The following is a 47,287-nucleotide window of genomic DNA, read 5'->3' on the forward strand; positions in this document are numbered from 1 at the left end:
ACGGAAAGGTAGGATAGAGGATCATGTTGCTTCGGATCATTGTCCGGTATATGTTGATGTATATTATGAAAAATAAAATGAAACGATGATCTGTTCCGTCACTTCGTAAAGTACTTTGTTATATTGTTCCGTTTCTTTTGTGGGTTAAAAACGTCTGTAACAGAGTTAAGTGCTGCCACCATCTTTTAGGCTTCAATTTTTATTGTGGTTTTACAGGAATGGTGGCAGTTTTTTGGGGTAGATACTCTTCTTTCCTTCTTCATTTACCCTTGAAACTTCCTGTTATCTTCCTTCACCTTGCATCTCCATTCTTTCCTGTGAAAGGAGAAGAATCTACAGCTGAAACAGAAATGAGGGGAGATTTTCTTGCTATTAATAAGTTGATAACTAGTGTGTTTTAACTGAGATGACAGAATGAAAGGAGAAGAGTGAACACCTGCATAGTGAGGGGGTAGTGTGATGAACCGGTTTGGTTAGTTTGTCGGACATGATAGGCTTGTCCGCCAGACCAGCCGGGCTGGTTCATGAAACATGCTGACCTTTTTGAAAAAGGTGCTGGCGTTTACCAAAAACATAAGGACATTTAAAAAAAAGGACCGGTTCTTTTCTAGTAAATGAAAAGAGTAACATATCCGGTAACATTAGTAATATGTGGTCTGTCATGTTACATACGTATAAGTTTATACATATGTATAGTGTATCAAGTTCCACTGCAACTTGCACTGAGATGCACTGTGTCCTGTACCAAGATTCGTCATAACTTGTGCCAAGTTCCGTTATCGTATTCCGCCCCTTTTGACAAACACTTCTTTATGTTGTATATTTGTAGCTCATCAGGCTTTTAAAAAACGTACCTTATGAATCTATTCGCCATTTTCAGAATTGTTTTTTCCGGAAGTAAATTTCTGTCAATCTCTATCTTTTCCGACTTTTGGTAATGGATAGGCTCTGCGTATACAGGGAATGTATAACAGAAGTCCTTTCCTGAAAGTTCGTAAAAAAGAGAACTTTATTCGTTAAATTATGCGGAAAGTTTACAATAAAGAGATTCCTTGGTTTAGGAGTATCTCCCGCACGATTGCCATTAAATAAAAGACCTTTTGTTTTGCTGTTATTGAAAGCAAAGTGGATATGGACTATAATCTCTATTCCGTTTCCGGTCCAAAAGCAATGTGCGCAAGGTGGGGGATAAGATATGAGGTTACACTGTCATCGGTGTGTATAGATCGGATGAATGGAGATAAAAAGCAAGACTTATTCTAAAAATAAATCAATATGAAAAAACTGTTATTGTTATCTTTGTTTTTGTGTTCGTTGGAAATTGCACAGGCGCAACCGGGTATTTCAACTGCGATACCTTCTGAGAAACCTTCAAAATACCAGAAAGATCAGATCAAGCGCAAGTATGGTATGTTCATTCATTTTGGTATCAATACGTTCCATGATGTGGAATGGTCGGACGGGTCTTTCCCGGTGGAAACTTATGCCCCTACGGAGATTGACGCCCGTCAATGGGTGAAGACAGCGAAAGATGCCGGTATGAAGTATATCATTCTGGTGGCAAAACATCATGAGGGCTTTTGTCTTTGGGACAGTAAGTATACTGATTATGACGTGGCGAGTTCGGGAAATAAAACGAATGTGATTGAAGCCGTAGCTAGGGAATGTAAGAAACAGGGCATGAAGCTGGGACTGTATTACTCGTTGTGGGACAGGAAAGTCAATGCGGATGTTGACAATGTGGAGTCGGACAGGGAGTACAATACATACATGTTGAAGCAGTTGGACGAGCTGATGGACATCACGGAAAAATATACTAAAATAGTGGAGTTCTGGTTTGATGGAAGTTGGGTGAAACCCGGTTATCGCTGGCCGGTAGAAGGTATATACAGAACCATCAAAAGCCGTGAGCCGCAATGCCAGATCGGAATTAACTGGACGATAGGCGAGGATGCGGATCCCCATAATCCGAATGCGCCGGAGAAATCATATAAAATTATTCCGGAAGAACAGAAGGAAGGTGATCCTATCCGTTATTTTCCCAGTGACTTCCGCTTGGGCGATCCGCTTCTGCCTGCTAATCCGGATCCCAAAGTGTTTACTCACAACGGAAAACGGTATTATATGCCTTTTGAATCAACCGTATGTTTAAGCAAGCGTTGGTTCTATCATACTACTGATAAAGAATATAAGTCAATAGATGAATTGGTCAAGCTGTACCAACGGGCAACGGCTCAGGACAATATCTTGATTTTAAACCTTCCGCCGAACCGGGAAGGAAAGATGCGTCAGAAAGATGTGGATCTGTTGATTGAGCTTCGGAAACATATACGGAAATTATAAAATCAAAAAGAATTTATGAAAAGAACGAATTGGTTGCTGGTGGCGTTCTTATTGATCAATGCAATAGGCTGCTATGCTGACGGAAATGGTGTTTTGTATGTGTCGCCGAAAGGAGATGACCGGAATGCCGGCACTTTGTCCCACCCTCTGAAGACCATCGGGGCGGCCCTTGGAAAGATGAAAGAGATAACTGCCGGTCAGCAAGTGGAGGTGATGCTTCGTGGGGGAACTTATGAGATAGACGCCACATTGGAGGTGAACCGTGACCATGTCTTCATTCACCCTTATCAAGATGAAACTGTAACTATCTCGGGAGGAAAGTCTGTTACAAGGAATAGTCTGAAACCGGTAAAGGAGCAAGCGGTATTAGACCGGTTGCAACCGCAAGTCAGAAGTCTGATAAGAGAAATCGACTTCAAGAAAAACCGGATGGAGTTGGTGGGGCTGCACGCTACAGGTTTTGGACGGCCCAGTCAGGTGGCATGGACAGAAGTATTTGTGGATGGTCAGCCTCTGCGAATTGCCCGTTGGCCGAATGACTCTACGGTTATGATTGGAAAAATACAGGAATCGGGGGTGGCTAAGGAAGGAAAAGAAGCTCCTTTCCCTGTATTCGGATATCAGGAAGAGCGCCCTTCGGGTTGGAAATCGGTAGAGAATATGTGGATAAGCGGATACTTTGCGCACGGTTATGCCGATGACATGATTTGTGTGGAAAGTATCGACACGATACATAAAATGATTCATACGAGGCAGCATACGGTATATGGATTTATGACAGGTGCGCCTTGGCGTCAATGGTTTGCCTTGAACCTGCTGGAGGAACTGGATGTGCCGGGCGAATATGTGATTGATGCCGGGAGAGGGAAGATGTATGTATATCCGCCTGCCGGAAAGATGGAAAATTGGAGTGTTTCCTTATTGGAAAGTCCGTTGATGGCGATTGAGCATTGTAAGGATGTGAAGGTGCAAGGCATCACTTTTGAGTATGGCAGGCATATCGGTGTCTATATGGAGAATACTCATCGTGCTTTGATTAAGAATTGCATTATACGCAATATGGGTGGAGTGGGCGTATCCATCGGAAAGGGAACGTTGAAGGCTGGCAACCAGAGAGGACACGAATCGGGAGGTAGCCCTGCTTCGCGTGTTGTGGGCGATTTGATGGGAACAGTTTATCAGAACATCCTGTTCAATCGGGAAGGAGGAACGGAAAACGGAGTCGTGGATTGCTATATTTATAATGTGGGTGCCGGAGGTATCAGTTTGGGAGGAGGAGACAGAGCCTCATTGACTCCTGCCGGAAATTATGTGGAGAATTGCCGGATACATGATTATAACCGGATTGAGAAATCCTATCGTCCCGGAATATGGATGGATGGTGTGGGCAACCGTATCTCTAAATGTGATATCTATAATGCACCCAGTATGGCGATCCTGTTTCATGGAAATAACCATGTGATAGAACTGTGTGACATAACGAACGTGTGTTCTGAAGTCGATGATCAGGGAGCTGTTTATTATGGTCGTGATCCTTCGGAACAGGGAAATGTTATCCGCTATTGTTATTTTCATGAGTTGAGTCCGCGTCATCGTGTAACGGCTACTTATCATGATGACGGAGCTTGTGGAGCAGAAGTTTATGGTAATATTTATTACAAAGCAGGGTCTTTGCCGGTACTTATCGGTGGAGGGCATAATAATCATTACCGGCATAATATATTTATAGATTCTCCTGTTGCCATTCATATAGATGCGCGTATGCAGGGCTGGGGCAAATTCATGATAGAGAAAGGTGCGATAATTGATCAGCGTTTGCAAACAGTCAATTATAAAAATCCTCCTTACAGTACGGTCTATCCTTTGCTCGCTGAATATTGGGACAATGACACCTCTTATCCGAAAGGCAATGTGATAGAAGGAAATTTATTCTATAAGATTGGAAATGTAGTACGCGGACGTACCGAGTGGTTGGAATTGTATAACAATTGGGCTACCGGTTTGGATCCGGGGTTTGTGGATGCTGCTGATCCGTTGAAGGGATTTAAGGACGATGCGCTCATTTATCAGCGGATCAATGGATTCCCCCAGCTTCCATTTGAGAAGATCGGATGCGATTTATCCAAATGAAAGAGTGTGATGATAAGCTTTCAAACTTTATAAAAAAATATTTTATTTCTTTAGGAACATTCCTTTCCCGATTGCCATATAAGTAGAGAGGACCTTTGTTTGGCGACAAAGGATCAACTTATTTTTAAACTTTAAGTCATTACCATTAATGGAACATCAAAACAAATTGATTTATGGCGGAATATTGGCGATATCCGCTCTGACCGGCTGTACGGAGCCGGTAACAGAAAAACCTTTGAATATTGTCTATATTATGACGGACGATCATACGGCTCAGATGATGAGTTGCTATGACAAACGTTATATGGATACGCCCAACTTGGATCGGATTGCTAACGACGGGGTACGTTTTACAAACAGTTTTGTCGCAAACTCTCTGAGTGGCCCTAGCCGTGCTTGTATGCTTACGGGTAAACATAGTTGTGAGAATAAATTTTATGATAATTCTACCTGTGTATTTGATTCATCACAGCAAACCTTTCCGAAACTATTGCAGAAGGCGGGTTATCAGACTGCATTAATCGGGAAATGGCATTTGGAAAGTTTGCCGACAGGCTTTACTTATTGGGAGATTGTTCCCGGACAGGGTGATTATTATAATCCGGATTTCATCACACAAACCAATGATACCATTCAGAAACATGGGTATATCACTAATCTGATTACCGATGATGCCATAGACTGGATGGAAAATAAGCGCGATAAAGAAAAACCATTCTGTCTGCTTATTCATCATAAGGCTATTCATCGTAATTGGATGGCGGATACCTGTAACCTGGCTTTATATGAAGATAAAGAATTTGCTTTACCCGATAATTTCTTTGACGATTATAACGGACGTGAAGCTGCCGCAGCTCAGGAGATGAGTATTGTGAAAGATATGGATATGATATATGATCTGAAGATGCTCCGTCCTGACAAGGAATCCCGTTTGAAATCATTGTATGAAAGCTTTATCGGACGTATGGACGAAGGACAGCGTGCAGCATGGGATGCATTTTACGGTCCTGTGATTGATGATTTTTATCAGAAGAATCCGCAAGGAAAGGAGTTGGCAAACTGGAAATTCCAACGTTATATGCGCGACTATATGAAAACTGTCAAATCCTTGGATGATAATGTAGGGCGTGTGCTCGATTATCTGAAAGAAAACGGGTTACTGGATAATACATTAGTCGTCTATACATCCGACCAAGGATTTTATATGGGAGAGCACGGATGGTTTGACAAACGCTTTATGTACGAAGAATCTATGCGTACCCCACTCATCATGCGTTTGCCGAAAGGATTTGACAGGAAAGGTGATATCACTGAAATGGTACAGAATATAGACTATGCACCTACTTTCCTGGAACTGGCCGGTGTAAAAGTACCCGAAGATATTCAAGGCGAGTCTTTGTTGCCTTTATTGAAAGGGAAGAAGCCTGCGGACTGGCGTAAATCATTATATTATCATTTTTATGAATACCCCGCCGAACACATGGTGAAGTGTCATTATGGAGTACGTACAGACCGTTATAAATTGATTCACTTCTACAATGACATTGATGCATGGGAACTTTATGACTTGGAAAAAGACCCTGCCGAGATGCATAATGTAATCAATGATCCTACTTATAGTGAAGTATTGGCTGATATGCAGGCGGAACTGAAGAAGTTGCAAATCCAATATAACGATACGGATTTTGTAAAATGATAGTTGTGAATGGAACTTTATTTCTTATTAATTGGCTAGTAATGAAAAAGTATAACTATATAGGATGGTGTATGGCCGGTAGCCTTGGTTTGTCCGCTATGCCTGGGCAGGCTGCACAACCGGAAAAGAAACAACCGCATATCATTTTAATAATGACTGACCAACAGCGTTGGGATGCATTGGGGTGTGCGGGAAATGAAGCTGTGATTTCTCCAAATGTGGATCGCTTGGCAGCCGATGGGCATTTATTTTGCAATGCCTATACGGCTGCTCCAAGCAGTACTCCGGCACGTGCGGGTATGCTGACAGGTATGTCTCCTTGGCATCATGGCTTGTTAGGATATGGACAAGTGGCGGATCATTATCCCTATGAAATGCCACAGATGTTGAAAGACTTGGGTTATCACACATTGGGAATAGGAAAGATGCATTGGCATCCGCAGAATGTGTTGCATGGATTCGAAGCGACTATTCTGGATGAAAGCGGACGTGTGGAGTCTCCTTATTTTATGAGTGATTATCGTAAATGGTTCAATACGCAGGCTTTCGGTCTGGATCCCGACAGTACGGGGGTGGAGTGGAACGCCCACGAAGCGAAAGCGTATGCTTTGCCCGAACGGTTGCATCCTACCGTATGGACAGGAGACAGGGCGGTGGAGGCGATAAAAGGTTATTCTTCTGAACAGCCTTTGTTCTTGAAAGTATCTTTTGCCCGTCCACATAGCCCGTATGATCCCCCCCGGCGAATAGTGGATATGTATGAAGGCAGAGAAATACCTGCTCCCGTGGTAGGTGACTGGTGTAAAGACCTTGCAATAGATGCCCATCCCGAAAAGAATCCCGAAGCGGCTATAGGGAACTATGGAGTGGAATATGCCCGGAATTCCCGTAAGTATTATTATGCTTCGGTGACTTTCATTGATGAGCAGGTAGGGCGTATTGTGGATGAACTGAAAAAGAAAGGAATGTATGACAATGCGCTGATATGTTTTGTGGCCGATCATGGCGATATGTTGGGAGATCATCATTTGTGGCGTAAAACGTATGCTTATGAAGGATCGGCAGCTATTCCTTTTATTATAAAGCTGCCCGAAAGTATGAAGAGTAGCCTGGAACCTGGTGAAAAAATAGAAGCTCCGGTGGAGTTACGCGACTTGCTTCCTACTTTCCTGGCATTGAACGGCTGCCGGATTCCGAAAGAAATGGACGGTTTGTCTTTACTTCCTTTATTGGAAAAAGGGAAAGCTCCCTGGCGTGAATATATTGATATAGAACATTCCACTGCTTATTGGGCGGATAATTATTGGTGTGCTTTGACGGATGGGAAAATAAAGTATATCTGGTTTTTCCGTACTGGTGAGGAACAATTGTTCGATTTGTCAAAAGACCTATACGAATTGCATGATTTGTCAAAAGTCAAGGCTTCCGGAAAAACATTGGAAAAGATGCGGAAAGCGATGGCAGGACATTTGCAGGAAAGAGGGGAGGAATGGGTGAAAGACGGCAAACTGGTCATCCGCAATAAAAATCTTTTATATAGTCCGAATTATCCAACAAATAAAAAATAAACCATGAAGAAATTAATTCTAACCTTTTCATTTTTAGTGTTGTTGTTAGGCACTCTGCAGGCATCGGTATCCATTATTCCGATGCCGCAGAAGTGCATCGAAAAAAGAGGCAACTTTACGGTAAATGACAAAACTGTAATTACTTTGTCTGTAGATAACGAGGAGATGCGCAATGCCATATCTTTTTGGAATGATTTGTTTGATACAGCTGCCGGGTTCTCATTGGAGGTCTCTTCTATTCCCCGTTCTTCCAATGTGATCCGTTGCCGACTTAACACATCTCTGCCCAATGAGGAATCCTACAAGCTGACAGTCTCTCAATCTTCTATCCATATAGACGCCAGGACTCCTAAAGGCATCTTCTATGCTTTTCAGACATTGCGTCAATTATTGCCTTCTGCCATTGAAAGCGACAAGTTGGTGACGGAAAAAGTAAAATGGAATATCCCTTGTGTAGTGATAGAAGATTCGCCTGCATTTTCTTATCGCGGAGTGATGCTTGATGTTTCCCGTCATTTCATTCCGAAGGAGGATGTAAAGCGTCATATTGACTTGCTTGCTTTTCATAAGTTGAACATCCTTCATTGGCATTTGACTGATGACCAGGGATGGCGTATCGAAATCAAGAAATATCCCAAACTGACTACCGTCGGAGGTTACCGTAAAAAAACGATTGTGGGATATATGTGGGATAATCCTACAGAGTGGTACACTAAGCGTTATGGCGGATTTTATACACAGGAAGATATCAAAGAAGTGGTGGCATACGCCAAGAAGCGTTTTGTGGAAATTATTCCTGAAATAGAAATGCCAGGACATAGCGTGGCGGCACTGACAGCATATCCTGAATATTCCTGTACCGGAGGGCCTTTTGAGGTGGAAGGCCGTTGGGGTGTTTTCAATGATATTTATTGTACCAAAGAGTCTACTTTCACTTTTATGCAGGATATTCTGGATGAGGTGGTGAAGCTTTTCCCCTCCAGCTATATTCATTTGGGCGGGGATGAGGCTCCTCGTATCCGTTGGAAAAATTGTGTACACTGTCAGGAACGGATGAAGCAGGAACATTTGACAAAAGAGGCTGAATTGCAGACTTATTTCATCAATCGGATTGAGAACTATCTGAATACCAGAGGAAAGAAAATTATCGGTTGGGATGAGATCTTGGAGGGAGGTATTCCGCAACGTGCTACCGTGATGTCATGGAGAGGTGAAAAGGGAGGAATCCATGCGGCAAAAGCCGGATATGATGTTATTATGTCTCCTAATATTTATATGTATTTTAATTGTTTCCAGTTTAAGGGGAATGGAAGGAAAATTGGGAACCCCAATCGGGTGATTACATTGGAAAAAGTTTATAATTATCATCCGGTTCCCGAAGCGCTGACTGCAGATGAGGCCAAACATATAAAAGGAGTACAGGCTAATTTATGGACGGAGTATATGTCTGCGCTTGATGAGATGGAGTATATGCTTTATCCGCGCGTGGCGGCTTTGTCCGAGGTGGCATGGAGCAAAAAGGAACATAAAGATTATGGAAAATTTTGTACTCGTTTGGAGGGCATCCGGCAACATTATGATGTGTTGGGAATAAATTATTGTAAGAAAATCAGTAATGAATGATCTGTTTGTGATGAATATGAGAAGAAAAATGCTATTTGTTTGTTTCGTCTTCCTTGCTTTGTTGCAGGGGTGGGCGCAACACACTTGGCAGACCGGTCCGGTAAATTTAGAACTTATTCAACGGGGCGATTCGGAGTTTCCTTCCGGTTTCTCCGCTTTCTCGTTGAAAAGTCATTTTATTTGGTGTGGTTCGGCTATTCAGGCAGAGGAGGATGGAAAGTATTATTTATTTTATTCCGCTATGGAATCAGGACCGGAGCACCCTAGATTTATAGACGCTTGGTTGCTGGGTTCGATGATTGGAGTAGCTGTATCCGACTCTCCTTATGGGGGATATAAGGATATAGGTATTGTGTATAATAAGGATGGATATCGTCCGGATAACTGTTCATGGGATGCACAGTCGGTTCATAATCCCCATATCAAGAGATATAACGGAAAGTACTATTTGTATTATTGTGCTACGGTAGATCCGGGTGAGAATGCTCATGTAAAGGGACAACTAAGCAGAAGAGACAGACTCCAACAAAATCAAAAGTTGGGGGTGCTGTGTTTTAATTCCATAAAAGAGTTACTGGAAGGTAAATTTTCATGTAATGAGCAACCTTTGCTTGCTCCACGTACACGGGTGAAGCCTGATAATGTACTGGAACCCTCACCTGAAGGTACTGTAACCAAGCCTGATAATCTCATTTTAGTTAATCCGGCAGTGGTATATCATCCTTTGAAAAAGAAATATTATCTTTACTTTAAAGGGAATGTTTATGACCCTACTTGGCGTGGTGTGCATGGAGTAGCCATAGCCGATGCTCCCGAAGGTCCTTTTATTGTGCAGGATGACTATGTATTTGAGTTTGAAACAGGGGATAACCAGAAATTGAATGCGGAAGACCCGTTTGTATGGTATCACCGGAAAGACAATTGTTTCTATGCTGTATTTAAAGATTTTACGGGAGGATTTACAAAAGGTAAGCCGGGATTGGCCATCATGTATTCTGAAGATGGTATACATTGGAAACTTCCCGAACATTCTTTGTTTATGAATAAAGAAATAATTCTGAAGAATGGAGAGCGGATAGAGGTAGATCGTTTGGAACGTCCTCAGTTATTATTGGATGAAAATGATGAACCTATTGTGCTTTATTCGGCTTGTTCCATTACTCCACTGAATATGAAACAGGATGGGAGTTCGTTCAATGTTCAGATTCCAATTTTTAGAAATAAGTAAGAAGGATAATATGGTGTAAAAGCAGTCCGACATATGGATGAATATCTGTGCCGGACTGCTTTTTTATATTGTGGCGGAAGAAATGGAACTTTTGATAAACCTTTCGGACACACGCTTGTTTATGATAAGTTCATGTTTTTGACATGAGTAACATAAATCTATTGCAAAGACTAATGAAAGAAAATAGACCTCCTTTTTTGCCGTTTTCGCAATCTTGCTTTAATTATTTTAAAGTAAGGGGCTTTATTGGATTTTCGGAATTGTGTATCAGAACATTTCATCCTGATTCACAAAGATATATATGTCCCTATTTGCCCGATGCGCATATGTTGGAGTTCCGGCTTCCGGCAGCGACTATAGAGTGTGTTATCAATAAACAAGGTATATGCATTGAGGCTATCATGTTTACCGATTAGTAAGTGTTTAATCTTCCTTTTTCATTTCTTAATAATTAAGCCAAAGCTTGAATGAAGAAAGTTTTTCTTCACTGATGGTGATTTGGGCTTTGTAAGGAGGAAGGACACTGACTACTATCTTGCCATTAAAATAAGGTTCGGCATGGTCTATGGAAGCAATGCTGATAATAATCTGACGGTTGGCGCGAAAGAACTGTTCTGGGTCCAACTGTTCCATTAATTTATTCAGAGACAGGTCGATTATGTGTTCTTGTCCTTTTTGGGTGACGGCAAAAGTTATTTTATTTTCAGAATAGAAATAGGCTATGTCCGTTACTTGAAGAGACCAGAAACGGTCGGCTCCATAAATAAGGAAGCGTGTACGGTAACGTCTTTCTTTATGTTGCAGGGTATCCAGCAATGTATCCAGATATTCTTGGGGGCGGGAGATTCCTTTGTTTTGTAAAGTTTCGTATTTGATGATGGCATCGAGCAGACGTGTTTCGTCGATGGGTTTCAGTATATAATCTATGCTATTTACTGTAAATGCGCGGATGGCATATTGGTCGTAGGCAGTTGTAAAAATAATTATAGAGGAAGGATGCACGGCCGAAAGGAAATCGAATGCGTTTCCATCTGCCAATTGGATATCGAGGAAGATCAGGTCGGGTTGTGGATTATCTTTAAACCAAGCCACAGCTTCGTCCACACTGCCCGGTATAATGGTCAGTGTCCATTGCGGGCGCAGACGGGTAATCATGGAATGTAACAAACGTGCTGCTGGCACTTCATCTTCTATAATGATTGCGTTTAGTTTATTCATATGCTAAAGGTACTTTTACGGTAAACAAATTGTTTGCTTTAGTGACAATGATTCCTTCGCCGAGCAGTAGTTTGCAACGGTTGGAAAGATTATTCAATCCTACTCCCGAAGAGGTGTCATTACTCTTTTTAGGTTGGATAGGGTTACTTACTGTCAGGTAATAATTTTCAATTTCTATATTAATTTGCATAGGCTTGTTTGAGGTGATGGAATTATGCTTGATGACATTTTCTACCAGCAGTTGCAAAGTTAGTGGCGGGAGCATGGCTTCAGGATAGTCTTCGGGAAGATGACATTTGTAACTGATGCAATTTCCTAATCGGACTTCGTGAAGAAAGAGGTAGGATTTCATAAATTCCAATTCTTCGCTTAAAGGTACCAAGACTTTATCTTGACTTTGAAGGACATAGCGGTAAACGCTGGACAGATGCTTAGTGAAGCGGACTGCATTGGCGGGATTGTATTCTATTTCTGCAATCAGCGTGTTAAGACTGTTGAACAGAAAGTGTGGATTGAGTTGGTTTTGCAGGGCGGTGTAACGGGCTGTGTTATTTTCTTTTTGAAGTTCGGCAGCTTCTTGTTGCAGTTTTAATGTGTTCTGAATAGAACGGTTAGATAAAAGTAGTCCTACAATAACTAACTCCACCAACCATACCAGAAAGAGGATGCGCCAGCCGCCATTTGGGAAAATAAATATGTTGTAGGAACCTACCAGAAGTTTTCCGACAATCAATAAACTATAATTCAAAAGAAAGAACAGAAGAGTTACGGCTATATAAATGGTAATAATTTTCCAACGTTTGCGGATATTCAATGCATATTGACTGTTTAGCCAGGAACTGAGCCGCAACGTTGAGTAGCCAAGAATATTGAAGGCTGTGATGAAGAAGATAAAAGCACCTTTGGAAAATAGCATATCTGCCACATGGGGTGACAAATCGGAATAATTGGCTAGAAGAAGATAGGAAAATGCTCCTAGTCCGGAGAATAAAAGGCCATATAATGTAACATTCCATTTCATGTGAACAAAGCTACAATATTTTACAGAATAATCATAGACTGGAGAGGTGTTAAATTAATATTTTCCATTCACTATAGGTACGGATAAATTCCGTTCCTTGGTGAATGGAAGAATATGCTTTTCATGATGGTTGGTTTTATCTAATATTTGTTTAAAGCTTTCAGCAATGCGGAATAGTGTCCTTGTGCAGAAACTTTGGCTTGTACATAGTTGGTTTGTGAAATCTGCCGATAGTTTTGTGCCTCTATCATTTCCACTATTGATACTTTCCCCTCTGTATATCTTTCCAATGCCATTTGTTCGTTTTTGCGGGCTTTTTCCAATGAGTTTCTAGTTAATTGTACTTGTTCCATTGCTTGAGACAAGGATACACGGGCTGTCTGCACTTCCAGATTTACATGGTCACTTACTTGGTGCAGATTATCAGTCGCGGCACCGATCTGGAAAGAGGCTGCCCGTTTTTCGTTGCGTCGTTTCCCCCATTCAAAAATAGGTACAGATAACTTAGCATAAACGGCATAGTTGGGATCAAGGTCGGATTTAAAGTTATATCCTGGTGAAGAGTAACTTCCTTCTATGCCGACATACAGTTGCGGTTTATATTTTGAGTCAGTCAGTTTCTTTGAGCTTTCGGCTATGCCTATTTGGTCGTATGCTATTTTTAGTTCCGGTCGGTTAGAACCGTCTTGCTTCCATAACTGCTCATTCATTACGATGGAAGGAATGGTATCTTCCACTTCCGTTATTTCATGAAGTGCCGTGCCAATCAGTGAATTAAGTGCCATTCTTCCTGTTTCCAAACTGCTTTTTGCTTGGAGTAATTGGTATTCGGCTTCATTTAGTTTTACTTCTGCCATAAGCAAGTCTTGCGGGTCAACTAGTCCTGCTTCGACTCGCTCACGGATAGTTTTGGTGAGTGAGGCGATAGAGTTTCGATAGTCGGTAGCAACTTGCAGAAGTTCGGCACGGGCTACGGTATTCCAGTATTGCATATCGGTTTGGTAGCACAGGGCGGAACGAAAGTATTCCGCCTGATGTGCTGCCAGACTATGTTGATGTTTTGCCATCCGGATGGTTTCCAGCAGACGCCCGCCTGTATAGACCGGCTGTAATAGGGTAAGTGAGGCACCATATTTCATGTCCTTGCCTTCGAACGTCAGTGGGTTTTGCATACTGGGCAAGTCCAGAGTGAGCTGGATGGGGTTGCCGGTATATTGAAAGTTGGCATCACCCGAAAGTTTGGGACGCAAATCTTTTCGGGCGGCTTTTTCCAGTTCGATACTTGCAGAGATGTGTTTATCCGCCGCCTTCAGGTCGTGGTTGTATTCCACAGCCATCGACCTGTACTTTTCCAATAAATCACTTTGTTGGGAGAAAGTAGCGGACGGAACACTAAAAATAAAGATAAACAGTATATTAATTCTTTTCATAGGATGCATATTTAGAATTACTCTTAATTTTATAAAACATGGCATATAATGCCGGGGTTACGAATAACGTTAGCAATGTGGCAAACGTCAGTCCGAAAATAATAGTGGCTGCCATACCGCCGAATGCTATATCGAACAATAACGGAACCATTCCTAAAATAGTAGTGGTCGCTGCCATAAGTACAGGTCTTGTTCTTGACACTGTAGCTTCTATGATGGCGGTATAAGGTGCGATTCCATTTCGGCGCTGTATATTTATTTCATCCAGTAACACAATCACATTTTTAATAATCATACCTAATAATCCCAGCCATCCGGCGATGGGGAAGAAGCCGAAATCGAATCCGGTGAGCAGCATACCTATGGCAACCCCGATAAGGGAAAGGGGAAGGATACACAGGATAATGACCGGTTGTCTGAAGTTACCGAATAATGCTACAAGAATTACAATGAGCATCAGAAAAGCCAAAGGAAAGAACTTGGCAATGGCCTGCATCGCTTCGCCTTGGTCTTTGTATTGGGCATCCCAGAAGAAGGTATATCCTTCGGGCAATTCTATTTCTTCTATCTCTTTTCGTATTTCTCCGTGTACTTCCGCCATGGTGTGTCCCGGTTTTACTCCACACATGGCTGCCATGGATAACTGACGGTTATAAGTACGTATTTGCGGAAATTCCCAAGTGGTTTCAATTTTTTCCGTTACTTGTGACAGAGGTGCCGAATGCTCCCCGTTCCAAACAGAGAAATCCCCTAAAGATCGCTCGTCTGTAATATGAACCCCTTCCGATTTTAGTAATACAGGTACTTTCTTTTCATTATCCCGATAAATTCCTACAGGAGTTCCATCACTGATAGACTTGACGGATTGCATCATTTGTGCTTTGGTGATACCCAGTGCTCCGGCTTTTACCGGATCGTAAACAGGGCGGATCATTAAACTCATGTTGCCCCATTCGTTGCGGGCGTCCGCTACTTTGGGATTGCGGCGCATGATTTCTATTGCTTTCCCTGCCAGTGAATCTAGTACAGCAGGATCCGGTCCTAGAAAACGGGCTTCGATGACGGCTTCTGTCAAAGGGCTAAGCTCGAATTTGTTCACTTTTATCAGGGGTTCGGGATATTTCTGGCGAATGGAGTCTTGCAGTAGCGCATGTAATTCCTTTGAATCTTTGGAGGTCTTGCATTTTACCAGTATTTGTGCATAATTGGATTGAGGACCGAAAGATACATTGGATAAATAATAGCGGGGTGGCGTGCGACCTATGTAGGTAGAAACCATTTCTGTTTCTTCGTGTCCGCGTATATAGTCTGCCAGACTGCTTGCCATGCGGTCTGTTTCGTTAATGTTTGTTCCTTCGGGCAGCCACATATCTACGGTAAAGTATTGTTTTTCCAGTGCGGGTACGAATACTTTAGGAATAAATTTGAAACTCCAGGCAGAGAGTATCAGCATAATGGCCAGTGAGCCGATGGTGACCGACCGGTGGCGGAGCACCCAATGTAAAGCATTGCGGAAACGGTTGTAATATTTTCCGTCAAACAGTGCCGCTTTCAGTTCCTCGGGACGTGGGCGGCGGACAAATTCCTGTATAAAGAAAGGTGTCTGTGTCAGTGCGAACACCCAGCTGAACATCAGGGATACTCCGATAACCACGACTAATGAGGATAACAGTTCACCTGTGATATGTGGTGAATAATAGATAGGAAGGAAAGTAAGAATAGCGATTACGGTTGCTGCCAACAAGGGCAGGGCGGTAGTCGAGCAAGCCTGCATGATGGCTACACGTTTCCGCATTCCACGCTCCATATTGATTAAAGCGGAGTCTGACACAACAATGGCATTGTCTACCAACATCCCCATGGCGATAATGATGGCGGCCAGTGACATTCGCTGGAGTGCGATGCCGCAAGCCATCATGACAATGAGAGTGGCGAAGATGGAAAAAATCAGTCCGCTACCTATCAGCGTGCCATTCTTGAACCCGATGAAAAATAATAGAATGGCTATAACAGTTAAAACGGAAATGATGAGATTCAAGACAAAGCCTTGATTGGCAACGGCTGATTCATATCCTTGATCGTAGATAGAGGTCAGTTCATATCCTTCAGGCATGGATTGGGATAATTCGTCAATGCGTTTTTTCACAGCTTCTGCCATATCCACTACATTTCCGGTGGGGACGGTGGAGATGGCAATACCTATGGCCGGATTACCGTCAATGCGCATCAGATTGCTGGCAGGTGTCTGATAACTTTCTTCTATTTGTGCAATGTCGGCAAGGCGGAAATGTTCACCGGAGCGTGATACGATAGTCAGGTTTCTTATATCATCTAATGAATAAAAATTTCCAGTGGATTCAATGCGCAGCCGATTTTGTCCGGCATCAATACCTCCGGCATCCACCACTTTGTTTTGTGCTTCGAAAGCGCGGGCTATATCCGAGGTCGTAATTCCGCTTTGTGCCATGACGGATGGGCTGACAGACACGTCAATGGTAGGTGTCTGTATTCCGTAGATTTCTATTTTAGCAACATCTTTTATTTTCAATAGTTCGTTTTTGATAATCTTGGCTTCGTCTTCCAGTTCCCGATAGGTATGGCTCTTTCCAGTCAGTCCATAGAAAACTCCCAATACATCTCCAAAATCATCGTTAACAACAGATGGACCTGCTCCGGCGGGAAGTTTGCTTTGTACATCATTTACTTTACGGCGTAATTTGTCCCAAAGTTGTTGCATTTCGTCTGCCCGGATTTCCTTTTTTACATAAACGGTTATTTTTGAAAGTCCTGTTCGGTTTTCTGTTTTCAGATAATAAAGTTCACCAAGAGATTGGATGGATTCTTCCAGAACATCTGTTACTTGAGATTGTACCTCGGAGGGGGATGCTCCGGGATACGGAGTCAGTACGAGTGCTTGTTTGATGGTAAAGGGGGCGTCTTCCAGTTTTCCCATTTTGATATAGGAGAACAGCCCACCGGCCAATATCAATACCAACAGCAAGATAGTGACTGCTTTCTTCTGTAGAAAATATTTTACGAGTTTCATGATTGTTTATTTCTGTGATATTATTCGTTTTCTACACTTATTTTCATTCCATCCGATAGGAAGCGGAGCCCACTGTTTGCTACAGTTTCATCAGGATACAAGCCTTCGGTGATAGATACATAACCGTTTGGCAATAGATCCCCTTTCTTTACTTTTCTCTTAGTTACTTGTTGGGTTTTGGAATTTACTACCCATAAATAATCTCCTTCTGTAGGGCGATGGCAAAGGGCTGTTTGAGGGATGGCTGCTCCTTGGGAAAGAGTTGAAACGGAATGGGTATTTAGGCTTGCTTTACCAGACATACCTGCCAGTAATTTCCCTTCTTTATTGGGAAGTAGAGCGGTCAGCAGATAAGAGAGGTTATTGCGGGTAGTCCCTTTGGAAATTTCTATTATCTTAGCATTATATACTTTATCGGGTTGGGCGTCAAATCGTACTTGTATTGTATCTAGTGTTTGCGCTGCACGGGCAATGTCTTGAGTGACATAAATCTCCAGTTTAAGTTGGTCTATATCAATAAAAGAAATGATGGGCTGGGTTGCTTTCACGTCTTGAAATTTCTCTATATATACTTCACCCACATAACCATTGAATGGAGCGATAAGGCGTGTGTCTTCCAGTTCATAGGAAGCTGTATTGAAAGTTGTTTTTGCAGTGATATAGTCTGCTTTTGCTTTTTCATAAGTACTTGCAGAAACATTTCCTTTGTCGTATAACTTTTGTATACGTTCGAATTCCGCTTTTGCCTGATGGTAGATTGCTTCGGCACGTTCTTTACGGATGCGGAAATCGCGCGGATCTATTTCGGCTATGATGCTGCCTTGTTGGTATCGGTTACCTGCGTATACATCGAAACGGTCGATGGGACCGCCTACTCGGAAAGATAACTCGGAAGTGCGAAAAGGTCGGGCAATAAAAGAGAATTCTTTGTCACCCTGATGTGAAACTGGAACAGCTTGTGTTGTTTTTACAATAAGGTCTTGTTTTTTATCATTGCCTTCGGCAGCACAGGAAGAAAGTAGTGCGGCAAGGCTTAATAATAGCATGGAATGTACGTTTATCTTCATATTTTGTCTTTTAAGTTTGAGACAAAAATAAAGATTGAAGGGAGAACAGATGGGGAAGAAAATGCTGAAGCCGGAAAAAGAAGACCGGAAAAAGGGAAAATGCATCCTGAATAATTTTATCAATGAAGTAAAAAAAGATTTATTCAGGCAACTTTTTATACAGAATAGCTGTTTTTATCAGTAAGATGATTAACTATAAACTCTAAAGAATAAAGCGTATGTATTTTATTTGGTACATTATTATCGGAATTATTGCTGGTTTTGTTGCCGGTAAGTTGATGAGAGGGGGAGGTTTCGGTCTCTTTATTAATTTATTGGTTGGTATTGTTGGTGGTGTCCTGGGCGGCTGGGTATTCAGTTTGTTTGGTATTGCAGCAACTGGTATTATTGGCAGTCTTGTTACCTCTATTGTGGGAGCTATATTATTGTTGTGGATTGTTTCTTTGCTCAAGAGGTCTGATATTTCTTGAATTATAAGAGTAAAAAAGAACCGTCCTGACGACACGCTTGCCGGGGGCGGTTCCTAACCAAACAAATCAAAAAATATAAGTATATTAACTAATTGCTTCCACCTCCTAAGGCACGGTAAAGCATGATATGCAGTTTACAAGATTCCACATTCAGAGCGATACGTTCCAATTCACAATCCAGGAAACGTTCATCGGCCGACAGTACATCCAGATAGCCTGCGAATCCTACTTTAAACATTTCATTTGCATTATAAATAGATCGATGATGGATACGGCTTTCTTCTTCTTTCAACTTTTTGCGCTGGTGCATTTGCGATGATGCAGTAATGAGGTTTAATACTTCTTCATAGGCTTTTAATACCGTTTCGTGATATCCTAACAAAGCGATGCGTTGCTGGCTTTTCGCATCATTCCATAATGCACGTATAGTATTTTGTTTGAATATAGGTGCTGTGATACCTGCACCGAGATTGTAAACCAGGGATGCAGGAGCAGTAAACCATTTATCCAGATCAAATGCGTTAAAACCTCCGTTTCCTCCAATCACGATGGATGGGAAGAAAGCTTTTCGCGCTGCAGATACGTCGGATTTACTAGCTAATAACTCCAGTTCGGCAGCCTTTATATCCGGGCGATATTGCAAAAGTTGTGACGGGATTCCTGCATCTGTGGGAAACTCATAACTACATGCAGTTTCAAATGACACTCGTTTCACCTTGAAAGGCAGTCGTCCTAATAAGGTGGCGATGGCACGTTCCTTTTCACTTATTTGCTGTTCGTTTGCAAGCAGCATTTCTTCCAATTTAAGGCGTCGTGACCGGAATTGGTCTACAGAAAGTCGGGTTACTTCACCTTCTTTCATCAGTTCATCGGTTAAATTATAAGCATCTCTGGCTGTTAGGATGGCTTCGCGTAGCACATATCGCTGTTTATCCAGTCCTATTAATTCAAAATAGTGTGTACCTACTTCTGATATCAATAAGGTGCGTGCCAGACGCATAGCTTCTACAGACTGCATCCAGCGGGATACGGCCGATCGTTTTTTATCGGTTAGCTTACCCCATATGTCAGCTTCCCATTGAAAATTGAGTCCTAGGTTGAAATTCCGGTAGGGATCTGGAATATGTTTGTCTTTTTCTAAATCGGGAGTGTTGGTGGTGCTGTTACCAACTCCGTCCATAGTGTACTCGCCAAAACGTTGTACTCCACCATCAATGCCTAATGAAAGATCGGGCAGCAGCGCTCCTTTTCCTACTCGAACTTGTGAACGGGCAATGGATATCCGTTCTATAGTTTGAAGGAATGAATGATTGTTATTTAACGCTTCGGCTATATAACTTTGCAATAACGTATCTGGAAAAAATGTTTTCCATGACATGGAAGAGATAGTAGTGCTGTCCGTTTCCCTATCCATATAGAACTCGGGTAACTCTATCTTTTCTGTCGGAGTAAGGGAAGGGGCTTTGCAACTTACCATAATCAGACAGAAAGCTCCTATTATTAAACCTGTTTTGTTTATATTGTTATTTTTCATCTTCTTCATCATAGCTGACTTTATTACGGTTAAGATGTGCAGACCAACTCTCGAAAATAAGGTAAAGTCCAGGTACAAGGAAGATTCCTACGAATGTACCGATAAACATACCTCCGGCGGCAGCTGTTCCGATGGAACGGTTGCCCAAAGCACCGGCTCCGCTTGCCATTACCAACGGGATTAGTCCGCATATAAATGCAAAGGATGTCATCAGGATGGGGCGCAGACGGCTTACGGAACCTCTAACGGCAGCATCAAAGATGCTCATTCCCTGTTTGCGGTACTGGTTGGCCATTTCCACAATAAGAATGGCATTTTTGCCTAGCAGACCAATCAACATTACCAAGGCTACCTGGGCATAAATATTATTTTCCAAGCCTGCCAGTTGCAGGAAAAAATAAGAACCGAAGATACCTGCCGGCAATGAAAGTATGACGGGAAAAGGCAGTAACAGACTCTCGTATTGTGCTGCCAGCAACAAATAAACAAACAGTAGGCAAATACCGAAAATAAGAACGGTTTGTCCACCCGAATCTTTCTCTTCACGAGTAACTCCTGACCATTCTATATCATAACCGCGAGGTAATGTCTCTTTGGCAATTTGTTCCACTGCTTCGATAACCTCTCCTGAACTGACTCCTTCGGCAGGTTCACCTGTAATCAAGGCCGAGGTGAACATATTGTAGCGTGTAATCTGGTTAGGACCGAATATACGGTCCATCGTCATAAAGTTAGAGTAGGGTACCATATTCCCGTCCTTGTTCTTGGCATAGAACTTATACAGATCTTCAGGATTCATACGATACTCTGGAGAAGCCTGTAACATCACCTTATACATTTGTCCGAAACGAATAAAGTTGGATGAGTAGAAACTGCCGATATAGGATTGGAGTGTTTCCATGGATTCATTTAGATTTACTCCTAATTTAGCTGCTTTAGCAATATCCACTTTCAGCAGATATTGTGGAAAATTAGGATTGAATCCTGAGGTTGCTCCCACAATGCGCGGATCTTCATTCAGTTTTTCTACTAATGTATTGGCAACATCGGCAAATTCTGCAAAGCTGCCTGCTGTTTTATCTTGTAAACGAAGTTCGAAGCCGCTGGCATTACCGAATCCCGGAACTGTAGGAGGCAGGAAGAACTGAATATCCGCATCTTTGATATGCGAGGTGCGGTCTTTGTATATCTCTATAAGTTCGGCTGCTGTTTGATCGCGTTCACTCCACGGGGTGAGATTAATCATACCCATACCGAAATTGGCACCTTCCGTTTCAGTCATCAAACTATAACCTGCTAATGTGGAGATGCTTTCAATTTCTTTGAAAGGAAGCAATGCAGCTTGTACAGCGTTCAAGGCTTTTTCGCTGCGTTCCAATGTTGCTCCCGGAGGCGCATCTACATTGACATAAATCATACCTTGGTCTTCATTGGGAATAAAGCCTGAAGGAAGTACCTGGCTCATGCCGAAAGTGGCAAGGAAGAAAATAATCAGTGTGGCATAAGTGATTATTTTCCGGCTCAAATACTTGTGTAATCCGATATTGTATTTCTTTTCAAAGCGGTCGTACCGGCGGTTGAAAAAAATAAAGAAACGACGTAGCCATCCTGCTTTTTTCTTCTTTTTTCCATCAGCGGGTTTCAGTAACAAAGCACATAGGGCAGGCGAGAGGGTCAATGCGTTTATTCCTGAGATAACAATGGCTACCGCCAGTGTCAATGAGAATTGCCGATAGAAAATACCTACAGTTCCCTGCATGAAGCCCACCGGAACAAAGACTGCCGACATGACTAGCGTGATGGCAATAATGGCTCCACCGATTTCATTAATAGCTGCTACAGATGCTTTATAAGGAGAGAGTTTCTCATGATGCATCTTTACATGGACAGCCTCTACGACGACTATTGCGTTGTCTACTACAATACCTATTGCGAGCACAAGGGCGAATAAGGTCAACATATTTATGGAGAAGCCCAGCATTTCCATAAAAAAGAATGTACCGACCAATGAAACTGGTACGGCGATAGCCGGAATTAAGGTGGAACGGAAATCTTGTAAAAATATATACACCACAATAAATACCAGTATGAATGCTTCGAGCAGTGTCTTCAGTACTGACTGTATGGAGGCGTCAAGAAAGCGTGATACGTCATAGGAGATATTGTAATCCATGCCAGGCGCAAAACTGCTTTCTTTGATTTCTGCCATTTTGGTTTTAATATTTTGGATGACTTCCCTTGCATTGGAGCCGGGGCGTTGTTTGATCATAATAGATGCCGATGGCCTTCCGTCGGTCATAGAGGTCATGTTATAATCTTCAGAATCGAATTCAATAGTGGCAACGTCTTTCAGACGTAGCAGTGAACCATCGGGAAGAGCTTTCAATACAATCTCTCCATATTCTTCTGCTGTGCTGAACTTTCCGGTATATTGTAATACATATTGCAGTTGTTGGGGTAATTTGTCTGAACTGATACCTGTCTTGCCGGGTGCTGCTTCTATGTTTTGATTACGGATGGCTTCAGTTACATCTTGAGGTACCATGTTGTAGGCGGCCAGCCGATTAGGATTCAACCATACACGCATGGCATAATCACGGCTACCCATGATTTCTACCAAGCCTACACCGTCAATACGTTTTAATTCGCGCAAAATATTGATATCGGCAAAGTTATAAACAAACTTTTCGGTATGTGCACTGTCCGTACTCATGATGTTCAAGTACATCAACATACTGTTTACTTCTTTTTCTGTAATAACTCCGGCACGGATTACTTCTTCAGGCAATTCGTCTAGTACGGTAGTCACACGGTTCTGTACATTTACGGCAGCTACGTCCGGATCGGTTCCCACTTTAAAATAGATAGTAGTAAGGGACATACCGTCGTTGGTACAAACAGTGGTCATGTAGGTCATGCCGGGTACTCCGTTGATGGCACGCTCTAACGGGGTGGCGACTGTTTTAGACATCACATCGGCACTAGCCCCGGTGTATCGGGCGGTTACCGTTACAGATGGGGGTACGATATCGGGAAACTGAGTGATGGGCAGTGTCAAAATAGACAGTACGCCCAAGCAGACGATAATGACGGAGATTACTCCTGAAAGTATCGGTCTTTTTATAAATAGCTTAAACATAAACTGTCCGTTTTATTTTACGATAGGTTGTTTTAATTCAACTTCTTTTCTGATTGCTTCCATATCAATGGTATCAGTCTTGATGGTAATGCCATCTTTCATCATTTGCACTCCCTCGTATACGATGGCAGTGTTAGGAGAGAAGTCTTGTGTCACATAGTAATTATTATAGCGTTCCAGCGGTTGGAAGCTGCGTACTTTTACTACACTGGCACTATCAACGGTATATACATAGGTGAAATCTTGAATTTCGAATGTTGATTTCTGGGGAACTAGGCAGATGTTGTCCATTTGGGTCATCATACGTACTTTTCCAGTCACTCCATGTTTCAGCAGTCCGTCCGGGTTCGGAAAACGGACACGGAAGGCAATGGAGCCGGTTCCTCGTTCAAAGTCACCTTCTACTGTTTCTAATGTGCCTTTGTGGGAGTAGATGGAACCGTCTGACAAAATCAGTTCCACATTATTTTCTTCGTGCTGTTTTTGTCCGCTAAGTTGTTGGCGCTTGTATTCCAGATACTCGCTTTCGTTCACTTTATAGTAAGCAAAGATCTCGGAAATATCACTTACGGTAGTTAGTAAGCTTTGCGGATTTACCAGACTTCCCGTCTTATAAGGAATACGGTCTATGTAGCCGTCAAAAGGGGCAGTGATAGTGGTGTAAGAATAATCCATCTGTGAACGTTGCATTTGTGCTTTTGCCTGTTCCACTTTCATTTGGGCTACTTCTTTTTCTTTATTGGCTTGGTCGAGTCGGATTTTTGATAAGATTTGTTTGTCAACCAGCCGGCCTATTCTTTCGGCTTCATAATTTGCCATTTCATATTGTGCCTGTGCTTGTTTGTAATTGGCTTGCGCCTCTTTTACCGTTTCGCTATATTGGTCGGAACTGAGTTGGAATAGGGGCTGTCCTTTTTTGACTTTCTGTCCTTCGTCTACATATATTTTTTGAACAAATCCTTCCACTTTGGGCTTAATTTCTACAAACTGTATAGCTTGCACATCAGCTACATATGAGCGTGGAAACTCAATGGTTGTGGGGTGAAGAATGGTGATGGGAATGAATTCTTTGTGATGTTCCTGCTTGTTGTCCGATTGACCACAAGAGCATAGCAATCCTGTGCATGTACACAGGACCGCAATTTTCTGAAAATTACTCTTCATGAAATTACGAATACAATTTAAAAAGATTAATAATTGAGTTTGAGTAAATAAAAGATCCGGCTTGCATTCAAATCTTTCAGAATACAAGGCCAATATGTATGAATATGCTTTAATGTGACATATTAAATGCGGTACACACAAAAGATAATGTGATGATGTACCACTTTCCCCGGATTTTCACTGACAGGTGTGTAACTTTGTACCGGAACTTGGGGAATAGCAAAAAGATTGACCAGCATGTCGATAGTGCAGGGTAAAAAACGACTGTTTGGCAGTTGTGCACGTCCCGACTGGAAATAATAAGTTTCTTCTCCTCTGCTTTCTTCATTGTTGTCAGAAGGCAGGGTGGGTTGTTCCATCGTTTCTACCATAGCCAGATTGGCATCAATCAGTGGAGCGCATACATCAAATTGTACGAGTAATAACATAATTACGCATACTATTCTTACCACATATTTTTTGATACCGTTGAACATGAAAGATACTTTGTTTGTCAATTCGTTTGCAAATTTAATATAATTGAACACTGTTTTCAAACTAATCATCCAAAATTAGTGAGTTTTAATATATCCTTTCTCTTTTTTGGAACTACTATCCTTTATACTGACTGAAATCTGTTATTTTTGTACTCAGTATTTTAAATAATCAGATAATATTACTTATGTTACAACCCGAATTGAAATTTCGTCGAGATAAAATACGCTATTTAATGGCTCAACAAGGCATTGATGCTGCCCTGATAGCTTGTAATGTAAATTTGCTTTATACGTATGGTGAGATAGTGAACGGCTATCTTTATTTACCGCTTCATTCACCGGCACTTCTCTTTGTAAAACGTCCTAATAATATTGTGGGAGAATTTGTATTCCCTATTCGTAAACCTGAGCAGATAGTGGACTTGTTAAAAGAAAATGGTATACCTGTAGCTTCAAAGATAATGTTGGAAGGCGGGGAACTGCCTTATGCGGACTATATGCGTCTTGCATCTCTTTTTCCTGAATCGGAGGTCGTGGATGGAACTGCTATTATTCGTGAAGCGCGTAGCGTAAAGACTCCGCTGGAGATTGAACTTTTTCGTCGGTCGGCTGCTTTACATGCTCGAGCATATAGTAAGATTCCCGATGTATACCATCCGGGGATGACTGATCGTGAACTATCTGTTGAGGTGGAACGCCTGATGCGACTGGAAGGTTGTCTGGGAATATTCAGAGTATTTGGTCAGAGTATGGAGATATTTATGGGAAGTGTGTTGGCCGGAGATAATGCAGCTACTCCTTCGCCTTATGATTTTGCCTTAGGTGGTAAGGGATTGGACCCGTCTTTGCCCGGAGGAATGAATGGAACTTTGTTGAAAGAGGGGTATAGTGTAATGGTGGATATAGGGGGAAACTTTTACGGATATATGTGCGATATGAGTCGTGTGTTCTCCATTGGAAAATTAAATGATGAGGCTTATGCAGCTCATCAAGTCTGTCTTGAAGTGCAGGATAAGGTTGCCTCTATGACGGCGCCTGGTGTGGTGTGCGAGGATCTTTATAATGCGGCCATTGAGATCGTGACGAAAGCCGGATTTGCCGATCGTTTTATGGGGGTGTCCCAACAGGCACGTTTTATAGGACACGGCATCGGGTTGGAAATCAATGAGGCACCAGTGTTGGCTCCGCGTATCCGGAGGGAGTTGGAAGAGGGAATGGTGTTTGCCCTTGAACCTAAAATCGTATTGCCGGGAGTAGGACCGGTCGGCATTGAAAATTCTTGGGTAGTTACAGAAAACGGAGCCGGCAAACTGACCATTTGTAATGAGGAGATTATAGAGCTTTGATTCCTTGGATGTAAATATTGAAGCGGAAAAATCAAAAAAACGAAAAATTTTATGGTTCTTGTTCTAGTGTCATTGGGGGCAAAGTGAAGAACTTGAATATAAAAAAGATCCCGAAACTTTTAGTTTCGGGATCTTACATGGTTTGAAGTATATTTTTTATTCCCACTCAATGGTCGCATTGGGTTTGGGCGACAGGTCATAGCATACGCGGTTCACATTCTTTACTTCTTTTAGAATACGGTCGGTAATTTTCATCAGAATGGACCAGTCTATTGGTTCGATAGTAGCTGTCATAGCATCTACGGTGTTGACAGCTCGGATAATAACAGGCCAATCAAATGAACGGGCATTGTCACGCACGCCTACTGATTTGAAATCGGGTACTACGGTGAAATATTGCCATACTTTCTTGTCCAAGCCTGCCAGTTGGAATTCTTCACGCAAGATGGCGTCCGATTCGCGAACAGCTTCCAGGCGGTCACGAGTGATAGACCCCAAACAGCGCACTCCCAAACCAGGACCAGGGAACGGCTGACGGTAGACCATGTCGTATGGTAAACCAAGTTCCACTCCGCAGGCACGGACTTCGTCTTTGAACAACTGGCGTAAAGGTTCTACTAATTCAAACTGTAAATCCTCGGGTAAGCCACCTACATTGTGATGGGATTTAACCATTTTGGCTGTTTTAGTACCACTTTCTACGATATCAGGATAAATTGTACCTTGTCCCAAAAAGTCGATTCCATTTAGCTTACGGGCTTCCTCTTCGAACACACGAATAAATTCACCACCGATAATCTTGCGTTTCTGCTCCGGATCAGCTACATTTTCCAGTTTACTCAGGAACCGGTCTGTAGCATCCACGTAAATCAAATTAGCGTTCAACTGATTTTTGAAAACTTCAATTACTGCTTCCGATTCACCTTTGCGCATTAATCCATGGTTCACATGTACGCAGACCAGATTATTGCCGATGGCTTTCAGCAACAGAGCTGCTACTACAGAACTGTCTACACCTCCGGAAAGTGCCAATAATACTTTCTTGTCGCCTACCTGGCGGCGGATCAATTCAATCTGGTCATTGACAAAGTTTGTCATATTCCAGTTAGCCTCTGCCTTGCAGGTATCAAAAACAAACGATTGTACAGCATTCTTTATTGCTTCCACATCATCCGTCAGTTGGGGAAGCTTCACTTCGCAACATGCTTTGTCATGACCGGCAGCCATTACGGGGATCCCTGCTTTGTAAATCTCGGGAAGCACGTCAATATCCACTCCGTCAATTACATGGTTGGGACCGCCATTGATAATGACACCCTTTACATTGGGCAATGCTGTCAGCTCGGCGGCTGTGATATCGTGCGGGTAAATTTCACTATATACACCCAAAGCACGAATGGCTCTGGCAAGCACGGTGTTTTCGGTGCTTCCCAAATCCAAGATAACAATCATATCTTGTTTCATTCCGTTATGTTGTTTTTAAGTTATTAGTTGGTTGTCTATTATTCCCACTCAATTGTGGCAGGCGGTTTGGACGAGATATCATAGCATACGCGGTTTACACCTTTTACTTTATTGATTATGTCGTTTGAAACCTTAGCCATAAATTCATAGGGAAGATGAGCCCAGTCGGCGGTCATGGCATCCGTACTAGTTACGGCACGTAGGGCAACGGCACGTTCGTATGTACGTTCGTCCCCCATTACTCCCACACTTTGTACGGGTAGCAAGATTACGCCTGCCTGCCATACTTGGTGGTAAAGGGATGTTTCGTTTCCGTCCGAGTCTTTCACTTTCCAGTCTCTCAATCCTTGGATATAGATATCATCGGCGTCTTGCAGAATACGTACTTTCTCAGGAGTGATATCACCCAAAATACGTACCGCAAGTCCTGGTCCGGGGAATGGATGGCGTGTAATCAGATGTTCCGGCATACCCAGTTCACGACCTACGTGGCGTACTTCATCCTTGAATAGCAGACGCAGAGGCTCGCATAGTTTCAAATTCATTTTTTCGGGCAGTCCACCTACGTTGTGATGACTTTTGATTACAGTGCCGGTGATACTTAATGACTCGATACAGTCAGGATAAATGGTACCTTGTGCCAGCCATTTCACATCTTTAATTTTATGAGCTTCTTCATCGAATACGTCAATAAAACCTTTGCCGATAATCTTACGCTTCTTCTCAGGTTCTTCCACACCTGCCAGTTCACTGAAGAATTTTTGGCTGGCATCCACTCCGATTACATTCAGTCCGAGACATTCATAATCATGGAGTACATTTTTGAATTCGTTCTTACGCAGCATGCCGTGATCTACAAAAATGCAGGTAAGATTCTTGCCTATCGCTTTATTTAATAATACGGCTGCCACAGATGAGTCTACTCCGCCACTCAGCCCCAGTACTACTTTGTCATTTCCCAGTTGCGCTTTCAGTTCGGCTACAGTCGTTTCAATGAAAGAGGCAGCGCTCCAGTCCTGTTTCCCCCCGCAAATGTCGACTACAAAATTTTTCAGAAGCTGGGTTCCGTCTTCACTGTGGAACACTTCCGGGTGGAACTGTACTCCCCATACTTTCTCTTCCTTTATTTGATAAGCAGCGATGGCTACTTTATCTGTTGAAGCGATAATTTTGAAATTCTCCGGAATGGCGGTGATGGTATCTCCGTGGCTCATCCATACTTGTGAGTGTTCACGGACGTTCTTTAATAGTGGGTTCTCTTGGTCGAAAGTGGAAAGGTGTGCACGTCCGTATTCACGTGTGCCGGCCGGTTCCACTTTCCCACCGTTTGTATAAGACATGAACTGTGCACCATAGCAGATACCCAAAATAGGATACTTTCCGCGAATGTCACTCAAATCGACTTTAAAGGCGCTTTCATCATACACCGAGAAAGGGCTTCCCGAAAGGATAACGCCGATTATGGACGGATCATTGTGTGGAAATTTGTTGTAAGGCACAATCTCGCAATAAGTATTCAGTTCGCGAACGCGACGGGCTATGAGCTGTGTGGTTTGTGAACCGAAGTCGAGAATAATGATCTTTTCTTGCATATATATATTAAGATATGTAAATGATTTCGTGCCGCAAAGATACTCAGAAAAAATAAAAATCCGTCATGCTGTTGAGGCTTTTTATAATTGAATTGGAAAAACTTTGTTCTTCCTGCTTCCTTGTGGAAAAATATGCAAAAAAAAGATTGGAATGTTTAGGAAATGTCGGCTGGTATATAAATCACGGGCTGTCCGACAAGCATTTGAGGGCAGCCCGTTTTTTGTGTGGATAATATTTTATTTTTTGCCAGCCTGTTCCTTCAACAAGTCACGGATTTCTGTAAGTAATACCTCTTCCTTGCTAGGGGCAGGTGGGGCGGCGGGAGCAGGAACTTCTTCTTTCTTGCGATTCAGCTTGGCAAGTAATCTTATAAATAAGAATATAGAAAAAGCAATGATGATAAAGTCGAAAGTAGCTTGTAGGAAGTTGCCATAATTCAACGTTACGGCAGCTTTTTCAACTCCATCCACTACTTCGGCCGGCTTTAATTGTAGTTTCAAATCTGTAAAGTTCACGCCACCTACCAGCAATCCGATGGGAGGCATGATGACATCGGCCACAATGGAAGATACTATTTTACCGAAGGCTCCGCCGATGATGACACCGACTGCCATGTCAATGACGTTTCCGCGCATTGCGAACGCCTTAAAATCTTGCAAGAAGCTGCTTTTTCCCATTTTTTTTTATTTTAATATGAATTTATGTGCGAATATAAAAACAAATTCTTATTTTTGCACCGCGTTTAGGAAATAAATACTAAACGTTTAACAACATTCCAACGTAGAGTGTTTAAAAGCTATATTATAAAACCTTTAAAATTTAAACAAAATGATTAAAGTAGGTATTAACGGATTTGGTCGTATCGGCCGTTTTGTATTCCGTGCAGCTCAGAAAAGAAACGATATTCAGATCGTAGGTATCAATGACCTTTGCCCGGTTGATTACTTAGCATATATGTTGAAGTATGACACTATGCACGGACAATTTGACGGTACTATCGAAGCTGACGTAGAAAATAGCAAATTGATCGTGAACGGCAATGCAATCCGCGTAACAGCTGAAAGAAATCCGGCTGACTTGAAGTGGGATGCAATCGGTGCTGAATACGTAGTTGAATCTACTGGTTTGTTCTTGACTAAAGAAAAAGCTCAGGCTCATATTGAAGCTGGTGCTAAATATGTAGTTATGTCAGCTCCTTCTAAAGATGATACTCCGATGTTCGTTTGCGGTGTAAACGAAAAGACTTATGTTAAAGGTACTCAGTTCGTTTCTAACGCTTCTTGTACTACTAACTGTTTGGCTCCTATCGCTAAGGTATTGAATGACAAATGGGGTATCACTGACGGTTTGATGACTACAGTTCACTCTACAACAGCTACTCAGAAAACAGTTGACGGTCCTTCTATGAAAGACTGGAGAGGTGGTCGTGCTGCTTCTGGTAACATTATCCCTTCATCTACTGGTGCTGCTAAAGCTGTAGGTAAAGTTATTCCTGAATTGAACGGTAAATTGACTGGTATGTCAATGCGTGTTCCGACTTTGGATGTTTCTGTAGTTGACTTGACAGTTAACTTGGCTAAACCGGCTACATATGCTGAAATCTGTGCAGCTATGAAAGAAGCTTCTGAAGGTGAATTGGCTGGCGTATTGGGTTACACTGAAGATGCAGTTGTTTCTTCTGACTTCTTGGGTGATACTCGTACTTCTATCTTCGATGCTAAAGCTGGTATCGCTTTGACTGATACTTTTGTTAAGGTGGTTTCTTGGTATGACAACGAAATCGGTTACTCTAACAAAGTATTGGATTTGATTGCTCACATGGCTTCTGTAAACTGCTAATCAGTTAAAAACCATATAGCGAAAGCCGTCTGAAGTAATTCAGACGGCTTTTTTTTATGTAGTTTTGCGTGCTAAGTTGCACATTTTCGTTATCTTTGTGCGACTGTTACAAAAACTTAGGATGGAAAAGTACGATTTGATAACGATATTAGGACCTACCGCTTCAGGAAAGACTCCTTTGGCAGCGGCTTTAGCTTACAAGTTGGATACCGAAATTATCAGTGGAGATAGCCGGCAGGTATATCGCCGGATGGATTTAGGTACGGGAAAGGATTTGGAAGACTATGTCGTGAATGGACAGCAAATACCTTACCATCTGATAGACATTGTAGACCCCGGATATAAATATAATGTATTTGAATTTCAACGTGATTTTTTGAATGCTTATGATCAAGTGAGATGGAAAGACAAACTTCCTATATTATGCGGAGGTACGGGGATGTATCTTGAATCCGTGTTGAAGGGATATAGGCTGCTTCCTGTTCCAGAGAATCCCAAACTTAGGGACTCGTTAGCAGATAAATCATTAGCGGAACTCACCCGGTTGTTGTCAACTTACAGGAAACTTCATAACTCTACGGACGTAGATACTGTAAAGCGGGCTATCCGGGCCATTGAAATAGAAGAGTATTACAAGCACCAATCAGCGGAATACCGTGAGTTCCCGCAAATTCATAGTTTGATCATTGGAGTAGATATAGCTCGTGAGTTACGTCGTGAAAAAATATCCCACCGTTTGAAGCAGCGTTTGGATGAAGGGATGGTAAACGAAGTGAAGGCTTTGTTGGATAGTGGTATTTCTTCCGAGGATTTGATTTATTACGGATTGGAATATAAGTATTTGACTTTATATGTCTTGGGTAAACTTTCTTTCAATGAAATGTTTCATCAATTGGAAATAGCTATCCATCAATTTGCCAAACGGCAGATGACCTGGTTCCGGGGCATGGAGCGGCGAGGGTTCACTATACATTGGCTGGATGCTTGCCTGCCTATGGAAGATAAGGTGGAAAAAATCATTAATTTGTTACACACTAAAAACTAAATGTTATGGCTGTAGAACCAAACAGATGGGGGATTATTTATAATCCGAAAGCCGGAAGCCGTAAGACTCAGAAGCGTTGGAATGAGATACGTAGCTATATGGAAAACCGTAAGGTGGTTTTTGACTACGTACAGTCCGAAGGTTTTGGGTCGGTGGAACGACTCGCCCGTACCTTGGCTAATAATGGTTATCGAACCATTGTGATTGTAGGTGGAGACGGAGCGATCAATGATGCTATTAACGGTATTATGACTTCTATGGTGGAGGATAAGACAAATATCGCTTTTGGAATCATTCCTAATGGTATTGGTAATGACTTTGCCAAATATTGGGGGTTGGATGAAGATAATTATAAAGCAGCGGTAGATTGGATTATCAATCGTCGTCTGAGGAAAATTGATGTGGGGCGTTGTAATTATTTTGATGGAGAGAAGCACACCTCCCGCTATTTCCTGAATGCCATATATATAGGTTTAGGTGCGCGTATTGTACAGATCTCAGATGGTACCCGTCGTTTTTGGGGAATACGTGAGTTGTCTTTTGCCGCTTCCATGTTCCTGTTGCTGTTTGAACGTAAATTGTACCGTACACATCTTTGTATCAATGGCGAACATATTCGTGGACGTATCATGACGGTATGTGTGGGAAGTGCCCGTGGATACGGTTTGACACCTAGTGCAGTTCCTTATAATGGCTGGTTGGATGTGTCGGTTATTTATCGTCCGGAGTTAATTCAACTTTTCTCGGGTATGTGGATGCTGTTGCAGGGACGTATTTTAAATCATAAAATGGTGAAACCTTATCGTACACGGAAAGTAAAAGTACTACGTGCGCAGAATGCTTCTGTCAGTTTGGACGGGCGTATTTTAGACCGCCATTTCCCTTTGGAAATTACGATCCAGCCGGAAGCTATAACTTTGATTATCCCTAATTAAAAACTATAGATATCCATTTCTTGCTTTAAGGATAGAGGCAGAGTAGATATCTCAATGAATAGACGTAAGATAATGACAATTTCAGATTTAAGAAAGACAGATAATTTCTTTTTACTGGCTGGTCCTTGTGTGATCGAAGGAGAGGAAATGGCTCTCCGAATAGCAGATCGTATTGTGAAAATAACAGATAAACTGGGTATTCCCTATGTGTTTAAAGGATCTTATCGTAAGGCTAACCGTTCCCGTTTGGATTCGTTTACAGGAATAGGTGATGAAAAGGCCTTGAAAGTACTTCGTAAAGTACGGGAAACTTTTGGAATTCCTGTGGTAACCGATATTCATAGTGCTGGAGAAGCTGCTATGGCCGCTGAATATGTGGATGTGTTGCAGATTCCTGCTTTCCTTTGTCGCCAGACTGATTTGCTGGTGGCGGCAGCTCATACCGGAAAGATTGTCAACATCAAGAAAGGACAATTTTTATCACCTGGCGCCATGCGTTTTGCTGCTGACAAAGTGGTGGAGGCGGGTAATGATCAGGTTATGCTGACCGAGCGGGGAACGACTTTCGGGTATCAGGATTTGATTGTAGATTATCGGGGTATTCCGGAAATGCAGACTTTAGGTTTTCCTGTAATTCTGGATGTGACACATTCTTTGCAACAACCTAATCAGACTGCCGGTGTGACAGGTGGTATGCCGCAGCTTATTGAAACGGTAGCCAAGGCTGGCATAGCGGTAGGAGTGGACGGTTTGTTTATGGAAACCCACGAAGATCCTTCTGTCGCTAAGAGTGACGGAGCGAATATGTTGAAACTGGATTTGCTGGAAGGGCTATTGACCAAACTGGTAAGAATCCGCCAGGTGTTATAAATGTTATTCGTTGGGGATTCACAGGTAAGATGGGTTAATTTATTTGGACTATGGGGCAACTTGCATGAATAGTATAAAATAAGGTCGGTTTTTGCAGTAGAAACCGGCCTTACCTTTCTTTCTCCGTCAAAACAGAAAAAAGAATAGAAGCAGATGTGGATTATTTTTTTAGAATATAAGCCTTCATGCGGGCTATATCATTTAAGTAATCTTGCAAATCTTGTTCATGGTCCTCTTCTTCTGCCATAATATGTTTGGCAATATCACAAGTGGTGAAGTCAATTCCGTTTGTGAATTCAGCAATTTGCTGATAGCGGTAGATGGCACACCGTTCGGATTCTACATTTTGTTTCAACAAGATTTCCGAACCGAAATCTACGGGCGCATCATATTTGCAGCGAGCTAAATCAAACCATTGTTTAGGGTCAAGTACGGGTACGCCTTCCAATTCAATGATACGGTCGGCCAATAATTTTGCATGGTTATATTCCTCGGCTGCATGTTCTTGAAACTCGCGTTGTACATCACCGCGCATAGCGCCTTCTACTACGAATGAACCTACCCAGTATTGGTAGAAAGCCAACCATTCTTCGGACAGAGCTGCATTCAGCTGAGCCAATAAGTCCACAATGTCAATTTTATCCTTCAGGATATTCACAGATTCTTTAGCCATAATGTAAAGTTTAAGTTAGTGTTTATTATTATTTAGTCCACAGCGGGTATAGTCATGTCGTCTAACACACCTATGCCTTCCTGGTCTACATCTTTTTTTACGTCAGAACTGGTATAAAGCCAGATACCGAATCCCAGCACAAATAAAATAAGGAGGATGATTCCCCATAATTTACCTTTACTCATAGTTTCTTGGTTTTAGTTTCTTTTAATAACAGCTGGTACTGAAAAAGGTTTTGTAAGTAGAGAAAAAAACAGGCGTCTGTTATGGAAAAACGGACGCCTGTGTGTGTGAAGTATGAATTGATATTAGATTTTATCCTATTTTGCTGATTTTTTTTAGTTTCTCTTCATCAATGATTTTAATTTTTCTACCGTCGATGGTAATCAGTTTTTCAGTTGCAAAGTTAGAAAGCGTACGGATTGCGTTCGAAGTAGTCATATTTGATAAGTTTGCCAAATCTTCTCGTGAAAGGTAAATGCTTAGTGTAGATTCATCTTCTTCTACTCCATAAGTATCTTTCAAAAATAACAGAGATTCCGCCAATCGTCCACGAATATGTTTTTGCGTAAGATTTACGGTTCTTTCATCAGAAATTCCCAAATCTATAGAAAGTTGGCGGATAAAGAACAAAGCTAATTCAGAGTTGTCTTTTATCAGTTTCATAATGGCCGGCATGGGAATAAGGCAGATAGTGCAAGGCTCGAAAGCGGAAGCAGCTGTCACGAAGTTCCCTTCGGCAAAAAAAGCTCGGTATGCGAAATATTCTTTCGTCTTTAATACGCGGATAATCTGGCTACGTCCTCCCACACCTTCTTTGTAGATTTTTACTTTTCCACTAAGAAGACACATAAGGTGCATCGGAGTTTCTCCTTCGCAGTATATCGTCTCATTCTTTTTATACTTCTGTATCGTAAAGTTCTGAGCCAAGAACTCTCTTTGTTCCTGTGTTAAAGGTTGCCATAAGTCTGGTATACTTTCAGCAATCTCAGTTTCTGATAATTCTTTTCTAACCATAAACGTGCTATAAAACCGTGTTATAGAGCACAAATATAAGAAGAAAAAATAAAAGGACGAAGTAATCAGAAGAAAAAAGAAAGATATATTATTAATTTATCTTCAAAAAATAACAAAAGGATAGGTTCTTATCTCCTATCCTTTCTTTTTTTGTGAAATTTTATTTGGTGAACAGTAATTCACGATATTTAGGTAATGGCCAAATCTCATCGTCTATTTCTAGTTCCAAATGGTCAATATGGTCGCGGATTTCTTCCAGATATGGACGCACTTGTTCCTCGTAACTGAAGGCTTTCTCTACTTGGCTTCCCAAATGATTTGCTACTTTTCGGGCTTCTGTCATGTTGTGCACGGCTTTTTTAATAGCAAGTATGCGGTTTTGAATTTCACGTACCAAATTCTTCCGGTCTTCGGTCAGCTCTTCGTATTCTTCGGTGGAGAATATCTCTTTCAGACCACGAAGATTTTCTAATAGTCTGTTCTGATAAATTACAGCTGTGGGAACAATATGATTGATAGCTAGATCGCCTAGTACACGACTTTCAATCTGGACCTTTTTAGTAAACTTTTCCAGTTCCACTTCTATACGACAGAACAATTCATTTTCATTGAATATTTTTTCGCCTATCAGTACTGCACGAGATTGCTCATCGTTGAACTTCAGGATGGCTTCGGGTACATGGCAGATATTGGTCAATCCGCGTCGCGCGGCTTCTGCTTTCCATTCTTCCGAGTAGCCGTCACCTTCAAAACGGATGTTTTGTGAAGCGATGATGGTTTCTTTTAATACCTTATACAGAGCTTCTTCCTGTTCCATCCCTCCGTTTACTAATTTATCTATCTGGGTCTTGAACTCATTCAACTGGTGTGCCATAGCGGCATTGATCACAATCATTGATGCGGCACAGTTGGCAGATGAGCCTGCAGCACGGAATTCAAAACGGTTTCCGGTGAAGGCAAAAGGAGAGGTACGGTTACGGTCTGTATTGTCTTGCAATATGGCAGGTATGCGCCCGATACCCAATTGCAATGCTTTCTTTTCATCAGGGGTCAGTTCGGCGTCATTCAGACGTGCCACTACTTCGTCCAACATATGGGAAAGATGACGTCCTAGGAAAATAGACAGAATAGCGGGGGGGGCTTCATTTGCTCCTAGGCGATGGCTGTTTCCGGCACTGACAATAGAGGCACGTAGTAAATCCTGGTTTTTATAGACCATCATCAGTACGTTGACTATGAAAGTCAGGAAAAGCATATTTCCTTCCGCAGTCTTGGCAGGAGAGAACAAATTGATACCTGTGTCTGTACAAAGTGACCAGTTGTTGTGTTTGCCCGATCCGTTTACTCCTTTGAATGGTTTTTCGTGGAGCAGTACAGTAAAATTGTGTTTGGAAGCGATACGTTTCATCAGGTCCATTACCAGCTGGTTATGGTCGTTGGCCAGATTTACATCTTCAAAAATAGGAGCTAGCTCAAATTGGTTGGGAGCCACTTCGTTATGCCGTGTTTTTACCGGAATCCCTAGTTTGTGACATTCCAGTTCCAATTCTTTCATAAAACTGGTTACACGTGGAGGGATGGAACCGAAGTAGTGGTCGTCTAGCTGCTGGTCCTTGGCAGACGAGTGTCCCATCAAGGTGCGTCCGGTCAGGCAAAGATCCGGACGTGCATTATATAGTGCGGTATCCACTAAAAAGTATTCTTGTTCCCAACCCAGATTGGCGAATACGCGTTTTACGTTTGGATCGAACATTCTGCAAACCTCAGTTGCCGCTTTGTCTACAGCACCTAATGCCTTCAACAAAGGAGTTTTGTAGTCGAGTGCTTCGCCTGTATAAGAGATGAAGATAGTAGGAATACAAAGTGTGCTGTCTACAATGAAAGCCGGAGAAGAAACATCCCATGCCGTATAGCCACGTGCTTCAAATGTGTTCCGGATACCGCCGTTGGGAAAACTGGACGCATCCGGTTCTTGTTGGATAAGCAGCTTGCCCGAGAAGCGTTCTATAACATTACCGTCATCACCGAATTCAATAAAGCCGTCGTGCTTTTCGGCAGTTCCGTCAGTCAGAGGCTGGAACCAATGAGTGTAGTGGGTAACATTAAAGGTCTTTGCCCAATTCTTCATGCCATTGGCTATCATGTCGGCCATTTCACGATTGATAGGGGTACCTTTCTCGATTGCATTTATTACTGCTTTATAAGCCTCACTAGGCAGATATTCCTGCATTTTTTTACGGTCGAATACGTGGTTGCCGTAATAATCAGCTAACTTTTCAGAGGGGTAGTCAACTTTAACGGGGCGTCTGTTGGCTAACTCCTGTAGAGCAAAAAATCTCATTTTGGACATGTTGTCTTTCTTTTACTGGTTGTTGGCTGCAAAAATACTGCTTTTTGATTAATAATTCGCTATATCGCTAATCATTTTTCATTTCTGTTAAGGATGTTAATTAAGTATTATCATGCGTCAGCCTGTTGGTTTTTGTTTATATTTGCTCTTCAAACAATGAAAAGAAAGTACATTGATGCACTATATACGGATTGTCAGGTTGATTATATTTTGTCTTTTGTTACCTTTAGCTGTTCAGGCTAAGAGGGAAAAGGTTGATATGCCCGACAAGCCGATGGTGTCCGATTCCATTCTTCAGTGTATTTTCCAGTTTTCGCCGTTCTATTCCCGTATCATTGATGAGTATAAGGCTGATTTATATATAAAAGGAAAAGTAAAGGTACATAAGCGCAATCACCTTATCCGCTATGTACCGTCCATGTTTCGTTTCGAAAAACACATCAATGATTACCTTATGGAATCTCTTAGTGAGCTGCATTATACGGCCCCTGATATATACGACCGTAAGATAAAAGCGGTATCCACTACATTTCCACGTAACAGGGGACAGATAACGGATGTGATGGATTATTTGAACATGAATATCTATTCTTCTTCATTGATGTCCGATAAACTTCTTTCTCCTTTGGATAAGAAATCTAGCAGATATTATCATTATTTATTGGATTCTATAGCCGGTCCTCCCGATTGCCAGCGGTATAAAATACTTATTATTCCCAAATTCCGTGGTACACAGTTGGTCAGTGGATATATGTGGGTTAGTGATCAGATATGGACTATTCGTGAACTTTATATTGAAGGCGTTTATGATGTGATCCGCTTCAAGGTCCGTGTCAAGATGGGAGAGGAGGGCGATGTGGAGTTTCTGCCGGTGCAGTTTGATTTGAATCTTGTTTTTAAGTTTATAGGTAACCATCTGGAAATGGATATGGGAGCCTGGTTGAAATACAATGAAATTAAATTTTATGAAGGAGCCGCCCGGCGTAAATCTCAAAAGAAGCATCGCCATGACCTGACGGAATCCTATAAGCTGACTTGTGACTCGGAACAGCTGATAACAGATAAGGAAAAGTTCAATGAGCTGCGTCCCATTCCGCTGTCCGCTTTGGAGGATTCTTTGTATAGAAGTTATGCTTTACGTCAGGATACGCTTTTACGCGTACCGAAAAAAAAGAAGAATGAACATTTGGAGTTTTGGGGGGAGTTGGGTGACATGCTTATCAGTAGTTACAATGTGAATTTGTCCAGTATGGGGAGTGTGCATTGTTCTCCACTTATTAATCCGGTGCTGTTGGATTATAGCCACAGCAGGGGCTTTTCGTATAAGCAGAAGTTTAAATACAGTCGGCTTTTTCATGATGGACGTATACTTAGAATCAGTCCGCAGATAGGTTATAATTTTACACATAAGGAACTTTATGTGAAAGCGGATGCCGATTGGCAATATTGGCCGGAAAAGCAGGCTAGTTTTGAGGTTAGTGTAGGTAACGGTAACCGCATATATAGTAGTGTCGTATTGGATCAGCTAAAGCAATTGCCCGATAGTACCTTTAATTTTGACCAATTGGAATTGGACTATTTCAAGGATGTGTATCTCAATCTGTTCCATAATATAGAAATAGTGAACGGCTTGTTTATTAAAGCAGGTGTTTCCGTACATTGGAGGTATCTGATAAATAATTCGAAAGTCATTCTTGAAAAGCCGTTGCCTGATAAGGATTGGGCTGCATTGCGAGGTATCAGATCAGAATACAATAGTTTTGCACCTCGTATACGTATTGAATGGACTCCCGGTATGTATTATTACATGAACGGTCGCCGGAAGATGAATGTAGGTTCCAGTATGCCTACTTTTATGCTGGATTATGAACGGGGCATTAAAGGTGTATTCAAGAGTACGGGTGCTCATGAACGTTGGGAGTTTGATATACAGCAAAACTTGAAACTGAGCGGAATCCGAAGTATCGGTTATCGCATTGGGGGGGGAATGTTTACCAAGCAGGAAGATATGTATTTCGTGGATTTTGCTAACTTTGCCCGTCGTAATCTTCCCGAAGGATGGAATGATGATATTGGTGGCACTTTCCAATTGCTGGACGGACGTTGGTATAACTCCTCACGTCAGTACTGGCGGGGGAATTTCACCTATGAGTCTCCTTTTATTCTCTTGAAACCCTTAAACCGTTGGCTGGGATTAGTCCAGCAGGAGCGTTTGTATGGTGGTATCCTGTTCATGCCACATCTTAATCCATATATCGAGTTGGGTTATGGCATCGGCACACATATATTTGATGTGGGGGCTTTTGTAAGCACTATCAACGGGCAATTTGATACCTTTGGTTTTAAATTCACTTTCGAGTTATTTAATAAATAATCCTGTTCAAACAATCTGTTTGGTTTTCTGTTTATTACAACATAACAGAAACTAAACAGTGTATGCATTATAAAATATTTTTATGTGTTCTTTTGTTCCCGGTTTCATTATCAGCTCAAAACGGGGAATTATCTTTAACATTGGAACAATCTGCCAGCCTGATGAACAAGGGCAGCCGCACGTTGCAAATGGCGGATAAGGCTGTAGATATAGCACGCAGTGAGCGACAAAAGATGAATGCTTTTTGGTATCCGTCTTTGAATGCATCGGGTGCATACGTCCATTTGTCCAACCATATTGAGGTCAAGGAACCTTTAAGGCAATTTACCGATCCGGCAAAAGACTTTGTACATTCCATTGTGCCCGATGATAAATTTATTTCTTCTATTCTTGATAATATAGGTGCGCATACCCTTACTTTTCCTTTATTAGAACGTAACCTGACGACCATAGATGCTAATGTGATGTGGCCGCTTTTTACAGGCGGAAAACGAATTTTTGCAAGCCGTATCGGCAACCGTATGGTAGATTTGGCCAAAGCAGGTAGGGAAGAGGCGGGAGCTACTTTGCAATCGGAGTTGGTGGAAACTTATTATGCTTTGCGTCTGGCGCAAAGAGTGGTGGATGTACGCGAGCAAACCTTTTTAGGCTTGCAGAAACATTACCGTAATGCCATGAAGCTGGAGGAGAACGGTATGATAAATAAGGCCGAACGCCTCTTTGCTCAGGTCACTATGGACGAGGCCAGACGTGAGTTGGAATCTGCCCGGAAAGATTTGAATGTGGCGCAAAATGCCTTGAAAGTCTTGTTGAATGTGGAAGACGCCATATCCATCAATCCCAGTTCTCCTTTGTTTATGAACCATGATCTGCCCGATGAACTTTATTTCAAGAATCTGGTAAGTACCGGCAGCTATATAGTAAGTAAATTGCGAATACAGGAGGCGATGGCTGATAATCAATTGAAAATCAGTAAAAGTGCATATATTCCTACCATTGCATTGTTTGGAAAGCAGACACTTTATGCAGAGAATCTTCCGAAAAACCTGATGCCCCGTACTTTGGTAGGAGTGGGTTTTACTTGGAATATATTCGACGGACTGAACCGTGAAGCCAATATCCGTCAGACACGTCTTACTAAACAAACTTTGCAACTGGGAAGGGAAAAGGCTCAGAATGAATTGGGTGTTTTGGTAGACAAGTTATATAGCGAAATTCAGAATGCAAAGGATGATGTCGCCGCACTCAACACCACGATTGAGATGAGTCGTGAATTGGTACGTATCCGTAAAAAATCCTTTCAGGAAGGAATGGCTACCTCTACTGATGTGATTGATGCGGAAACGATGCTATCCAAGGTGCAGATTGCTTTTTTGCTGGCTTATTATAAATATGATGTGGCACTGGCATCTCTGCTCTCTACTTGCGGAATGCCCGAAAGTTTTTGGCAGTATAGCCGTACCGGACAAACCGAGAACTTTATATTCGGGAAATAATAAAAAAAGAAAACAATATGGAAAAAGAGAAGAAACAGTTAGGAGTCGCTTTTATCGTTGTTCTTGTGGCCATTGTTATGGTGTCTGCCATTGGGATTATAGCTATGAGCAATAAACCGGTTGTATTGCAGGGGCAGATAGAAGCTACTGAAATACGGATTTCCGGAAAACTTCCTGGTAGAATTGATACCTTTTTGGTCCGGGAGGGACAGTATGTAAAGATGGGTGACACCTTGGTTGTGATTAACAGTCCTGAGGCTTGGGCGAAGTTTCAGCAGGTAAATGCCTTGGAAGATATTGCGAAATTTCAGAACAAGAAAATAGACGACGGTACACGTCGGCAGATAGTCCGTTCGGTAGAAGAATTGTGGAACAAGTCAAAGAGTGACTTGCAACTGGCCACGGTGACGTATGACCGTATTCAGGCACTTTACAAAGATAGCGTGGTCACCAGCCAGCGGAAAGATGAAGTGGAAGCCATGTATAAAGCTGCTGTTGCCGCCGAACGGGCGGCGCATCAACAATTCCTGTTAGTGAAGGACGGAGCGCAGAAAGAGGATAAAGAGAGTGCCCGCTCCTTGGTGGATGCGGCTCGGGGCACTGTGAATGAGGTTCAGGCCTTGTTGATGGATGCCCGCCTCACAGCTCCCGAAGACGGACAGATATCAACCATCTACCCCAAGCGTGGAGAACTGGTAGGAGCGGGGACTCCCATTATGAGTCTGGTAGTATTGGATGATTGTCATGTAGTGCTTAATGTCCGTGAGGACTATATGCCTTATTTCCGTATGAACGAGAATTTTATGGGAGATATTCCGGCTCTTGATGTAAAAAACAAGGCATTTAAAATCAATTACATCAGCCCGTTGGGGAGTTTTGCCACTTGGCGTTCTACCAAGCAGACGGGGACATACGATATGAAAACTTTTGAAATTCATGCGCTGCCTGTAGAGCCGATGGAGGGATTAAGACCGGGTATGTCCGTCTTGGTAAATCTGGATGAATTGAAATGATAGAAGGATAGCTATGTTATTCTGATTGCAGTGAATGGTAAATATAAATGAACTACTTGAATGAAAGAATCTCCTTTTATAGCGGTATTGAAACGTGAACTGGACCGTATGGTTTCCCGGCGCATTTATTTTGCATCGTGTATCGTCTTGCCTTTGTTTTCTATCTTCTTTATGGCTACAATTTTTGGTAACGGACAGATGGAGAATCTGCCTGTGGGTGTTGTGGATGGTGATAATACAGCCACTTCTCGTGAGATAATTCGTATGACCGAGGCTGTTCCCACTTTCCGCATCACTCGGCATTATGCCGATGAAGCGGAGGCCAGGGCAGATGTGCAGCGGAAAAGTATTTATGGATACCTCAGTATTCCGTCTGGTTTTGAAGCAAAGGTGATGGATGGTAAGGAAACAGCTCTGACTTATTATTACCATTATGCATTGATGAGTGTGGGAAGTGAGATTCACGGAGCATTTCAAAGTTTGTTGAAAAGCATCTCGGTAGTTCCCATTGTCACTCATGCTGTGGCATTGGGTATAAATCAGGAAGAGATAGAATCTTTTCTGTTACCGGTCACCACACAGAATCATCCGTTATTTAATCCTGATATGGATTATTCGGTCTATCTTACACAGCCATTCTTCTTTGTTTTTCTGCAAGTTATCTTGTTGTTGGTCACTACATACTCCATTGGCAGTGAAGGGAAATTCCATACTTCAGCCAATTGGCTGGCAGTGGCAGATGGGAATATCTGGGTGGCGGTCACTGCCAAGTTACTTCCATACAGTTTTATCTTCATCGTTATGAGTATTCTGGCAAACTATGTCTTTTTTGGTGCCATGCATATACCGATGGATTGTGGTTTTTGGGCGTTGAATCTTACTTCGGCACTATTGGTCATTGCTACGCAGGCGCTGGCGGTTTTTCTGTTCTCTCTTTTTCCTGCGTTGAGTATTATTATCAGTATCGTTTCCATGGTAGGATCGTTAGGCGCTACCCTTGGCGGGGTTACCTTTCCGGTGCTTCACATGTTTGCACCGGTGTACTATGCCTCTTATCTTTTCCCCGTCCGTCACTTTGTCGAGATTGGACAGAATCTGCTTTATGGCAACTATGGTTATGCGTATATGTGGGGCAATGTAGCCTGTCTGCTGTTGTTCCTTATTCCTCCTTTATTGTTGTTACCTCATTTGAAACGCTCTTTAATCAGTCGGAAATATGACGATATTGAATAATATATTAGCTGTATCTTGGCACGAGTTTCGTGTGATGTGTACCCGCTATTCCATTTTATTGGTACTCAGCGGTGGCATCTTTGTGTATGGATTACTTTATAACTATATGTATGCTCCCAATGTGGTACGCGATGCTCCGGTGGCAGTAGTGGATATGAGTCGCACTCCGTTAAGCCGCAGTTACATCCGTTTGCTGGATGCCACTCCGCAGGCACGGGTATTGACAAACAATGCTGATTTGCCTGCTGCTAAGGAATTGATGAAATATGATGAAGTGGTGGGTATTGTTTACATTCCCGCGGATTTTGACGCTCGTGTGGGGCGTGGTGAAGAAGCGATATATATTATGTACAGCACCACTACGGCTTTCCTTTATTTTGCTTCCATGCAGGAAGCGTCTGCTGGAGCCATGCTTGCTGTGAATGATGATGTCCGACCCGAGCAAGTGGTTTTTCTACCTCAGGATGATATACAATCTGTGGTTCAAACAAGGTCTGTCGATGTGGTGGGTACTGCCCTGTATAATTATACCGATGGTTATGGTACTTATTTGATACCTGCCGTTTTGATGGTTGTTATTTTTCAGACGTTGATATTTGTTATCAGCATGTTGAGTGGGAAAGAGCGTGAAACTGGAGATATACTGATGTTTGCAGGCCCTGAAGGAAGGGATCTTTCTTTTTTACGTATGGCATCCGTAGTGATAGGAAAATCATTTACTTATTTAGTCTTTTATGCTTTATTCTCTGTCTTTTTGTTGGGGCTTCTTCCTTTAGTTTTCCAATTGCCTCATTTAGCATATCCGTGGAAAATTGTGGCACTTATGATACCTTATATTCTTGCTACCAGTTTCTTTGGATTGGCCTGTTCGTTATTTTTCAGTGATAGTGATGCTCCATTGTTGTTGGTAGCTTTCTTCTCTGTAGGATTGATTTTCCTGTCCGGAGTTTCTTATCCGCTGGAGTTAATGCCTTGGTATTGGCAATGGATTCATTATATGGTTCCTGCGGCTCCCGGAACTTTGGCCTTTGTTAAGATAAATTCTATGGGAGCTAGTATGTCTGAAATCAGTCAGCAATATATTATCCTATGGATACAATGTGCGATATACTTTGTTTTGGCTTGTCGAGCCTATCGCTACAATATAAAGAAAGCAAAGTGTGAAAGACAATAATTTTATGTGTGATTGTTTTTTATGTAATTCGTTTTGCTGATTCTCTATTTTTTATAAGGTCTGTTTGGAGCTGGAGCGAGGGGCCTGAAAGTTGTTGATATTTTAATTCTTGGTGATTATTCTCTTGTTGTTTCTTTTGTTTTTTCAGCTCCTTTTATGAGATGATGCAAGGGGGAAACTTGCAAACTTGCACAACTTGCAGTCTTTCCACACACACACACACGATCGCGCGCGATTGCGCGTATGCGTACATTATAATGGCGATGGATTATTATATCCTGGTAAAGTAATGACATACAATCCGATGAGAGTGTGAAGGGTAGAGTGGAGGAAGAGGTGGAGTGGTGTGTTGGCTTCCATCTTTTTTCCTAGTTCTAGGTAGTGAATGGTCTGGTTCTATCCTGTTTTTTTGTAATGGGGGGATGAAGAAAATCTTTCTGGAGGTTATGGTAACCGATGAGCGGTAGGTGAACAGCAGCCGGCAGCTTTTCTGACGGAGTATCTGGGTATTGGACGGGATGCTATGTGCTTTTGTATAGTTTGTGTGTTCCGAAGGGTTAGTAACGTGTGTTCCGTAAGGTTAGTAATGTGTGACCTTGTACGTTACTAACATAGAGGCCTGTATGTTAGTAACGTACCTTGTTTAAAGTAGCTAGGAGGTTTTTCGCATGCAGGATACGTGTCTTCCGCAGAATTATGTGAATTGTATTGGTAAGGTTAAAGTGTGTGGTTGCCGCAGATTCAGGGAGTCGGTCCTTTACGGTCAGTGTCTGTTTTGTTCTAGTCCTTGTCTTCCGCTTTCTTATTTTCTCCTTGTCAGGCTTTCCTGCTCTTTTCCACCGGAAGTCTTGTCACGTATCTCCCTTTCCGCCTTTTGCATTCTGTTATCCTTTCCTCCGTTGTAGTTCTCTCCGGTATCGTCCGTCTGTCTTCCGCTCTCTTTTTTATGCTTTATTATTTTTTCATATTATAATGTACGCGCACGTGTGTGGGTGTGGAGATGCTGCAAGTTTTGCAAGTTTGCAAGTTTGCCTTCCGTTTTTTCTCTTTTCTTGTTTTCCGTCTGCTGTTTTCGTATGGGTCCCTTCCTTTTTCCGTTCCTATACGCGCGTGCGAATATTACAATGTGTCTGTCTTTTTCCTCCGGTGTCCTCCGTTATAAAAACATGCTTTGTAACACATCTGTCATTCAGAGTATTACAAAAAAGTTTCAGGAAATCCGTATAATTTTTCCTTCGTATGTTTGCTGGTTATCGTTAAAAGGTCTACCTTTGCATCCGCAATCGAGAGAGATGCGGCACTTCAGACAGTGTGTGACTGACTTGGTGAAACAAACGTAGGAGAGTTTTCCTTGACAGTGTCTGCACCCAGTATCTTACCTTAGCGGGGCTAAGGGAGCGAGAACGGATAAGACGTGGGGAGGATGGACGTCCCGCCTTTTATGGAAGTTTCGAAAAAAAAACTTTTTCAAAAAAACTTTCGAAAACATTTGGCGGTTACGATAAAATCTCTTACCTTTGCATCCGCTTTCGGAAACGATGGCAAAATATAAATGAGAGTTCTTTGAAAGATTTAAGATAAACAAACAAGTAGTACAAGCCGGTGTACCGTATGTGATATATATATGGTGTACGGAAAAAACAAGAACCGTCAATATTGATATTGATAGATTTGGAATCCTTGAGCAGATTATCAACTGAATAGTTGGAAAA

At 42.2% G+C, this 47,287-nt stretch carries 34 protein-coding genes (1 of these 34 cut by a window edge); 18 read left to right on the forward strand and 16 right to left on the reverse strand.

Annotated elements, in window-relative coordinates; genetic code table 11:
• From RE317_RS04235 to RE317_RS04265, 7 genes are all read left to right on the forward strand, one after another.
• Positions 1–76, forward strand: the end of a protein-coding gene (locus RE317_RS04235) for an endonuclease/exonuclease/phosphatase family protein (protein ID WP_229531994.1). It extends 668 nt beyond the left edge of the window; only the last 76 of its 744 coding nucleotides appear in the window; its start codon lies beyond the left edge, outside the window; the stop codon is at positions 74–76.
• Between the two features lie 1,199 nt (positions 77–1,275).
• The gene (locus RE317_RS04240; RefSeq protein ID WP_008669532.1) at positions 1,276–2,343 is read left to right on the forward strand and encodes an alpha-L-fucosidase; all 1,068 of its coding nucleotides are present in this window, start codon (positions 1,276–1,278) and stop codon (positions 2,341–2,343) included.
• A gap of 15 nt (positions 2,344–2,358) precedes the next feature.
• Entirely contained in the window at positions 2,359–4,473 is a 2,115-nt protein-coding gene (locus tag RE317_RS04245; protein ID WP_008669534.1) for a right-handed parallel beta-helix repeat-containing protein, read from the forward strand.
• Positions 4,474–4,621: 148 nt separating this feature from the next.
• Positions 4,622–6,169 carry a sulfatase gene (locus tag RE317_RS04250; protein WP_008669536.1) on the forward strand — a complete coding sequence of 516 codons (1,548 nt, stop codon included), beginning with the start codon at positions 4,622–4,624 and terminating at the stop codon, positions 6,167–6,169.
• Positions 6,170–6,210: 41 nt separating this feature from the next.
• Entirely contained in the window at positions 6,211–7,737 is a 1,527-nt protein-coding gene (locus RE317_RS04255; protein WP_032939481.1) for an arylsulfatase, read from the forward strand.
• Positions 7,738–7,740: 3 nt separating this feature from the next.
• Positions 7,741–9,360, forward strand: a complete 1,620-nt coding sequence (locus RE317_RS04260; protein WP_008781836.1) for a beta-N-acetylhexosaminidase — start codon at positions 7,741–7,743, stop codon at positions 9,358–9,360.
• Positions 9,353–10,588 carry a glycoside hydrolase family protein gene (locus tag RE317_RS04265; RefSeq protein ID WP_008781837.1) on the forward strand — a complete coding sequence of 412 codons (1,236 nt, stop codon included), beginning with the start codon at positions 9,353–9,355 and terminating at the stop codon, positions 10,586–10,588. The genes RE317_RS04260 and RE317_RS04265 overlap by 8 nt, the downstream gene beginning before the upstream one ends.
• A gap of 444 nt (positions 10,589–11,032) precedes the next feature.
• On the opposite strand, the gene RE317_RS04270 is transcribed toward RE317_RS04265, so the two are convergent.
• The 5 genes from RE317_RS04270 to RE317_RS04290 form a co-directional block, all read right to left on the reverse strand.
• Positions 11,033–11,806, reverse strand: coding sequence for a LytTR family DNA-binding domain-containing protein (locus RE317_RS04270; protein WP_005839310.1), 774 nt, complete (start codon positions 11,804–11,806; stop codon positions 11,033–11,035).
• Positions 11,799–12,827 carry a sensor histidine kinase gene (locus RE317_RS04275; RefSeq protein WP_005851718.1) on the reverse strand — a complete coding sequence of 343 codons (1,029 nt, stop codon included), beginning with the start codon at positions 12,825–12,827 and terminating at the stop codon, positions 11,799–11,801. The genes RE317_RS04270 and RE317_RS04275 overlap by 8 nt, the downstream gene beginning before the upstream one ends.
• Before the next feature lie 140 nt (positions 12,828–12,967).
• The gene (locus tag RE317_RS04280; protein WP_005851717.1) at positions 12,968–14,257 is read right to left on the reverse strand and encodes a TolC family protein; all 1,290 of its coding nucleotides are present in this window, start codon (positions 14,255–14,257) and stop codon (positions 12,968–12,970) included.
• Entirely contained in the window at positions 14,244–17,303 is a 3,060-nt protein-coding gene (locus RE317_RS04285) for an efflux RND transporter permease subunit (protein ID WP_008669542.1), read from the reverse strand. The genes RE317_RS04280 and RE317_RS04285 overlap by 14 nt, the downstream gene beginning before the upstream one ends.
• 20 nt (positions 17,304–17,323) lie before the next feature.
• Complete coding sequence (locus RE317_RS04290) at positions 17,324–18,370, reverse strand: efflux RND transporter periplasmic adaptor subunit (RefSeq protein WP_032939466.1); 1,047 nt, start codon at positions 18,368–18,370, stop codon at positions 17,324–17,326.
• Positions 18,371–18,588: 218 nt separating this feature from the next.
• Here RE317_RS04290 and RE317_RS04295 point away from each other — a divergent pair, with 218 nt between their 5' ends.
• The gene (locus tag RE317_RS04295) at positions 18,589–18,840 is read left to right on the forward strand and encodes a GlsB/YeaQ/YmgE family stress response membrane protein (RefSeq protein ID WP_005839298.1); all 252 of its coding nucleotides are present in this window, start codon (positions 18,589–18,591) and stop codon (positions 18,838–18,840) included.
• An 88-nt stretch (positions 18,841–18,928) separates the two neighbouring features.
• On the opposite strand, the gene RE317_RS04300 is transcribed toward RE317_RS04295, so the two are convergent.
• From RE317_RS04300 to RE317_RS04315, 4 genes are all read right to left on the reverse strand, one after another.
• Entirely contained in the window at positions 18,929–20,383 is a 1,455-nt protein-coding gene (locus RE317_RS04300) for an efflux transporter outer membrane subunit (protein WP_022508411.1), read from the reverse strand.
• Positions 20,364–23,513, reverse strand: a complete 3,150-nt coding sequence (locus RE317_RS04305) for an efflux RND transporter permease subunit (protein ID WP_008669550.1) — start codon at positions 23,511–23,513, stop codon at positions 20,364–20,366. The genes RE317_RS04300 and RE317_RS04305 overlap by 20 nt, the downstream gene beginning before the upstream one ends.
• A gap of 12 nt (positions 23,514–23,525) precedes the next feature.
• Positions 23,526–24,677 (reverse strand): efflux RND transporter periplasmic adaptor subunit, encoded by a 1,152-nt coding sequence (locus RE317_RS04310; RefSeq protein WP_008669553.1) that lies wholly within the window; start codon positions 24,675–24,677, stop codon positions 23,526–23,528.
• A gap of 122 nt (positions 24,678–24,799) precedes the next feature.
• Positions 24,800–25,105, reverse strand: a complete 306-nt coding sequence (locus tag RE317_RS04315; RefSeq protein ID WP_224205355.1) for a hypothetical protein — start codon at positions 25,103–25,105, stop codon at positions 24,800–24,802.
• Between the two features lie 233 nt (positions 25,106–25,338).
• Here RE317_RS04315 and RE317_RS04320 point away from each other — a divergent pair, with 233 nt between their 5' ends.
• Positions 25,339–26,499 carry a Xaa-Pro peptidase family protein gene (locus tag RE317_RS04320; protein ID WP_005839290.1) on the forward strand — a complete coding sequence of 387 codons (1,161 nt, stop codon included), beginning with the start codon at positions 25,339–25,341 and terminating at the stop codon, positions 26,497–26,499.
• Positions 26,500–26,655: 156 nt separating this feature from the next.
• Here RE317_RS04320 and guaA (RE317_RS04325) read toward each other — a convergent pair whose 3' ends face one another.
• The 3 genes from guaA (RE317_RS04325) to mscL all read right to left on the reverse strand — a co-directional run bounded on the left by guaA (RE317_RS04325) (position 26,656) and on the right by mscL (position 30,233).
• The gene (gene guaA, locus RE317_RS04325; RefSeq protein ID WP_005851695.1) at positions 26,656–27,963 is read right to left on the reverse strand and encodes a glutamine-hydrolyzing GMP synthase; all 1,308 of its coding nucleotides are present in this window, start codon (positions 27,961–27,963) and stop codon (positions 26,656–26,658) included.
• A gap of 38 nt (positions 27,964–28,001) precedes the next feature.
• Positions 28,002–29,555 carry a glutamine-hydrolyzing GMP synthase gene (gene guaA, locus RE317_RS04330; RefSeq protein ID WP_005839286.1) on the reverse strand — a complete coding sequence of 518 codons (1,554 nt, stop codon included), beginning with the start codon at positions 29,553–29,555 and terminating at the stop codon, positions 28,002–28,004.
• Between the two features lie 237 nt (positions 29,556–29,792).
• Positions 29,793–30,233 (reverse strand): large-conductance mechanosensitive channel protein MscL, encoded by a 441-nt coding sequence (gene mscL / locus RE317_RS04335; protein ID WP_005839284.1) that lies wholly within the window; start codon positions 30,231–30,233, stop codon positions 29,793–29,795.
• A gap of 151 nt (positions 30,234–30,384) precedes the next feature.
• Between mscL and gap the strand changes: the two genes are divergently transcribed.
• The 4 genes from gap to kdsA all read left to right on the forward strand — a co-directional run bounded on the left by gap (position 30,385) and on the right by kdsA (position 34,245).
• A complete protein-coding gene (gap, locus tag RE317_RS04340; protein WP_005839282.1) occupies positions 30,385–31,395 on the forward strand; it encodes a type I glyceraldehyde-3-phosphate dehydrogenase in 1,011 nt (336 codons plus the stop codon).
• Positions 31,396–31,516: 121 nt separating this feature from the next.
• Positions 31,517–32,440, forward strand: a complete 924-nt coding sequence (gene miaA / locus RE317_RS04345; protein WP_005851691.1) for a tRNA (adenosine(37)-N6)-dimethylallyltransferase MiaA — start codon at positions 31,517–31,519, stop codon at positions 32,438–32,440.
• A 5-nt stretch (positions 32,441–32,445) separates the two neighbouring features.
• Positions 32,446–33,375 (forward strand): diacylglycerol kinase family protein, encoded by a 930-nt coding sequence (locus RE317_RS04350; RefSeq protein ID WP_005839278.1) that lies wholly within the window; start codon positions 32,446–32,448, stop codon positions 33,373–33,375.
• A 72-nt stretch (positions 33,376–33,447) separates the two neighbouring features.
• Positions 33,448–34,245 (forward strand): 3-deoxy-8-phosphooctulonate synthase, encoded by a 798-nt coding sequence (kdsA, locus tag RE317_RS04355; protein ID WP_005839276.1) that lies wholly within the window; start codon positions 33,448–33,450, stop codon positions 34,243–34,245.
• Positions 34,246–34,405: 160 nt separating this feature from the next.
• Here the strand turns inward: kdsA and RE317_RS04360 are convergent, their stop codons facing one another.
• The 4 genes from RE317_RS04360 to RE317_RS04375 all read right to left on the reverse strand — a co-directional run bounded on the left by RE317_RS04360 (position 34,406) and on the right by RE317_RS04375 (position 38,285).
• Positions 34,406–34,918 carry a ferritin-like domain-containing protein gene (locus RE317_RS04360; protein WP_005839275.1) on the reverse strand — a complete coding sequence of 171 codons (513 nt, stop codon included), beginning with the start codon at positions 34,916–34,918 and terminating at the stop codon, positions 34,406–34,408.
• A gap of 32 nt (positions 34,919–34,950) precedes the next feature.
• Positions 34,951–35,103, reverse strand: coding sequence for a hypothetical protein (locus RE317_RS04365; RefSeq protein ID WP_005851688.1), 153 nt, complete (start codon positions 35,101–35,103; stop codon positions 34,951–34,953).
• Between the two features lie 130 nt (positions 35,104–35,233).
• Positions 35,234–35,935, reverse strand: coding sequence for a Crp/Fnr family transcriptional regulator (locus RE317_RS04370; RefSeq protein WP_005839272.1), 702 nt, complete (start codon positions 35,933–35,935; stop codon positions 35,234–35,236).
• 160 nt (positions 35,936–36,095) lie between these two features.
• Positions 36,096–38,285, reverse strand: coding sequence for a glutamine synthetase III (locus tag RE317_RS04375; RefSeq protein WP_005839267.1), 2,190 nt, complete (start codon positions 38,283–38,285; stop codon positions 36,096–36,098).
• A 175-nt stretch (positions 38,286–38,460) separates the two neighbouring features.
• Here RE317_RS04375 and RE317_RS04380 point away from each other — a divergent pair, with 175 nt between their 5' ends.
• The 5 genes from RE317_RS04380 to RE317_RS04400 all read left to right on the forward strand — a co-directional run bounded on the left by RE317_RS04380 (position 38,461) and on the right by RE317_RS04400 (position 45,575).
• Positions 38,461–40,659, forward strand: coding sequence for a DUF5686 family protein (locus RE317_RS04380; RefSeq protein ID WP_005851685.1), 2,199 nt, complete (start codon positions 38,461–38,463; stop codon positions 40,657–40,659).
• Between the two features lie 62 nt (positions 40,660–40,721).
• The gene (locus tag RE317_RS04385) at positions 40,722–42,155 is read left to right on the forward strand and encodes a TolC family protein (RefSeq protein ID WP_008669562.1); all 1,434 of its coding nucleotides are present in this window, start codon (positions 40,722–40,724) and stop codon (positions 42,153–42,155) included.
• 17 nt (positions 42,156–42,172) lie between these two features.
• On the forward strand, positions 42,173–43,168 hold the full coding sequence (locus RE317_RS04390) for an HlyD family secretion protein (protein ID WP_005839262.1): 996 nt from the start codon (positions 42,173–42,175) through the stop codon (positions 43,166–43,168).
• A gap of 60 nt (positions 43,169–43,228) precedes the next feature.
• Entirely contained in the window at positions 43,229–44,401 is a 1,173-nt protein-coding gene (locus RE317_RS04395; RefSeq protein ID WP_008669564.1) for an ABC transporter permease, read from the forward strand.
• Positions 44,385–45,575 carry an ABC transporter permease gene (locus tag RE317_RS04400; protein WP_005839257.1) on the forward strand — a complete coding sequence of 397 codons (1,191 nt, stop codon included), beginning with the start codon at positions 44,385–44,387 and terminating at the stop codon, positions 45,573–45,575. The genes RE317_RS04395 and RE317_RS04400 overlap by 17 nt, the downstream gene beginning before the upstream one ends.
• Positions 45,576–47,287: the final 1,712 nt, after the last annotated feature.

This window comes from Phocaeicola sp. GP0067 (genome assembly GCF_031119655.1).
GTDB lineage: Bacteria > Bacteroidota > Bacteroidia > Bacteroidales > Bacteroidaceae > Phocaeicola > Phocaeicola vulgatus.

Bases quoted from the DNA above. Each gene is read 5' to 3' on its own strand.
- RE317_RS04240 (WP_008669532.1), top strand. From the start codon at position 1,276: ATGAAAAAACTGTTATTGTTATCTTTGTTTTTGTGTTCGTTGGAAATT.
- RE317_RS04245 (WP_008669534.1), top strand. From the start codon at position 2,359: ATGAAAAGAACGAATTGGTTGCTGGTGGCGTTCTTATTGATCAATGCA.
- RE317_RS04250 (WP_008669536.1), top strand. From the start codon at position 4,622: ATGGAACATCAAAACAAATTGATTTATGGCGGAATATTGGCGATATCC.
- RE317_RS04255 (WP_032939481.1), top strand. From the start codon at position 6,211: ATGAAAAAGTATAACTATATAGGATGGTGTATGGCCGGTAGCCTTGGT.
- RE317_RS04260 (WP_008781836.1), top strand. From the start codon at position 7,741: ATGAAGAAATTAATTCTAACCTTTTCATTTTTAGTGTTGTTGTTAGGC.
- RE317_RS04265 (WP_008781837.1), top strand. From the start codon at position 9,353: ATGAATGATCTGTTTGTGATGAATATGAGAAGAAAAATGCTATTTGTT.
- RE317_RS04270 (WP_005839310.1), bottom strand. From the start codon at position 11,806: ATGAATAAACTAAACGCAATCATTATAGAAGATGAAGTGCCAGCAGCA.
- RE317_RS04275 (WP_005851718.1), bottom strand. From the start codon at position 12,827: ATGAAATGGAATGTTACATTATATGGCCTTTTATTCTCCGGACTAGGA.
- RE317_RS04280 (WP_005851717.1), bottom strand. From the start codon at position 14,257: ATGAAAAGAATTAATATACTGTTTATCTTTATTTTTAGTGTTCCGTCC.
- RE317_RS04285 (WP_008669542.1), bottom strand. From the start codon at position 17,303: ATGAAACTCGTAAAATATTTTCTACAGAAGAAAGCAGTCACTATCTTG.
- RE317_RS04290 (WP_032939466.1), bottom strand. From the start codon at position 18,370: ATGAAGATAAACGTACATTCCATGCTATTATTAAGCCTTGCCGCACTA.
- RE317_RS04295 (WP_005839298.1), top strand. From the start codon at position 18,589: ATGTATTTTATTTGGTACATTATTATCGGAATTATTGCTGGTTTTGTT.
- RE317_RS04300 (WP_022508411.1), bottom strand. From the start codon at position 20,383: ATGAAGAAGATGAAAAATAACAATATAAACAAAACAGGTTTAATAATA.
- RE317_RS04305 (WP_008669550.1), bottom strand. From the start codon at position 23,513: ATGTTTAAGCTATTTATAAAAAGACCGATACTTTCAGGAGTAATCTCC.
- RE317_RS04310 (WP_008669553.1), bottom strand. From the start codon at position 24,677: ATGAAGAGTAATTTTCAGAAAATTGCGGTCCTGTGTACATGCACAGGA.
- RE317_RS04315 (WP_224205355.1), bottom strand. From the start codon at position 25,105: ATGTTATTACTCGTACAATTTGATGTATGCGCTCCACTGATTGATGCC.
- RE317_RS04320 (WP_005839290.1), top strand. From the start codon at position 25,339: ATGTTACAACCCGAATTGAAATTTCGTCGAGATAAAATACGCTATTTA.
- guaA (WP_005851695.1), bottom strand. From the start codon at position 27,963: ATGAAACAAGATATGATTGTTATCTTGGATTTGGGAAGCACCGAAAAC.
- guaA (WP_005839286.1), bottom strand. From the start codon at position 29,555: ATGCAAGAAAAGATCATTATTCTCGACTTCGGTTCACAAACCACACAG.
- mscL (WP_005839284.1), bottom strand. From the start codon at position 30,233: ATGGGAAAAAGCAGCTTCTTGCAAGATTTTAAGGCGTTCGCAATGCGC.
- gap (WP_005839282.1), top strand. From the start codon at position 30,385: ATGATTAAAGTAGGTATTAACGGATTTGGTCGTATCGGCCGTTTTGTA.
- miaA (WP_005851691.1), top strand. From the start codon at position 31,517: ATGGAAAAGTACGATTTGATAACGATATTAGGACCTACCGCTTCAGGA.
- RE317_RS04350 (WP_005839278.1), top strand. From the start codon at position 32,446: ATGGCTGTAGAACCAAACAGATGGGGGATTATTTATAATCCGAAAGCC.
- kdsA (WP_005839276.1), top strand. From the start codon at position 33,448: ATGACAATTTCAGATTTAAGAAAGACAGATAATTTCTTTTTACTGGCT.
- RE317_RS04360 (WP_005839275.1), bottom strand. From the start codon at position 34,918: ATGGCTAAAGAATCTGTGAATATCCTGAAGGATAAAATTGACATTGTG.
- RE317_RS04365 (WP_005851688.1), bottom strand. From the start codon at position 35,103: ATGAGTAAAGGTAAATTATGGGGAATCATCCTCCTTATTTTATTTGTG.
- RE317_RS04370 (WP_005839272.1), bottom strand. From the start codon at position 35,935: ATGGTTAGAAAAGAATTATCAGAAACTGAGATTGCTGAAAGTATACCA.
- RE317_RS04375 (WP_005839267.1), bottom strand. From the start codon at position 38,285: ATGTCCAAAATGAGATTTTTTGCTCTACAGGAGTTAGCCAACAGACGC.
- RE317_RS04380 (WP_005851685.1), top strand. From the start codon at position 38,461: ATGCACTATATACGGATTGTCAGGTTGATTATATTTTGTCTTTTGTTA.
- RE317_RS04385 (WP_008669562.1), top strand. From the start codon at position 40,722: ATGCATTATAAAATATTTTTATGTGTTCTTTTGTTCCCGGTTTCATTA.
- RE317_RS04390 (WP_005839262.1), top strand. From the start codon at position 42,173: ATGGAAAAAGAGAAGAAACAGTTAGGAGTCGCTTTTATCGTTGTTCTT.
- RE317_RS04395 (WP_008669564.1), top strand. From the start codon at position 43,229: ATGAAAGAATCTCCTTTTATAGCGGTATTGAAACGTGAACTGGACCGT.
- RE317_RS04400 (WP_005839257.1), top strand. From the start codon at position 44,385: ATGACGATATTGAATAATATATTAGCTGTATCTTGGCACGAGTTTCGT.